The sequence below is a fragment of the Peribacillus sp. Bi96 genome, from assembly GCF_918698115.1.
GTDB lineage: Bacteria > Bacillota > Bacilli > Bacillales > DSM-1321 > Peribacillus.
The window spans coordinates 173,015-230,685 of sequence record NZ_CAKKLV010000001.1 but is presented as its reverse complement, the minus strand read 5'-3'; the positions used below and the strand labels follow the sequence as shown (position 1 = coordinate 230,685).

The following is a 57,671-nucleotide window of genomic DNA, read 5'->3' as shown; positions in this document are numbered from 1 at the left end:
CCTTTTTCCCACAGTCCTCAATCGTCTGTAAAATTCTGCTTGCAGCTACGGCAATGAGAGCTACATCTATTTTTCCCGGGATATCCAAAATACTTGGATAGCAAGTATGTCCGCAAATTTCTTGATATTTTGGATTGACCGGATAAATCTTTCCTTTATATTTGTGCTGAATGAGGTTATTAAGCGGTTTTCCACCAATAGAAGTTAGATCCTGGGAAGCTCCGACGATTGCAATCGATTTAGGGTGTAAAAATTGTTTTACCACTTCTGATCTGGACATTTTCCTTCCCCCTATTTTATGGTTTCACTCAATTTTTCCGGCTATTGATAACGCTTTCATCTTCTGCAGTTTACGAACGATTGTTGATTGATCCACTTTTAATATTTCAGCCGCTTTGTAAGTACTTCCATACTTATTCAACGTCCTTTTAATTACCTTTTCTTCAAAATTCATGACAGCTTCCTTTAGCGGGAGGACTTCTTCCTCTACCTCGGAATCTTGTTCTGTAAGTTCACCTTGAAAAAAAATCGAAGAATATAGAACATCCTTTATGTTAATGGAGTCTCCTTCGGACAATACAAAAAAGCGCTCAATGACATTCCGTAATTCTCGAACGTTTCCCGGAAAATTATAACGTAAGAGCATTTCAAATGAATCTGGTGTAATCTTTTTAGACATCCCATAGATTTGATTATATTCGCTTAGAAACAGTTCAATTAAAGGAATCAAATCCTCCGTTCTTTCTTTAAGGGGTGGCAATGTAATAGGAATTACATTTAATCGGAAAAATAAATCTTCACGAAATTCCCCTTTTTTCACTTGCTCTTCAAGATTACGATGGGTAGCAGCCAAGATTCGGACGTCCACTTTAATAGGTCTAGTTCCACCAAGGCGCGTCACTTCTTTTTCTTGAATCACCCTCAGCAGCTTCACTTGCAGGGGAAGCGGGAATTCCCCGATTTCATCCAGGAATATGATTCCCTTGTTCGCCAATTCAAACATACCGGGTTTCCCTTTCTTTCCCGCCCCTGTAAAGGCGCCCACTTCATAACCGAATAGCTCGGATTCAAGCAATGTTTCAGGGATGGAACCACAGTTGATGGTGATGAAGGGTCCATCACTCCTATTACTATTAAGTTGAATGATTCTTGCAACCTCTTCTTTCCCTGTTCCGGATTCTCCAAAAATCATGACGGTAGACTCGAATGAAGCAACCTTTTTTGCTACATCGACGATTTTTCTCATTTTTGGGGAATCCGCAATGAAATGGCAGCGTGACTTGATTTCCATTCGATATTGCGATAATTCCTCCTTATAGCGTTCTGTCAATTGCTTATTACTTTCCACTTCTTCCTGCAGCTGGATTAGTTCTGTAATATTCCGGACATTAATGACGATAAAGTCAACCTCTCCATTGTTATTGAGGGCAGGATTGACGGTAATGATTAAATTAATATTGGACTCCAGTTGTTCCACTAACGTTACGGATTGTTTCTCCTTAACGATTTCCTTTATTTCCTTAATTATAAAAGATGGAAAAATCTCAAAAATCTTCTTCCCGTTAAGGTCATGGTTACTTTCTTCCTGAACTAACGCGATGAACGCTTGGTTATATCTGATAATTCTTCCTGTTGGATCCGTAATCACAATCCCATCATAAGAAGCGGATATGATTGCCTCCAATTGTTGATTTAACTCCCGTACCGTCTCCAGCTCTCCTGAAATTTTTTCCATTTCAGAAATATCCTGAAAGACCCCTACAACTCCGGTCACTTCACCATTTTCTATAATCGGCGTCCGATTCGTTATATATTTCCGATTTCCAACTTGATACTTTGTGGCATATTGAGGCTCTCCGGTTCGAAGGACTTCAAGCATCCCACTCGGAATAAATACATCATTTAAAAAGCGACCTAGTGCACCATTTCGTTTTACTCCGCTTATTCTTTCGGTTGCTGGATTAAAGGAAGTGATTATACCGTTTTTATCAATGGCTACTATTCCATTATGGGCATGTTCAAAAACGGACTCCAGTTCTTTTAAACGCCTTTCCAACATTTGAATATACATATGGTTAAGCCGCTTTTGACTAATGATTCCCACGATAGAATCATATTTGTTTTGAACTAAATAAAAGGCTTTATTCCGCTCTAGAAGAAAATGAATATCTTCATTTTCTGAAACATACATATAATCCTGGTCCAAATGCAATGGCGAAACTTCAATTTCATTGTTCTGGATGGCGACAAATACCGAATCCCTGGTAATCATTCCAAGCAATCGATCATGAATACTGAATACTGGCAGACCATCTAGGGAGGATTGTTCAAAAAATGCCTGTACCTCTTTTAAAGGCTGGTTTTCCTTTACCCGCATAGAAGTTTTAATGATTATATCTTTACTAAGCATGTTCATTGAACAATCCCTCCAAGTAGTCTTTTCCTCAGTTTATTTCTAGAATAAAATGTATTCCTTTTCTAGATCATGCGTACGCTCCTCACGAAAATCAGCTCTTTTTAGTCCACTCTTTTAGAGATTTACCAAATAAAGACGCGACAAGTACTCCGTTACACCGAAATCAATTTCTGCTTTTAAAGAAGTTACATACGGCATCTTTAACTTGATGCTTTTTTTTGCTGTTGATGCCATTGTGATGATTGCCCACTCCTTTAGAAAGTTCTTAATCCACGGATAAAGTCCCTTTGTCCTCATACACCAGCTCGCAGAAATTAATAGAGTGGAATCTTTCTAGTTTTCATAGAATCATTCCATAATGGGTGTAATATGAATGCCTATCCGACCTGGATGGTAGCCCGATCAAGGATGCGCTCGGCAAAGGATTCGCTGAATTCCTTTTTTCTAATTTGGTCGATTTTCCGAGTGGAATAGAAAGCAATTGACGTGATGAAAGAACGAAGCGATCGATGTCCCTGCCGTGAACCATTGTGTCCCCGTAGGTCCGGGGAAGTTGATTGTTTAGTTCAGAAATGACACATGTATCATTCTGAATAAGCGATTGGACAACATCGACAGATAAACCAAGATTACAAAAGCCCTTATCAATACGAGGGATACTTGAATAAGTGCTACATCGTTTCCCCCTGTTTGATCAACATAGAATCTCTGAAAGATTAACTGGAATATAGTCACATGGCTCCATGGAAAAGGTATCTGGGAAGGGGGCGGCAAGAACGTACGGATATGAAAATGAGAAAGGCGACTGTCACGGGCATAAACACAAGGAATGCCAATAATTAAATGATAAAGAAGACATTATGTAATCGCCCTTTTTGACGGACCATCTCCTCCACGAGCGTTTGCGGTTCATTACAAAAAGGGGCAAGGAACACTTGTGGACTTAATAGCCAAGATCGCCTTTTCTGAGTTTGTTAGCCTTCTTTGATAAAAAATCTCCCAATCTTTCCTTAACTAAGTATTCCCCCCTCATACACATGAGGAGAAAATGAGTGTGTAATTAAGTTAATATTCATACTATTCTTATAGTTTAGAAGAAAAAGTAATATAAATCAAACACCACACTCTCATTTTATGGAAAGAACAAACATATTGGGCAGTACCATTCACCGCATGATGTTTCATTCTCTTACACTTGCATGCTTTCAATGATGGTGGCAATTAAGTATCCAATATGCGTCACCTATTAAACTGCGGCTTGCGTTTATCCATAAAGGCACTTACACCTTCTTGGAAATCATTTGATTCGAAGCATAGGCCTTGAACAAAACCTTCAAATTCAAATGTTTCACTAATATCAGCATGCATGCTCCTGTTTACTAGCCTCTTTGTTAACCCCATTGCCATACCAGGAGCATTGGCAAGCTTAAGAGCAATTGAAGATGCTTCATCCAAAAGTAAGCCATCTTCAACCACTCTATTAATTAGACCAATTTCATAAGCTTGTTCCGCAGTAACACGTTCACCCAAAAGCATCAATTCCATTGCACGATGGCGTCCGATCAACCTAGGCAGGAAATGAATGGATCCAAGATCAGGTATCAACCCAACATTCAGAAAGCTCTGAACAAAAAACGATGATCTGGCCGCAATAATCATATCGCAGGCTAAGGCGAGACTGGTTCCGGCTCCTGCTGCCGCCCCGTTCACTGCGGCAATCACGGGTTTCTCCAAATCCATTATGGAGTGGATCACCTCATGTCCCACTTGCAATCTCTTTCTTCCAGCGGCTGCGTTTATACCTTGTAATGTGCTCAGGTCACCACCTGCGGAAAATGCTTTCCCCTCACCCGTTAAAATAACTGCTTTTACACCTGCATCATGTTGGAGCGATTTAAAGAAATCTGATAATTCTTCCCGCATTTCGACAACTAGCGCATTTCTGATTTCCGGTCTATTTAATGTAACAAGACAAACCCCGTTTTCAACAGAAGTTTCAATATGGTTGTAGGCCACCTTAATCATCCTCTCCTAATCAATAGTTCTTCCCATCACTCACTATCATCCTAAAAACGGGGGAGTACGCTTTTCTACAAATGAGCGAACTCCTTTCCGTATCCACGCACAATGTAAATAATATCTGTGTTCCAGCTTCTTTATCCGGGATGCCAAACAATTCTTCTACACTGGCTTTGGTCGGATTGAATTGCTATCGGGGCATTTCTTCCAATGGTTTCGGCAAGCTCCAAAGCTTCACTATAAAAGTCATCCACTTCCATAAGGCGCTAAAATGATTTTTCGCATCGATAATGGAATAGCCTATCGTTATTTCCTTACTTTTCTGTTTTCCATATCATGAACGTACCTATACCCCCAGCAAGTAGCTCACCAGTTTCTGATTCTAATTTCGCCTCAAGGGAAGCAATTCTCCTTCCACTATGGACCACCTTGGCTGTTGCATAGATGATTGTTCCTACAAAAACCGGTGCAATGAATTGGGTTGTCAAAGATACGGTTGCGACCTTCGCTTCATAAAACTTATGACGCAGGGTGACGCCCATTATGGAATCGAGCAAGGCAGCCGTTACTCCCCCATGTACAGATCCGTTTACATTAAGAAAATTAGGGGTCATGGGCATTTTTATCCTGACATGATTTTGATCCAATTGATCCATTTCTATCCCCATTTGCTTCCAGAATGGGGAGGATTCATACTCATTTTTAAATAGGCTTATATATTCTTCATCAAGATTCTTGTTTGTCTGTGTTTTTTCTTCAGTCAATTTACATTTCTCCTTTCTATTCTGATAAACTTGCAAGAAACATGCCAAATAATAAATTGAAAGATCTCTCTCTTTTCCGCCGAATCTCGGTATAATCAATGTAAAATTGCATTATATTAATGCGTTTTTACACAAAAGATCACCTTTTCTAAAAAAAAAGGCTTTTTAAATAACAGGACTGTCTACTAACTAATGACCTGTCACACTTAAATGAAAGTAGACTTTTCATTTTCCCTCTTGCTTATCTGGTGTTACGCGAACAAGATTCGTCATTTGAAAAGAAACCAATACGGCAATGATCAGCAGTACACTGATAAACCCGATGATTCCTCCCCAGCCAAAATGATGTAGAAAGAATCCACCATACCAACTGACAAAGCCTGAACCGGTATAATAGAATAATAAATAGAAGGAAGAAGCTTGCGCTTTTTGTTTTTCTGTTGCCAAATAGCCTACCCATCCGCTGGCAGCCGTATGTCCAGCAAAAAAACCAAATGTAAAGACAGTAATCCCTGTTATTTTAACAAGTAGTTCATCATGTAATGTTAGCAGCGCTCCAAATAGCAGGATAGTAACCGACCAACTAATCACTTGTCTGCAAGAATAGCGATCAGCCAATTTCCCAAACCATACCGAACTCCATATACCTATTAAATTAACGACAAAAACAAAGCTAAAAACCGTTTGACTTAAGTTATACGGTGCTTTTGTGAGTGGATATCCGAGATAGTTCAATAATGTAACATACACACCCATGAATAAGAACCCGATCCCATACACACATAATAGATTTTTACTTCTTAAACCTTCTTTCATGTTCCATGCCCAATGATTAAACGAGATTGAAATCATTCGGAAGTTTTTGGATTCAGGCAGAAAACCAAAAAACCAAAGACTGCATAATAAACTGGCCATCCCCAGGACCATCAAGGCTATTTGCCAAGAAAAAAGATCGGTCAGAGTGCCAATTACGATGCGTCCCACAAAACCGCCCACAGCGTTTCCAGCAACATAAACCCCTATTACTCTCCCAATGCTCTTCGGGGAAAATTCCTCATTCAAATACGCCATGGCTATGGAGGGAAAACCGGATATAGTAACCCCCTCTAAAAATCTAATCGCTAGGAATACATGAAAATAATGAGTAAAAGATGAAGCAATAGCTAGAATGGAAGTTAATATTAACGAAAGGCTCATTATCGTCTTTCTGCCATATGCATTGGATAAAGTCGAGATAAAAAGCAAACTAATTGCTAACGAAACCGTAGGCAATGAAACGGCAAAACTGGCAGTTGACGGTGAAACATGGTATTTCTCTGAAAAAAGACTGATCAGTGGTTGAGGGCTATACAAGATGGAAAATGAAACAATACTCCCCAATAACAATCCAATTAGCGCCAGACGATACTCACGGCTACCACTTTCAATATATTGCACTTTTTCCGCTTCCCTTCTTACTTTCGGTAGGTTCTGTACCCGCCCTACATGCCTGTAATGAATCAATATCTACAGCCTCACTACCATTTTTTGAGTCTTTTTATAAACTAAGTTGACTTGATCCCATCTTTGTTTATTTGTTCACATCCAGTACCCTTAACAGCCACAATCATTTCCTTTTTGTCAACCATTACACTCCTATACTTTTGGTTTTCGTCAACTTTGCTATTGGGGACTGTACCCAATTAACATGCAAATATCATGCCATCAAAAATGAGCGAAATAGTTAGGTCTTTTTCGTATATAATGGGAGATCACCAGTGAAATCTCTTAATTGTAGGGATATTCGATTACCCTCAGGGTTCACATAGCTCGCTGGATTGTTTTAAACAAAAAGGTCAATCAGTAAAAACTGGCAGACCCTACAGACGCCTCCGTTCTTAATAATTGCTCAGCTATCGCCGTGGTATTTACCCCCTTCATAAAAATGCCATTTGTAAAAGTTGAAATCAGAGCAAGATTGTCATTAAACCCAGGAATCTATTCTAAAATCGTTTCGGCAAAACATTCACACATTAAATAGGAATTGATATACAAAGTAAAAAAACATCCAACTAGTTGGATGTTTTTTTTCAAATAAAGATATGAAATGGTTTGAACGTTATATAATTCCTTTGATTCGAAAAAATTGAATAAGTATTAGCTAGGCACAAACTTAAGTATTCCTTCCAGATAAACACCTTGTTCTTTTCTCGTACACGCTCTTAACTTAATTCTTCCTTCCATTTCTAATTCCTTGGCTAATTGAACTACTTTAGTTCCATCTTCGGCTATCTCTACTGAAAAGAAATTACCCCGAGTGGAAGTTTGAATGAACTTAAATAATCTATCTTTATTCATCTAAACAACTCCTTATTTATATACAAATTCGACATAAAAGATAATCTACCTGCGATAATAAGAAATAAAAAACTTCTTGCCGCATATTATCCGTAAAACAAAAAAGAAAAAAGCCAAAACCCTTTAAAGGTTTTGGCTTTTTTAAGTTAGTGTCCCAGGAGAGATTCGAACTCCCGACCGACGCCTTAGAAGGGCGTTGCTCTATCCAGCTGAGCTACTGAGACATATCGCTGTTTTTCTTCAGTTCAGTATAGCGGTCACTTTTCGTACTTAGACCGTAATCGTGCTCTTTATTATAACTTAGTATAATACTCATTGCAATACTAGTAATATTAAATATTGAAGAGTTTTAGAACACCCCTACCATTCATACAATATTTATCATGGTATTTGAATGAAGTTTGCAGTAAAAAATGGAGAATACACTTTATCGAACAATTCGAAGTTATCATTTATAACTTATTTCTACTTCAACATCTAATAAGCCTTTTCTTTTGGTCATACGAAAAAACCTCCTATATCGTTAGGTGGATAAATCGATATACGGTGTAATTTCTTACATGACCGTTATACTGACCGTTTCACTAAACGATATAGAAGGTTTTCGCATCGGGCTTTAAAGCCACTTTGTTAGTGTCCCAGGAGAGATTCGAACTCCCGACCGACGCCTTAGAAGGGCGTTGCTCTATCCAGCTGAGCTACTGAGACGTTTATGATATAAGTTGCGGTAAAACTTATGTATTACCTTAACTGTTCCCTTAGGACACTTCTTATTATAGTAGGATATCAAAAGAAAGTCAACGGTTTTTCATAAAAAGTTTTTTCTTTTTTATGAAACAGGAAGCGGGTAAAAACGCTTCCTGTTCATAATACATGAAGTCATTCCATTTGATAAGCATTTCTTAGTTCCTCAACGATTTTTCCTTCAAGGTCATAGAAGATGATTTCAAGTTGGTCATTTCCGATATCCAAAATGGCATAGGTTTTCTCTTTTCGTCCACGCGGCTGACGTATGCTTCCCGGGTTGATGAAGAGCTTGCCGTCAATCCATTCTGAACCTGCAGCGTGGGAATGACCAAAGCAAATAATATCCGCCCCTGTCTCTTCACTTTTATAGGATAGGTTCATCAGCGTCATATTTATGTTATAGAGGTGTCCATGCGTAAGGAAGAAACGCTTGCCTGCGATACTCTCCACAATATCATTCGGATATGCCGAATCATAGTCACAATTCCCACGAACGGCTAAGAACTCCGACATGTGAGGGTCATTTTTTTCCAACTCTGAATCACCGCAATGAATCATGGCAGCAACCTCTTGTTTATGACGGTCTGTAATCATGCTGATTTCATGAGTTAAGCCGTGACTGTCACTCATTATTAGCACTTTCATCGTCACATTCCTTCTTCCCTTTTTAGAAATAGATCAAGTTTTTCATCTAGAGCCCTCAATGCGTTGGCACGGTGGCTGATTTTGTTTTTTTCCTCTTTTGTCAATTCGGCGTTTGTTTTGCCCTGTTCCTCAACAAAAAAGATGGGATCATAACCAAATCCATTCGTTCCTGAAGGCTGTTCTGTAATCAAACCTTCCATCGTTCCCGATACGGTAATCGTTCCCTGGTTGGGTGACGCTAGTGCCAAGGCGCAATAAAATCTCGCCGTTCTAGCCTCTTTTGGCACGCCTTCCAGTTCCCGGAGGACTTTTTCCGTGTTTGCTTCATCACTCTTAGACTCTCCGGCATAGCGCGCAGAATATACGCCTGGACGGCCCTCCAATGCATCTACGATCAATCCGGAATCATCCGCAATGACAAAGTGTCCTAGCTGATGGGCGATGGCCTCTGCTTTCAAGATTGCATTCGCTTCAAAAGTTGTTCCTGTTTCCTCCACATCCGGTGCATCCGGTACATCGAGAAGCGTTTTGACTTCATATCCCTTAGCAGAGAACAAGCTTTCGAATTCCTTGGCTTTTCCTTTATTTTTCGTTGCAATAATTACTGTCTTCATTCTTCGTTTCACCCTTTTGTATTTTATCGGCTATGGACCCAAAAGCTTCTTTTTGCACCTCAAATAAGGTATGAAGCCCTTCTTACGCTATAGAAAGCATTTCCTGTATGTACATGTCGGCTTCTTCCCCAGTGCCCTGCAATTCGACGGATTCGCTGCTTCCTGACTTGGTGATAATCATATCCACCAGGGCTGCTGAATCTTTCAGGTAATTTAAGTCTAACACAAATCTGGCTTGTTCAATAATCCCGATACTTATGGCCACTGTATTTCCATCGCACGTCCTATAATTTCCCTATTGAGGATTCCCTTAATGTCCGCTTTGCCTGCAAGGAGCATCGAATACTGATTCCCCCCCAGAAAGGAACGACATCCACACTGCTGTACAAACGAATAAGAGACAGCGGTTGGCTGCCTCCTTATGACATCTATAGGATTAAAAATTCCTTTAAAAACTACCTGTGTTGACTTTTTCTGGACGGACCACAGGCTCTGATAATTTCTTGCCTTCTTCATTAAGAATATCTGCGCTGCCCTGTACTTGTACTTCAACGCTTTCAATTCCTTTCTGTTCCGTTAAAGAAAGGACCAAGGCATCCAGGACTTCTTGTGACACCTTTTTCTCTTTGAAACTGCCAAGGATATTTTCGTTAAAATTGAGACTGACCTTACCTTCCGCCACTTTAGGCTGGTCAAGTAATGCTACATCACTCATGAATCCTGTCTGTAAGTTCGAACCCGAAGGACTCTTCGTCAATTCCTGAATGACCGCTGTGACATTATCAGACACCGTTTCACTGATCCTCCGTGTTACCGGCACATAATAGGTGTACTCCTCGTCACCGCCTACATAATAAACAGTCAGGGCTTTGGAATTGGAGATGTCAACCACGTCACTCGTATCGATATTGATTCCTGAAGACCTTGAAATATTCTCATCAATCGGTGTGCCATTGACCGGCATTTCGGAAATATCTTCCCCATTTATTCTCATTTTGATTTTATCGACTGAGTCGAATTGTGTCAGGGTCCATGTAATGGCTTGAAGGATTTTAAGTTCATCTTCTTTTTGATAGTTTTTGAACTCTGGTGAAAAGTCCGCCACAGCCACCCCTTCTTTAATGTTCACGCTTATTTGGGTATCGGCAGGAATGACTGCCCTGAACCCGTTGGGAAGTTTATCGGTGACAGGCCCGTTATCGACAAGGTAATCAAGCGCCTGTTTAGCGACGGCTTCAGATTTCGGAAGTTCCAAAGTCTGTGGAACGACATACCCACTTTTATCAATTAAGTATAACTCCGTCTTTACTGTTTTTGACTCAACAGCGCCTTTTTCTCCATCTGTTGCCGGCTGTTCTTCACCATTCGTCTCTTTTAATGATGATTCATCCTCGACTAATGAAACATCTTTTGGTGGATCAATTTCCTTTTTCTCTTCACCGCCAAATAATCCGCAGCCCGAAAGCCAAATAGAAGATGCCAGAATGGTCACAACCATAGTTACTTTTGATTTATTGGACATAAAATCACTCCTAGGACAGTTTGTACTCCTATTTATACGAGCCCTAAGGGAAAATAGACCAATTATTTTTCTCTCTCATAATGGAGCTGGGCAATTCACCTGTACTGCTGGATGTTTTTCAGCTTTAATGGGATTTCGGGACTTTCCGCTTGAAACAATCGAATCTCATTCCCCAATCAACGTTCAAATTGTAAAAGCCATAAAAAAAACTGTAGACAAACTCGATTTCTATCGAGTTTGTCTACAGTTTGAAAGCTTCCAAATGGAAGCTTTAGAAGTGGTCAATTTTAATGGTTTCGATTGTATTAATATGAATACCGAGCCAGCTCGATGCGATTGAACCAAACATATCTCTTGAACCTGTTGTATAAAAGCGATGAACTGGACGGAGCTTGCTTTTATTGATTAATTTATAGTAATCCAAAATGACACTTGCCTCACGGGCCGTCTCTTCCCCAGAGGATATGACTTGTACTCCATCCCCCATATAGGATGAGATTACTGGTCCCAACAGTGGATAATGGGTACAGCCAAGAATCAAAGTATCGATTTTCGTTTTCTTTAACGGGTTCAAGGTTTGTGCCACGACCCTATTTACAATCCCCCCTTGAAATTCGCCGCTTTCTACGATCGGAACGAATTTCGGGCATGCTAAACTATCAACTTTCACATCGGAATTGATGGAGAACAGCGCGTCGTCATATGCTTTGCTTTTCACCGTCCCCTCCGTACCAATAACACCAATATGTAAGGAATTTGAAACTTTCAATGCCGCCCTTGCACCAGGGTGAATGACACCCAATACAGGGATCGGAAGTATGGCCCTGATTTCATCCAGTACCGCTGCAGTCGCCGTATTGCAAGCAATGATCAGCATCTTAATATCCTTCTTCATCAAGAACCTCGTCATTTGCCATGTGAAGGTTTGGACATCCTTTTTGGACCTTGGCCCATAAGGGCATCTTGCAGTATCACCTAAGTAAATTATATTTTCATTTGGCAGTTGACGCATGACCTCTTTAGCTACAGTCAAGCCGCCTACGCCTGAATCAATGATTCCTATTGGTTGTTTCAAAAAACTCGCCTCATTTTTCTTTCATTTCTTGATGTAGTTTTGCTAGAATTCGTTGAAGGGAAACGATGTCAGTATCATTAAAATTGGCTAGCACGCCACACAAGTACTGCTGCCTTTTATTAATCACTTCTTCGATAATCCTTTCACCTTCCTCCAGAAGGTGGATACGAACGACACGCCGGTCCTTTTCATCTTTGACACGCAAAACAAGCTGATGTTTCTCCATGCGGTCAATCAGTTCCGTCGTTGTGCTGAAGGCGAGAAACATCTTCGTGGACAATTCGCCAATCGTCATGTCGCCCGATTCAAAAAGCCATTGCAAAGCCACGAATTGAGGGATGGTAATTTTATAATCATGGAGTATTTCTCTTCCCCTTTGCTTAAGCCATGTCGATACATAGCGCAATTCCTTCTCGATTTCGGCTACATAAGCAACCTGATTCTCTTCATCCATTGACTCCGCTCCCCACTTCATGAAACTTATCATACTACCATTTTGGATGAAAGTGAAATGAATTTCAAGATTGATTGTTGGAAATCCATAATGAAATCCCCTTCACTAAAATAAGCAGCATCTAAAGAAGTCAAAACAACCAAATTGTTTTGGACTTCCTTATATGCTGCCAAATAGAACGGGTGAGAAATTATTTATTATGCTTACGTATTAAGAGTCAACACATTAAAGTTTAAGTTCTCCCATACGAAGGAGTTCTATGACTGCCTGCGAACGTCCTTTGACTCCAAGCTTCTGCATCGCATTCGAGATATGGTTTCGAACTGTTTTTTCGCTAATAAACAATTCACCTGCGATTTCTTTTGTTGTTTTGTCTTGTACTAGTAACTCAAATACTTCTTTTTCTCTTTTGGTGAGTAGTGGCTTATGAGTGAATTCGTTCTCCTTCAAGTAATGTTACCCTCCTTGCCTTCACCAGCATAAAACCCGGAGTGGGTGTCTATTTAGTCAAGATATAGTATGTCGGGCGGGGCAAGGGAGTGACTCTTTTACTTGTCTAATTGAAAATTATTTTAGGAATGTTCGACCTCGGTTTGCCACATCCAATGCTTCATCTCTTCCGTCCAAGGTACCGGCTTTCCGGTGGTCTTGGAGACTTGGACAATCGTCCCCCTGCCCGTTAAACAAATTGAACCATCTTGTTTCGTTCCCATGTAATGGATGTCGACAGAAGATTTTCCGATACTGTCAGCTTTCACATGGATCGTCAATTGATCATTGAAAAACACCTGTTGTAGATAATCACACTGTAAATCGGCAACAACCGGTATCTCTTCACTTCCAGCCGAAGTCCAATCCATCATAAAACCCAGGCTATTGAAATACTCGATCCTTGCTTCCTCAAAATAAGTAAAAGGAATCGTGTTATTCAAGTGCCCGAACATATCAGTTTCAGAAAAGCGGACCTTCATCTCATGTTTAAAAGAAAAATCATTGATCCACTCCGTTATATTATCGATATATGATATTCTGCCCAATTTGTGCACTCCCTTTCAGAAATGAATGGCTATTCACTCATTTTATAAGAAAAGAAGGAATATGAAAAGGATTTTCTATTGAAATCTGTTTATTTTGATTCATAAACAGTTCATATGTCATATTCTCGCCATTTTTTGGAGGCTAAAAGTCACTATGCGTAGTGGAGGTACATCCACTCCATTTTATCATTCTGGTTTCAATCCATTATTGCCTATCAATCCTTATATTTTTAGAATGAAGAACATCATATCGATTTCCATCCTTCAGGTCTGGAACTAATATAGGCGATAAAAAAAGAAGAACCCATATCCTAAGATACAGGTTCTTACATGTTCATTATTAAACTTCGTCGCTTCCGAAGAAGTTACGGAATTGTTGGATCGTAGTATCACGGTTCAACGCAGCAATCGAAGTCGTTAATGGAATGCCTTTAGGGCAAGATTGCACACAGTTTTGTGAGTTACCGCAGTTTGCAAGTCCTCCATCACCCATGATTGTATTTAAACGTTCAGCTTTATTCATTGCACCCGTTGGATGTGCGTTGAATAAACGAACTTGTGATAATGGTTGTGGCCCCATGAAGTCTGAATTGCTGTTTACGTTTGGACAAGCTTCCAAACAAACACCGCAAGTCATACATTTAGATAATTCGTAAGCCCATTGACGTTTCTTTTCTGGCATACGTGGTCCTGGTCCAAGATTGTACGTACCATCGATTGGAATCCAAGCTTTTACCTTTTTCAATGAGTCGAACATACGGCTACGGTCGACTTGAAGGTCACGAACAACAGGGAAAGTACGCATTGGAGCAAGACGAACCGGCTGTTCTAATTGGTCAATAAGAGCTGTACAAGATTGTCTAGGTTTACCATTGATAACCATTGAACAAGCACCACATACTTCTTCAAGACAGTTCATGTCCCAAGCGATTGCTGTAGTGTGTTTGCCTTGTACTGTTACTGGATTACGACGAATTTCCATTAGAGCGGAAATTACATTCATATTCGGACGGTACGCTAATTCAAATTCCTCATCATAAGGAGCTGAATCCGGTGTATCTTGACGAGTGATTATAAAACGGACTGTTTTAGTCTCAGATTTAGTTTCAACCATTTTTTTGCTCCCCCTCTTTAATGTTTCGTAGTGTAATCACGTTTACGTGGTGCGATAAGTGATACATCAATATCTTCATAATGGAATTCAGGTGCTTGATCCAAGCCTTTGAATGTCGCCATAGTCGTTTTCATGAATTTATCATCATTACGTTCTGGGAAATCAGGTTTGTAATGAGCTCCGCGGCTTTCGTCACGGTTTAAAGCACCAATTGTGATAACACGTGCCAATTGCATCATGTTTTGAAGCTGTCTAGTGAATGCAGCTCCTTGGTTGCTCCATTTAGCCGTGTCATTGATGTTAATTTTCTTGTAACGTTCCATCAACTCAAGAATCTTGTTGTCCGTTTCTTTCAACTTGTCATTGTAACGAACTACAGTAACATGCTGTGTCATCCACTCACCAAGTTCTTTGTGAAGGACGTACGCATTTTCGTTACCATCAAGAGACATGACATCATTCCATTTTTCCTGTTGTTGTTTTTCGTACCCTTCATACAATGAAGATGGAATGGATTCTGAAGTTTTATCAAGGCCTTCAATATATTTAACGGCATTCGGTCCAGCGACTGAACCACCATAGATTGCAGAAAGAAGTGAGTTCGCACCAAGTCGGTTACCGCCATGTTGAGAGTAATCACACTCACCTGCAGCAAATAAACCTTTAATGTTTGTCATTTGGTCATAATCCACCCAAAGTCCGCCCATAGAATAGTGAACGGCAGGGAAGATTTTCATTGGAACTTTACGAGGATCTTCACCCATGAATTTCTCGTAGATTTCAATGATTCCGCCAAGTTTGATATCAAGTAATTTAGGATCTTTATGAGAAAGATCCAGGTAAACCATGTTTTCTCCATTAATACCAAGCTTCATGTTCATACATACGTCGAAGATTTCACGAGTCGCGATATCACGAGGTACAAGGTTACCATAAGCAGGGTATTTTTCTTCAAGGAAATACCAAGGTTTTCCGTCTTTATATGTCCAGATACGTCCACCTTCACCACGAGCAGATTCACTCATTAGACGAAGCTTATCATCTCCAGGGATTGCAGTTGGATGAATTTGAATGAACTCACCATTTGCATAATTTACACCTTGTTGATAAACAATGGATGCTGCTGAACCTGTATTAATCATTGAGTTAGTTGATTTACCGAAAATGATTCCAGGACCACCGCTCGCCATGATGACAGCGTCGCCAGGGAATGATTTGATTTCCATTGAAGTCAAGTTCTGTGCTACGATACCGCGTGCTGTTTGATCGTCATCGATAACAGCTCCAAGGAATTCCCAGCCTTCATATTTCGTTACAAGGCCTTCTACTTCATAACGACGAACCTGCTCGTCCAATGCATAAAGTAATTGCTGACCAGTTGTTGCACCAGCAAATGCTGTACGGCTATGTTGAGTACCACCGAAACGACGGAAATCAAGAAGACCTTCCGGAGTACGGTTGAACATTACGCCCATACGGTCAAACATATGGATAATCGATGGTGCTGCTTCGCACATCGCTTTAACCGGTGGTTGGTTAGCTAAGAAATCTCCGCCATAAACTGTATCATCAAAGTGGATATATGGAGAATCCCCTTCACCTTTTGTATTTACTGCCCCATTGATTCCGCCTTGGGCACAAACTGAGTGAGAGCGTTTAACAGGTACTAAAGAAAATAAATCTACCTGTTGTCCCAGCTCTGCTGCTTTGATCGTAGCCATTAAACCAGCTAGACCTCCACCAACGATAATAATTTTACCTTTACCCAATTCTGTCACTCCCTTATTTCCATTAGCAAAGCTATGTTTTTCCTAATACTTATAATTAAACTCTATCTTCTTATACGAAAGCGAAAATTGCGCTAACCCCTACATAAGAAAGAAGAACGAAAACGATCAAAGTAACGTAAGTCATGATTTTTTGCGATTTAGGTGAAACTGTCAGACCCCAGCTCACTGCAAATGACCATAATCCATTAGAGAAGTGGAAAATTGTCGAAATGACCCCAACTAAATAAAATGCAATCATAAATGGATTAGAGAAAATCTCTGCCATCATGTCAAAGTCAACCTCTGTACCTAATGCTGCTTGAATTCTAGTTGACCAAACATGCCAAACAAGGAAAATCAACGTAATGATTCCGCTTAGACGTTGTAAAAAGAACATCCAATTCCGGAAAAATCCAAATCTACCCAAATTATTTTTAGCCGTAAACGCGATATAAATCCCGTAAACCGCATGATAAATCAAAGGTAAGAAAATGATGAAGATTTCCAAGAAATAACGAAACGGTATGCTTTCTAAGAAATGTGCTGCTGAATTAAATGATTCCGGTCCCTTTGTTGCCATATAGTTGGTAACTAAATGCTCCAACAAAAACAGCCCGATCGGAATAACTCCAAGTAGTGAATGAAGTCTACGATTCCCAAACTCACGATTTTTTGCCACTAAGTGCCCCCCCTTAATTTGTGAAAAATCATGCAAAGATAATCTGGTGGCTACCTTTTATCTCCGCGTGAAAATATAGTATAGAGTCAGAAAACTCCTCTATACTCCCTTTACAATTATGTGACATGTCCATTTTACTCCTGACTTCAATGTGCGTCAAGAAAACGGATACAAGAAATCTCTTTTTCAGAATAGATTTTATTGGATTAAATTGTCTATTTTTTATCTATCAAGTATATATTTTGGAGAAATTATTCTTTAATCTATTAATATCCCGGTATAATTTCTCATTTTTTTCCAATTGTTATTTAAATAAATAAAAAACAGTATAATTTGCAAAAGAAAAACGTTTATAATAGATTTACAGAAAGAGGCGATAATCTATGAAAAAAAATATTGCTGCTGCGATAGAAGAAGAAATTGAAACTGAACAAATTCAAACTGAAGATTTCCAAGTTCCAGCTTTCGGATATGAATTAATCAGAGAAGTTCTATTGAACGATATTCTCGGAAAAGACTCTAATCAAATCCTCTATTGGGCAGGTAAACAGCTAGCAAGAAAATTTCCATTGAATGGCGATCAGGAAATTATTGGATTTTTCCAGAGCGCTGGATGGGGCAATCTCGAAATCATGAAGTATACGAAAAACGAGATGGAATACTCATTGACCGGTGAAATAATCAGCCGCCGACTGGATTTACATCCTGACTGTCACTTCCAACTTGAAGCCGGCTTCCTTGCCGAGCAGTTTACACTGCAAAAAAAATTCCTCAGCGAATCAACGGAAGAAGTCAAACGCCGCGCAAAAAAGGTGACATTCACCATTCAATGGGATCCCAGAGATCCAATCTAATAAGCCCATAAAACAGACTTACCCTTTTAACCGGAAGTCTGTTTTTTTATTGGGCTCCATTCATTCTCAAGCTAGTACATTTGCATGCTGTCCAAGTTTAAATGCTTCATGAAGAGATTCGACAGCCTTCACCATTTCCTTTTCATTGACAACTGTCGAGACTTTTATTTCCGATGTGCTAACCATTTTCACTTGGATGCCTGTATGGGCCATCACTTCGAACATCTCGGCGGCCACTCCTGGATTGGATACCATACCGGATCCGACGATGGACACTTTGGCCAAACCGCCTTCCGTTTCAATACGATTGAATGCCAATTTTTCTTTATTATTTTCCAGCACGATCAAGGCTGCTTCCGTATCTTCACTTTTAATGGAGAATGATAGATTGGTGGTATCCTCGGCGGTCATGCTTTGAATGATAATGTCCACATTAATTCTGTTTTTCGCAAGTGTCGTGAAAATTGTTGATAATACACCAAGTGATTGGGGCAAACCATATACTGTGACTCTTGTAATACTGTCTTCAAAAGCAATGCCGCGTACGATTAAGTTTTCTTCCATAGTTGCTTCCTCCTCAATGATCGTTCCTGATTCTTTCTCCATGCTCGAACGGACTTCAAGCGGAATTTGATAGTTTTTTGCATATTCGACAGCCCTTGGATGAAGGACGCCTGCCCCCAGATTGGCAAGTTCCAGCATTTCATCGTAAGAAATGGATTGGAGTTTTCGAGCGCCTTTTATGTAGCGTGGGTCCGTTGTGAAAACACCCGTTACATCCGTATAAATATCGCATCTATCCGCATTCAGCGCTGCAGCGATGGCAACCGCCGTCGTATCGGAACCGCCTCGCCCTAAGGTAGTGATCTCCCCATTTGCATCGTTCCCCTGGAAACCGGCTACGACCACTATTTTCTTTTCCAAAAGCTGAGCTTGGATCCTTGAAGCATCGATGTTTAAAATCCGGGCATTCCCATGAACGGATTCCGTTTGCATGCCGGCTTGCCAGCCAGTATACGAAATGGCTTCATGTCCTTCTTCAATCAATGCCATCGTTAACAAGGAAATCGTTACCTGTTCTCCTGTAGTCAATAGCATATCCATTTCCCTCTTGCTCGGGGATCCGGAAATATCACGGGCCATGGAAACCAATTGATCCGTGGTTTTCCCCATAGCCGAAACAACGACGACTACCTCATTTCCATTCTCCGCTTCCTCGATTACCCGTTTGGCAACATTTTTGATTTTTTCTACGCTACCGACGGATGTTCCGCCGAATTTTTGAACGATTAATGCCATCCTCATGCACCCTCTCTACCTTTTTAGGCAATAAAAAAAGCAATGAGAAATATCTCATTGCTGTGATCACATATCTAATACTGTAAACACAGTGAGATAGCTCTCCAGGGTATAAACCCTGACAATCCGCCATTTATTAAATGTCAGACCAGAAAAACAAGGTATGAGTCTTGTCTTCCTTCGGCGTCCTCCCCTTTCAAAACCTATCATGGAAGCTCATACTTCTCCAGGTTTTTACTCTTGAATTCCGCACCTCTATCAGCACTTTTAAGTTGTCTAATTAAAAATTCCTTCTAATCATAGCATAGAGATTTATCGCAAGCAAGATTATTCTTGCAATTTTCTAACGATTCCCTCGGCTACCCCTTTTGGCATGCCTGCGTCCATAATTTCCTCGGTCGTTGCCTCTTTGATTTTCTTCAATGACCCAAAATGCTTTAATAATTGCTTTCTCCGCTTTTCCCCGACTCCTGGAATATCATCAAGCTGTGAGTGAACCGCATTTTTCCCGCGTAGCTGGCGATGAAACGTAATCGCAAACCGATGCACTTCATCCTGAATTCTTTGCAATAAGTAAAATTCCTGACTCCGTGAATCAAGCGGAACAAGTTCAAGCGGGTTGCCCATCATCAATTGCGATGTTCTGTGTTTTTCATCTTTAATCAAACCCGAAAGTGGAATATCAAGGCCCAATTCATTTTCCAAAATATCTCGAACTGCTTCCACATGTCCCTTTCCGCCATCAATGATGATTAGATCCGGAAGTGGCAGCCCTTCTTTCAATACTCGTGAATATCTTCTTCGAACCACTTCACGCATCGATTCATAATCATCAGGTCCCTGGACCGTTTTGATCTTATATTTGCGGTACTCCCTTTTTTCCGGTTTCCCATCAATGAACACGACTAAAGCGGAAACAGGGTCACTTCCCTGGATATTGGAGTTATCGAAGGCTTCAATTCGATGCGGGGTATAGATGCCCAATTGGAACCCGAGGTTTTCCACGGCTTTGATCGTTCGTTCTTCATCTCGTTCAATCAAAGAAAATTTTTCCTGTAGGGCGATGGAGGCGTTTTTATTCGCCAGTTTAAGCATATCTTTTTTCGCTCCCCGTTTCGGGTGAATCGTTTTCACACCAAGCAGCCCTTCGGCCATTTCGGCATCCACTGATTCAGGCAGCAAAATTTCCTTTGGTTTAAAGTGGTTGGTAATCTCGTAAAACTGACCCAGGAATGTAAGAAGTTCCTGTTCCGGTTCATCATAGACAGGAAAAAGTGAAACATCCCTTTCTATCAATTTACCCTGTCGCACAAAAAATACTTGAACGCACATCCAGCCTTTATCATAGGCAAAGCCAAATACATCACGGTCGATGAAATCCGTCGTCATCATTTTCTGCTTCTCCATCGTGATATCGATGTGGGCAATTTTGTCACGGAACTCCTTGGCCCTCTCGAAATCGAGCTCTTCGGATGCCTCCAGCATTTTTTCTGTCAGTTCTTTTTTTATCTCGGTATGGCCGCCGTTCAAAAACCGATTGATATCCTCCACCATTTTTTTATATTCCTGTTCCTCTACATCATATACACATGGAGCCAGACACTGTCCTAGGTGATAATAGAGACAAACTCGATCCGGTAAGGTATTGCATTTTCTAAGAGGATAGATGCGGTCAAGTAATTTTTTCGTCTCGTTAGCCGCAAAAGCGTTCGGATAAGGACCGAAATATTTCCCTTTATCCTTTTTGACTTTTCGCGTAATGATTAGACGGGGATGCCGTTCCGCCGTCAACTTAATAAAAGGATACGTCTTATCATCCTTAAGCATGACATTATATTTTGGATCATGTTTTTTGATTAGGTTCAACTCTAAAATAAGAGCCTCGATATTGGAAGAGGTGACAATGTATTCGAAATCCTCTATCTCATTAACGAGCCGAAATGTCTTTCCATCATGGGATCCCCTGAAATAAGAACGGACACGGTTTTTCAACACTTTCGCTTTGCCTACATAAATGATCGTTCCCTGACGATCTTTCATTAAATAACAACCAGGTTGATCGGGAAGAAGGGCAAGTTTATTCTTTATTTGTTGGTTCATATATACAGCCTCCTGTTATCCCATTTTCAATATTATATATCAAGATAGCGAAAAAAGCTTCAAGTCCGCAGACTTGAAGCTTTTTTTAGCTATCTTACTATTAAGCGTGTTTTGCAATAAGTTCAGCAAGAGCTTCTTTTGGTTGGAAACCAACCACTTTATCCACCACTTCACCGTCTTTAAGGACGATTAATGTCGGGATGCTCATCACACCGAATTTTCCTGCTGTTTCTTGGTTTTCATCTACATCAACTTTTACGATTTTCGCTGTATCGCCAATTTCAGTATCAAGCTCTTGAAGTACAGGAGCGATCATTTTACAAGGTCCGCACCATGGTGCCCAAAAATCTACAAGAACGACACCTTCGTTCGTATCAGTCGTGAAAGTTTGGTCAGTTGCATTTACAATAGCCATATATATTTCCTCCTCAAATTTACTCAAATAACTAAAGACAGTATACCATTGAAGGTAGAAACGATGCTAACATTTTGCTTCAGTGGTAGGATGTCCTAAAAAAGAGCGAATATGCAGGCTTAACGCTTTCCCTATTAGCCCAAATAAAGGGGCAAGACGTGTATCGGCTTAGCCGAATGTCTTGCCCCTTGTCTTTCATTTATTTGATTTACGCGTTAACTTTTAGTTTTTTGAATTCTTCCGTCAGTAATGGAACGACTTCGAAAAGGTCTCCGACAATTCCGTAGTCAGCTACATTGAAAATGTTAGCTTCAGGGTCTTTGTTGATGGCAACGATAACTTTGGAGTTGGACATGCCAGCTAAATGCTGTATCGCTCCAGATATTCCGCAGGCAATATAAAGGTCAGGTGTAACGACTTTACCCGTTTGCCCGATTTGCAGAGAATAATCGCAATAATCCGCATCACATGCACCACGGGAAGCACCTACCGCTCCGCCAAGAACTTGTGCCAGTTCCTTTAATGGTTCAAAGCCATCTTCACTTTTCACACCACGTCCGCCTGCAATGATCACTTTTGCTTCTGAAAGGTCGACCCCTTCACTTGCTTTTCTAACAACATCTTTAATGATGGTGCGTAAATCCTTAATATCCACACTTAATGTAGAAACATCACCAGAGCGGGACTCGTCTTTCGCTAATGGTTCAATATTGTTCGGACGGATTGTCGCGAAAATCACTCCATCTGTAACAATTTTCTTTTCAAATGCTTTACCAGAATAAATCGGGCGGGTAAAAACGATATTTCCGCCTTCTTCTTCAATGGAGGTAACATCTGAAATCAATCCTGATTCAAGCTTTCCAGCCAATTTAGGGGCAAGGTCTTTTCCGAGAGCCGTATGCCCGAAGAAAATTCCTTCTGGCTTTTCCTGCTCGATGACGGCAAGCAAGCTTTGTGCATAACCATCTGATGTATATTGTTTCAATTGATCATTTTCAACTGCAACAACCCGGTCTGCACCATGCTGAATCAATTCATTCCCAAAATTTTGAACACTGTCACCAACTAAAACACCTACGATTTCTCCGCCATCAGCAGCAAGTTTAGCCGCACCGATAGCTTCAAATGATACATTTCTTAGTGAACCGTCGCGAACTTCGCCCAATACAAGAAACTTTCTAGCCATTTATAAAAACCTCCTGGTATCTTTTTGTTGTGTGTTGTTAGTTCAGAAAAGAACAGTTTTGATTAAATCACCTTTGCTTCGCTGCGTAATAATTGAACAAGTTCGCTAACTTGATCACCGATCTCGCCGTTCAATACCTTTCCAGCCTCTTTTTTAGCGGGAAGATAGATTTCTATCGTTTTTGTTTTTGCTTCAACATCTTCTTCTTCCAAATCCAGGTCATCCAATTCCAATTCTTCAAGCGGTTTTTTCTTCGCTTTCATGATTCCTGGTAATGAAGGATAACGTGGCTCATTTAACCCTTGTTGAGCGGTCACCAACAATGGAAGAGATGCTTCGATCGTTTCAGAGTCCCCTTCAACATCGCGGATAACGCTTACATTTCCAGCTGCGATTTCCAATTTAGTGATGGTTGTAATATAAGGAATTTCCAAAATTTCTGCAACGCGTGGTCCCACTTGACCAGAGCCGCCATCGATTGCAACGTTTCCTGCAATGATTAAGTCTGCATTCTTGCCTTTTAAGTATTCACCTATGATTTTGGCAGTCGTGAATTGGTCACCATTTTCTATGTCGTCTTCTATATTAATCAATACGGCTTTGTCGGCACCCATAGCAAGCGCTGTACGTAATTGCTTTTCAGCCTCTTCGGTTCCGACTGAAATTACCGTTACTTCGCCGCCATGTGCATCACGCACTTGGATTGCTTCTTCGACCGCATACTCATCGTATGGATTGATGATGAACTCTGCTCCATCCTCATTAATTTTCCCGTTGGATAGAGTAATCTTTTCTTCTGTATCAAATGTTCTTTTCAGCAGCACATAAATGTTCACGATAATACCTCCCGAATAATTTGAGTTTTGAAGATTATGAATATTATTGATATATATAATTGTATTCTTCAGATTTCATCAAAATCCTGCATAATATTTAAAAATAGTTATTTATATATGAAGGGAAATCATATCATTTCCCTTTGAATACAGCTTCTCTTTTTTCAATGAAAGCACCAATTCCCTCTTGTGCATCAGCCGTATCGAAAGCTTGGCCAAAGAGAACGGCTTCCCGTTCCACACCTTTATAGTAGGAATCATGCTTAGAAAAATTCAATAGCTCTATAGCCGCCTTTAACGCAAGAGGACTCTTCTTGGCAATTTTATTGGCTAGCTCCACCGCTTTTGGAATTAGTTCTTCATCCGTGTAGGCATGATTTGCCAGCCCGCATTGTACGGCTTGGATACCAGTAATCGGTTCACTTGTAAACAGAATCTCAGCTGCTTTTGCCGTACCCACATAACGAGGAAGTCGTTGGGTGCCTGCAAATCCAGGTATTAAGCCGAGCTGAAGCTCAGGCAAACCTAGTTTTGCCCTTTCGGTTACCAAACGGATGTGACAGGACATAGCCAGTTCCAATCCTCCGCCAAGCGCAGCTCCATGAATGGCTGCAATGACCGGTTTTGGAAAAGATTCAATTTTTTCAAATACAGATTGACCATTCTTGGTCAGTTTCTCGAAAGCTTTACCGTTTTTCACTTCTGTAAACTCTTTAATGTCTGCTCCTGCAGAGAAAAATCTTCCTTCACCATGAAGAAGGACAACCCGTACGGCTTCGTTTTGCTCAATTTGATCGAAGGCCAGTGACAACTCTCCGATGATTGCCGAGGAAAGCGCATTTGCGGGTGCATGATCAATCGTTATAAAGGCCACATGATTTTCGACAGAAAGCTTTAGGTATTCCATATCTATCCCTCCTGGCATGCTAGTCAAACTTTTTTGAAAATTTAATATGTATCACTTCCCAATGAATCCGGAAAGCAAAATTAACCGATTTTTGGAGGATGGCTAGCCATCCTCTATAAAAATCGTTAACTTCTCAAGCCACAGCCGCCAAGTAGAAGGCGGTGAACGTCAGGTGCAAGGTCTGAGAGCGAATACTTTTGCTCATTCATGACCCAAGTCGTCACTGTTTCGTCAATCGTTCCAAAAATCATTTGCCTTGCAAGCAAATTGTTTAAATCAGGCATGAACTCGCCGTTCTCTTTTCCTTCTATAATGATCTGATCGATTAAATTTAAATATCCTCTTAACACATCATTAATTCTTAGGCGTAATTCTTTATTCGACTGTCTTAATTCCAACTGAGTGACAATTGCTAAATTCACGTCTTCTGAAAGGTTTTGAAAATGTTTTTGTATGAGTACAAGCATTTTTTCCGAAGCTGTGGTCTTTCCTTTTAGCTCTTCTTCGATCTGTTCCACAAAATAGCCCATCTTTTCATGGAATAATGATATTAATATATCTTCTTTATTTTTAAAATAAAGATATATGGTGCCGTCCGCTACGCCTGCTTGCTTGGCGATTTTGGATACTTGGGCTTGATAGTAACCGTGTTGGGCAATGACGATAACGGCTGCATCAATAATTTGATTATACTTTGGTCTGTTGCGTTTCACTGGATGTCCCCTTTCAGAATATGAATGAATCATCATTCATATTTCTATCATAAAATGACGAACCTTAACTGTCAAGCAAAAACTTCTAAGACCCGACATCCCACTATGTTCATTGTACAGCCCCAATCCATTGGTTGTCCAGTCGCTTTGCAAAACACGGAGCTATGTTCCGCTGCTCCGTATGAAGGGCATGTTTCGTTACGCTTCTTTTCTTTCCTCGGATATTTTTTTCTTTTCTTCCTCGATAAGGACTCTTCTCAAAACCTTACCTATCATCGTTTTAGGAAGTTCATCCCTAAACTCATAGCTGCGCGGTACCTTATAGGAAGCAAGGTTCTTTCTTGCAAAATCATCCAACTCTTCCTCGGTGGCCCTAGCATCTTTTTTCAGTACGACATAGGCTTTGACGGTCTCACCACGATATGGGTCAGGGATTCCTGCCACAACAACCTCTTGAATCGCCTCATGCTCGTATAGTACCTCTTCCACCTCACGAGGATAAATATTGAAACCGCCTGCAATGATGGTGTCCTTTTTCCTCTCGACTACATAAAAGAATCCTTGCTCATCCATGTAACCAAGATCGCCTGTCAGCAGCCAGCCATTTTTAAAAGTGCTTTCCGTTTCATCCGGACGATTCCAGTAACCTTTCATTACCTGTGGTCCTTTTATCGCTATCTCACCAATTTCATTCGGTGGCAGCTCATCAAAGGTTTCCAGGGAGAGAATCACTGAGTCGGTATCTGGCCATGGCAATCCAATGCTTCCTTTTACACGAGGCTGATCCCAAATGAAATTTGCATGGGTCACCGGAGACGTTTCCGACAGTCCATAGCCTTCAACCAGTTTCCCGCCCGTAATATTCTCGAACTGCTCTTGTACCTCTAACGGCAATGATGCAGATCCGCTTATACAGGCATTGATGGAAGAAAGGTCATATTTAGCGATATCCGGATGGTTCAATAGACCAATATACATCGTAGGCGCACCTGGAAACATCGTCGGTTTCTGTTTTTGGATGGTTTTCAGCGTCGCTTTAACATCAAACTTCGGCATGATGATCATGGTGTTCCCTTCCATGACGGAAAGCACCAAAACTGTCGTCATACCGTACACATGGAAAAATGGCAGAATTGCTAGGACCCTTTCCTCACCGCGCTTATTTTTATAAAGCCAAGCATTGCACATTTTCGTATTTGCCAGCAAGTTCTTATGGGTAAGCATGACCCCTTTCGGAAAGCCTGTTGTCCCCCCTGTATATTGCAAAAGGGCAAGGTCCTTATCCACATCAATCGGCTCAGCGACCTCTTCAGGAATCTTTCGTTTCATGATTTCAGTAAATAAATGATGATTGCCCGCGTGCTCCACATTGATGACGATGCCGTATTGCTTTTTTTGAATAAAAGGATAGATAAGATTTTTCGGAAAAGGCAAGTATTCCTTGATAGCGGTTACAATGATATGTTCTATACCCGTTCTGGAAGCGACTGCAGTGACACGGGGAAATAAAATATCCATCACTAAAATCATTTTCGCTCCGGAGTCTTTCATTTGATACTCGAGTTCACGTTCCGTATAGGTTGGATTCGTCTGAACCACGACTCCGCCGGCCATCAATATACCAAAAAAACTTATGACACCCTGAGGGCAGTTAGGAAGCATGACGGCAACGCGTTCACCTTTTTGAAGGCCGATGCCTTTTAAATAGGCTGCGAACTTTAAGGCTGATTCATAAACTTCTTGGTAAGTTAATTCTTTTCCCTGGAAATGAATCGATACTTTATCAGGGAATTCTTCGGCTGATTCCTTCAAAAATGAATACAGGGGTTTATCTTCGTACGACAAAGCAGCTGGTATTTGTTCCGGATACATAGCTTGCCATGGCTTATTGCTCATTTGCCCCCTCCTTCTGAATATTCTCACTACTCTTCTCATTATAATACAACCGGGATTTTCTTACAATTGATGAAATTTAGAAAAAATAAGCATAAGGGCTGATAATACGAATTGGAGCAGTCAAAATGGCCTGTACCACCATGAGGGATTATTGGAAGGGACACATAAAAAGGAGTGGTTTACTCCTTCCTTTTAGTTCTATACCAATATGTATATTTTTCTTCAAATCCCAATTTTCCGTACAAGCATAGAGCAGGTGCATTCGTTTCTATCACCTGGAGATAAGCATTTTTCGCCCCATTTTCTTTACCCCAATGCAAAAGGTTACGAATGAGTTTTGCACCATAGCCTCGGTTTCGAAAGTTTTCATGGGTGAAAATATTGTACAGACCTATGTATTCGTCTTCCAATACACCTAGTCCGCCTGCCGCCACGGTTCCACCATCATCCGTCAACAACATGAAGCATGTTTTTGGAATGATATTTTCGAACATTTTTTTCAAGTGGGTTTGATCATTATCATTAACATGACTTAGCAGGCAGAAATCATGAAACCAGTCATCATGTAAATGGTCATACTTCATGACATTGCTTTCATTCGGTGCCTCTGTTTCTACCAATTCCAATATCTGGACACTCGTTGTGCCTTCAAGGACATACCCCGACTCTTCCAGAACACTTTCCAAGTTGATAGGTTTAGCTTGATGAGTCATTTTGTATACTGCCCTATCATTTCTTTCAAAATAGACTTGCTCACAATTCATTATTTTCTTTTTCAAATCTTCATTCGATGAATAGATAGGGTTGATTGAATTCGCCCGTTTTGTATATCCATCCGCAAATCGTAAAACCCATCCATCATAGATTTGCGTTTGCAGGGCCGGTAAAGCATTCATCGATAATTTTTCAATCTTTTGTATCAGTTTGGACTTATCCATGTCACTCCTCCTCTTTCCGAACATCTTTTTGACACTATCATTTTATACGCCCGTATTTAATAGAGTTGAAATAAAAGAAGCGACACAAAGGCCGCTTCTTTCAGGTGAAGAATATCATATAAATGATTCCAAGCAGAAAAAAGATTCCGCAACAAACAATTAAGACTTTTGCAAGCTTCTCCACAGTTTTCTCCCTCTCATGAAGGGCATTAAGAAATTCCGGCACCGATGACAAAAGATAAAGCGATTGAAATGATCATCGATAGGAACCCAACTGCCCGATTATCTTTTTGTATCTCTTCATCTATTTTAAATCCAGGAGTCATAAATTCAAAAATGAAATAACCGATCAATAGAAGGACAAAACCGTAAACACCCCAGCCAATCATGGTAAGAAGTGAATTCTGATGGAGGATGGACTGTTGGAATACATAGGCAATCCCAAATATTTTACCACCTGTTGCCAACGCGACAGAAAGGTTTCCCTGTTTGATTTCCTCCCAGTTCTTGTACTTTGTAACAAGTTCAAAAATAGCTAAAAAAACAATCATGCACAAAATAACGACACTGTAACGAGCAGCTATATATACATATTCATTTTCCCACATATTCTCCATGGTCCAACTCCCGAATGGTAATCAGCCATCCGGCTTGGCAGAATAGCCGGAATGACCACTTTCCTTTATTTAAATTCCACCACCGTTACACCTGTACCGCCTTCTCCAGCTTCGCCGAACCGAATTCTTTTGACAGAGCGGTGATTTTTCAAGTATTCCTGGACGCCGGACCGAAGAGCACCCGTTCCTTTACCATGTATGATGGAGACACTCGAATATCCGGCCAATAAAGCATCATCAACATACTTTTCGACTCTTGAAATGGCATTTTCAAAGCGTTCCCCACGCAGGTCAAGTTCCACGCTAACATGATAATCCCGACCTTTTATCGTGGTAAGCGGCTTTATTTCCTTCACTTTCGTGGCCTTGATGAATTCTAGGTCAGACTCCTTCACCTTCATTTTCATGATGCCGATCTGAACCTGCCACTCATTACTTGAGACCTTCTCGATCAAGTGACCCTTTTGACCAAAGCTTACGACCTTTACTTCATCTCCAGGTTTCAGGCTTTTATCCAGTGGCCTAGCCACTTTAACTGATGTTTTTTTCACTTTAGGTGTCGCTTCTTCAAGCCGTTTTTTTGCATCGATCAGTTCATGCTCTTTAACATCGGCATGCTTTTCAAGTCGCAGTTTACGTAAGTCGGCAATGATCGATTCCGCTTCTTTTTGTGCATTTTCAACGATTGCTGCAGCCTCTTTTGCTGCCTTATCGACCATCGCATCCCGTTCCTCATTGTATTCACCAATTTGCTTTTGAAGGTCTTTATGAAGGATTTCCGCCTGTTCAAGGTGATTCTTGGCCTCTTGCTCCTCCTCTTCGGCCTTCTTACGGCTATCTTCAAGGGATGCTATCATATTCTCAACTTTATTGGTATCCTCGCCAATATGGCTGCGGGCATTGCTTATCACGCTCTCTTCCAAGCCAAGGCGCTTGGATATTTCAAACGCATTACTACGTCCCGGTACACCGATCAAAAGCTTATAAGTAGGACTCAATGTTTCCACATTAAATTCAACGCTTGCATTAATGACGCCTTCCCGATCATATCCATATGCTTTTAATTCCGGATAATGTGTCGTTGCAATCACACGTGCCCCGCGCTTATATACTTCATCCAAAATGGAAATGGCTAAAGCGGCACCTTCCTGTGGGTCAGTACCCGCTCCAAGCTCATCGAACAAAACGAGGCTATCATAATCGACATGCTTTAGGATATCGACAATATTGACCATATGAGAAGAGAATGTACTTAAGCTCTGCTCAATCGACTGTTCATCGCCAATGTCGGCAAAAACGGAGGAAAAAACGGCCGTTTCAGAACCATCCAGCGCAGGGATTTGCAGACCGGCCTGGGCCATTAACGTACAGAGGCCAAGCGTTTTCAAAGTAACCGTTTTCCCCCCGGTATTCGGACCCGTGATAACGATTATCGTAAAGTCATCACCTAGGAAAATATCATTGGCTACGACAACGTCACTCGGAATGAGCGGATGTTTCGCTTTGAATAATTTCACGCGTCCCTCATTATTCAAAATCGGTTTGGATCCTTTTATCGCTTTTGCATACTTTGCCTTCGCGACAAGGAAATCGATTTGTGCGAGCACTTTGACATTATGAAGCAATTCAGGGGTGTACGCTCCGACTTTTTCCGATAATTCGACCAATATCCGTTCTATTTCCTGCGTTTCCTTCGCTCTGGTTTCCTGAAGGACATTATTCAGTTGCACGATTGCTTGAGGCTCAATGAACAGCGTCTGTCCAGATGATGATTGATCATGAATGATCCCGCCATACACACTGCGGTATTCCTGTTTTACCGGGATGACAAATCGGTCATTCCTGATGGTGATGATGGAATCCGATAACATTTTTGATGCGTTGGAGGAACGAATCATGCTTTCTAGTTTTTCCCGGACACGGCTTTCATTCGTCCGAATCTGATTTCTTAGTGTACGGAGCTTATCGCTCGCAGAATCCATCACTTCGCCATGTTCACTTACTGCATACGTAATTTCCTGTTGCAATTCAATCAATGGATGCAGGGAATCGATATATTCGGCTAGAAGCGGAACTTCTATTTCCTGCTCGGCGATTTCTTCGAAGAAACGACTAAGGATCCTCCCTGCACGAATCGTACTCGCGAGTTCCATCAATTCCATCGGTGAAAGCATTCCGCCAATCTGGGCCCTTTTTGCATGTGGACGGATATCAAAAATCCCGCCCAATGGCAAGTTACCTTTCAAACGTACGATTTTGGCAGACTCATCCGTTTCTTCCTGCCATCTCGTCACCTCTTCAAAGTCCGTTGAAGGCATCAGTTGCTGTGCCTTCTCTTTTCCTATGGATGAGGATGCGTGAGAGATTAATTGTTCTTTAATTTTATGAAATTCCAATGTCTTTAAAGCTTTATTATGCATGGAGTTAAAGCTCCTCCTTATTTATGGGCAAATAGTTAGTCATTTCTCTTTAAAAACTTTAATAATCCATCCGTATCCTTTGCATTAAGGACCGTTGCTTCTTTAATCCAGCCCTTTTTGGCCGAAGACACACCGACAGGCATATGATCAAGCATATCAATGCTGTGGGCATCGGTATTGATTACAATCTGAACGCCTGCTTCCTGTGCCTTGCGCAGATGGGGAGGTGCCAAATCCAATCGGTTCGGATTAGCATTCAATTCCAAGGCAGTATTCGTGTCGCGTGCCAGTTCAATCAGCATTTCTATATCAACATCATATCCGGTACGTTTGCCGATAATCCTTCCCGTTGGATGGGCGATGATATCAACATGCGGATTATTCAGAGCTGTTTTTAAACGCTCCATGATCGTTTCACGCGGCTGTGAAAAACTTGAATGGATCGATGCGATTACCAAATCCATCTCAGCAAGCAGCTCATCGTCATAATCAAGTGTCCCATCAGGAAGTATATCCATTTCAATCCCTGAAAGAACGGTAAAATCATCGTATTTTTCATTCAGTTCATGGATGATGCGTTTTTGTTCACGTAAACGTTCCACAGTCAATCCGTTCGCCACTTTCAAATATTGCGAATGATCGGTGATGGCCATATATTGATAACCTTTGGCACGGCACGCTTCAATCATTTCTTCAATGGAATAAGCCCCATCACTCCATGTGGTATGCATATGCAAATCACCTTGAATGGCCTCTAACGATATGAGAGGTTCCTTAGCATCATATTGCTCCACTTCCGTTCCATCTTCTCGTAATTCTGGGGGAATGAATGGAAGACCGAAGTGGTTATAAAATTGTTCTTCCGTTTCGAACGTCAATATCTCACCTGTTTCAGCCACTTCCACCCCATATTCGCTGATTTTCTCTCCGCGTTCTTTAGCCAGCTGGCGCATACGAACATTGTGATCTTTCGAGCCGGTAAAATGATGGAGTGTCGTGATGAATTCCTTATCTTTCACGATTCGAAAATCGACGGAAATATCATATTCATAATCAAGCACAACCGATACTTTTGTATCACCGGCCGCAATCACTTGCTTTATGCCCGCTAATGCAAGAAGCTGATTCTTAACTTCTTCGGGATGATCTGTCGAGATGATGAAATCGAGGTCCTTGATCGTTTCCCTCATGCGACGGATGCTGCCCGCTCTGGAAGAACGGACGATATGTTCCATGTTGGCAAGGGCGGTTTCAATATCATCCGCTATCGGTCTCATGAAGGCAAGTGGAAGCCGATCAGGCCTTGAACCTGCCTCGGCAATTGCAGCCAGGATTTTCTCTTCCGTTTTTTTACCGAAACCGGCAAGCGCCGCAACCCTGCCTTCTTCACAGACGGTTTTAAGATCATTCACATCATTGACCTGCAACTCTTTATGAAGTTTGGCGATTTTCTTCCCGCCCAAACCTTGAAGTTGCAAGAGCGGAATCAATCCTTTTGGCACCTGCTCCTGCAGCTCTTCAAGTGCGGTCGATTTCCCCTCATTGATATACTCTTCGATGACGGACGACGTTCCTTTCCCGATTCCATTTAATGCGGTAAAGTCTTCGATGGCCGCCAGACTCCGATCATCCGTTTCCAAGGCTCCCGCTGCTTTGCGGAAAGCTGAAACCTTGAATGGGTTCTCTCCTTTTAATTCCATATATATTGCGATTTTTTCTAATAATCTAATGATATCTTTTTTATTTATTGTCATATATTTCACCGCCGAAAAAATTAGTTGGGTGTCCCTTGTATACTTTCTTAAAGATACCTTTCTTGGAGGTAAAGTACAAGCAGTCCGATTCTTACCTTTCGAATCAATTTGGTGGAAGTCACACGCTGCTACATAAAAAGGGGCCTCCCCCATTCAAAGTATAGGAATCTTGGACTTTGAGAAGGGAGGCAGGCCCTCGTATACTATCATTAAGATTGATTTACATTATCAAACCAAAGTTCTTTCACTTTCTCGGAAAGAAACGGCGTATGTTTCACGATGGATTCTGCCAGAAAAGAACCTGTTAATGGTTTCTGGATGGAATCCATTGGCAGCATGGCAGCTATGTATAATATAATAAACATGATAAGATAGATTTCGATAAAACCCAATATCCCGCCACCCCAACGATTCAGCTGTTTTAAAATTGGAATATGTGTAATGAAATTGAGCATGGATCCTATCATTTGCCAAAGGATCTTGGCAGCAAAGAAAATGATTGCAAAGGCAATCGCGTTGTAATACGCCTTTTCAAGCCCGACTGTTTCGAAAAACATAGTAAGGGTCGAGGATTCACTCATCGTTGGAAACGGAATCCACAATTTCAAATTGGGAGCAAGGTCTCCATAAAACACATATGCGACGATGAAGGCTACTATGAACCCTGTCATATGAACCGTTTGTAAAATGAAGCCACGCTTTAAACCGACTAATAAACCGATTAATAGAATGGCCAGAATTGCTAAATCAAGCATGTACTCAGTCCTTCTCTCTCTTTAATTCCAGTTGAAGCTGGTCTAGTTGATCTTTTAATTTAATATATTCGTGGATGGTATTCACGGCGGTCAGTACCGCTAGCTTACTTGTATCCAAGTATGGATTTTTCATCCTGATCTCTCTCATTTTTTCGTCAACCATCGAAGCGACCAGGCGCATATGACTTGCGCTTTCTGTACCGACGATTGTATATGGTTGTCCGTATATATCAACTGTTGTTTTATTTCGTTTATCGTCTGACAAAATGATGCCCCCAATCTAAACAATCCTAATTCTATCATATCATGAACTTTTTCGTCATGAAAGAGAGTACAACGTCATTTCTTGTATAAAAAATGCAATAATTTGTCAAATGAAAACGACCATAGGATGAAGATTATCTTAAAAATAGTATGAAGTTAGGAGTTATCCATTATGTCACATGTTGTTTTAGTTATCAGTCCTGCACAAATACAGGCAATGAAAGCTCATTATTCCTCTTCCTTAGCCGCCAAACTGCCGCCAGGGAGCATCTTTTCCGCCAAACCGCCGCTATGTACGGTAACCGCCTATAAATCAGGAAAAGTACTCTTTCAAGGTAAGAATGCTGAAATAGAAGCAGTAAAATGGCAACAAGGTGCGACTGCTGCCGCTCCAAAGAAAAAAACAGCATCATCCGCATCAGTCAACGTACATCGATATTCACCACCTGCAAATATCGGAACCATGTCAGTAATCGGTTCTGATGAAGTCGGAACAGGGGACTATTTCGGCCCAATCACCGTCGTCGCTGTCTATGCACAAAAGGAGCAACTCGCATTATTGAAAGAACTTGGTGTCCAGGATTCTAAAAATCTGAAAGATCCACAAATCATCGAAATTGCCAAACAGATTAAGGATGTGGTGCCTTTCAGCCTGCTCACGTGCGACAACCCGAAATATAATACGCTTCAGGCAAAGGGTATGTCACAAGGAAAAATGAAGGCACTCCTCCATAATCAAGCGATCAAACATCTTATGCAAAAAATCCAGCCAGAACAAGCGGAAGCCGTCCTTATTGATCAATTCGCTCAACCTGATGTATTTTTCAATTACTTGAAAGGCCAAGAACTATTTCAGTCACACGCCACCTATTTGTGTACAAAAGCGGAAGGGGTACACCTTGGCGTAGCAGCTGCTTCCATCCTTGCACGATATGCATTCGTCAAACGCTTTGATTTGCTGAGTGAAAAAGCCGGGTTCAAAATCCCTAAAGGAGCCGGCTCTGCAGTCGATGAAGCGGCAGCAAGATTGATTCATGAAAAAGGAATCGATTCATTGCACGAATTCACAAAAACCCACTTTGCCAATACAGAAAAATCGAAGCGATTATATCAAAAGAAATATCATAAATAAACGAAAATCGGCTGTTCTTCCGTGGACAGCCGTCTTTTCTGTAAGAACGATTAATTAGAGCATGCTTTACTCGTGAGTTGCATCATTTACTCATGAGTTTAGGCGCTTTTCTCGTGAAATTGCATCATTTACTCGTGAGTTTACGTGCTTTACTCGTGAAATTGCATCATTTACTCGTGAGTTTACGCGCTTTTCTTGTGAGTTTACGCGCTTTACTCGTGAAATTGCATCATTTACTCGTGAGTTTGCATCATTTACTCGTGAGTTTAGGCGCTTTACTCGTGAGTTTACGCGCTTTTCTCGTGAGTTCATAAAAAGACAGCTTCCCTTGATTTCTGGGAGCTGTCTTTTAGTTTTTATCCTCTTAGTTCTGCGCCAGCTTTTTCTTTCACGGCTTCAAGAACTTTTTCATGTGCTTTTGTAATGTCCTCGTCCGTTAGCGTACGTGCCGGATCGAAGTATTTCAGTGAGTAGGCAATGGATTTCTTGCCTTCCTCCATTCTTTCGCCTTCGTATAAATCGAAGATGCTTACTTCTTTGAGTAGCTTGCCTCCGGCTTCTTCAATAATATCTTGAATGTCACCAGCTTTTGTCGCTTGATCCACAACAAGCGCGATATCGCGTGTTGTCGATGGGTAGCGCGGAATGGTTTCATATGCAATCGGCGCCACTTCGGCTTCTGACAGCGCTTTTAAGGAAAGTTCGAAAATATATGTTTCTTTTATATCCAAGTCTTTTTGGACAGTTGGGTGCACTTGGCCGATAAAGCCGATCACATCACCATTCAACAGTACTTCGGCAGTACGTCCTGGATGCATGTCATTGATTTCCGCTTGGCGGTAACTGATTTGATCAGCTAATCCCAGTGTATCGAATAATGCTTCGATCACTCCTTTAGCAACAAAGAAATCCACTGGTTTCTTTTCCCCTTGCCATAGGTGCGCTTCCCAAAGCCCTGTGATAGCTCCTGCAATATGTTCTTTCTCGTCAGGAAGCTCTTGTCCGTCCTGCTTAAAGAATACTGAACCGATTTCATACAAAGCAAGTGAATCAAGTTGGCGAGCATTATTGTATTTCACGACTTCTAATAATTGTGGCACGATGCTCAAGCGCAGTTGGCTCCGTTCTTCACTCATTGGCATTGCCAAGCGAATGGATTCGCGAGTTTCCAACGCAAATTGCGACGCTTTTTCCTCGCTCGTCAGTGAATAGGTCACTGCTTGATAAAGGCCTGCGCCTTCAAGTGTACGACGAGCTTTCCGGCGTTTGACTTGATAGTCTGTCAGTTGGCCTGGAGTAGCCGAACCAATCGGCAGTGTAGCGGGAATGTTATCATATCCATATAAACGTGCCGCTTCTTCAACTAAATCTGCTTCAATCGTGATATCACCACGGCGTGTAGGGACAGTGATCGTGAACGTTTCATTGTCAAGTTCCACTCCGAATTGCAGGCGTTTGAAAATGGACTCCACTTCAGCTACGGTCATGCTCGTTCCAAGAAGGGTGTTGATTTTTTCAAGTGTAATGCTAATGACCGCTGGTTCCATTATCAATTCGTCAACTTCTGCTGCTCCTTGTAAAACGGTTCCGCCAGCATATTGTGCAATCAATTGTGCCGCACGTTCGCCAGCTTCACGAACACGGGCCGGATCGACGCCTTTTTCAAATCGGGCACTTGCTTCACTGCGTAAGCCGTGGTCTTTTGATGCTTTACGAACTACTGTGCCTGCAAAATATGCACTTTCAATAATGATATTCGTTGTATCATTTTTCACTTCGGAATCGGCTCCGCCCATCACACCTGCTATCGCAACCGGCTCGGTGCCATTTGTGATCACTAAATGTTCTGGTGACAAAGTGCGTTCCGCTTCATCCAAAGTTACGATTTTTTCAGCATCCTTCGCTCTGCGGATGACGATTTCCTTTGAACCAAAGCGATCATAATCAAAGGCATGCAGCGGTTGACCGTATTCAAGCAGGATGTAGTTCGTGATATCGACCACATTATTATGAGGTCGGATACCTGCAGACATTAGCCGAGTCTGCATCCAAAGCGGCGATGGCCCGATTTTTACATCTTTAATGAATTTGGCGATGTATAGCGGGTTATCCTCTTTCGCTTCCACTTTGACACTGATGTAATCAGTTGCTTTTTCAGTTGCTTCTTCTTTCTCGATAACCGGCCATTTCACTTCCCGGCCAAGAATGGCTCCCACTTCGTAAGCAACACCTAGCATACTCAATGCATCAGAACGATTTGGAGTCAGCCCAAGTTCCAGTACTTCATCGCTTAAACCAAGCTCTTCCAATGCATCTTTACCTACCTCGACATCATTTGGGAAGACGAAGATACCTGTTGCATAATCCTTGGACACGAGTTTGGATTCGAAGCCCAATTCTTGAAGCGAGCAAATCATCCCGTGCGATTCTTCACCGCGAAGTTTCGCTTTCTTAATTTTGAAATTGCCTGGAAGGACTGCCCCGACAGTTGCGACTGCAACTTTTTGGCCTTTATCGACATTCGGTGCTCCACAGATGATCTGAACAGGATTTTCTGCCCCAATATCAACTTGGCATCTATTCAATTTATCCGCGTTAGGATGCTGTTCACGTTCAATGACATGCCCGATGACCACTCCTTTTAGCCCTTCGCTTTTCTTTTCCACCCCTTCAACCTCAATGCCGCTTTTTGTGATTTTGTCAGCAAGCTCCGTCGCATTGATGCCTGAAAGGTCAACATAATCTTGTAACCATTTATATGACACAAACATGGTAGGTCCTCCTTTATAAAATAAAAATTTATGCTTCGTGATGGTTGAATTGTTTTAAGAATCGAACATCATTCGTATAGAAGTGACGGATATCATCCACACCGTATTTCAACATGGCAATCCGTTCCACGCCAATTCCAAATGCGAATCCAGAGTATTTCTTGGAATCGAATCCAGCCATTTCAAGGACGTTCGGATGAACGATCCCGCCGCCAAGCACTTCGATCCAGCCTGTTTGTTTACAAACGCTGCAACCTTTGCCGCCGCAGATTTTGCAAGAAATATCCACTTCAACTGAAGGCTCTGTAAATGGGAAGAAACTTGGACGAAGACGGATTTCACGGTCTTGCCCGAATACTTTTTTCGCAAAAACGTCAAGTGTACCTTTCAGGTCGCTCATGCTGATGTTCTCATCGATGACCAAGCCCTCAATTTGCTGGAATTGATGGGAGTGTGTGGCATCATCATTATCACGGCGATATACTTTTCCTGGGCAGATGATTTTAACAGGGCCTTGACCTTTATGTTTTTCCATCGTTCTTGCTTGAACCGGTGAAGTGTGCGTACGCATCAAGATTTCATCCGTAATGTAGAAAGAGTCCTGCATATCACGCGCCGGATGGCTTTTTGGCAAGTTAAGTGCCTCAAAGTTATAGTAGTCGCTTTCGACTTCCGGACCTTCAGCAACGGTATAACCCATACCGATGAACAAGTCTTCGACTTCTTCCACGACACGTGTTAATGGATGAAGATTCCCCTTGTTAACTGGACGTCCTGGAAGTGTGACGTCAATCGTTTCTGTTGCAAGCTTTGCATTGACAGCCGCAGTTTCAAGAGCTTTTTGTTTCTCTTCAATCTTTGTTGCGATCGCTTCCCGGACATCATTGGCAAGTGCCCCGATTTTCGGACGCTCTTCAGCTGACAATTTACCCATGCCACGCAATACCTCAGTGATTGGTCCTTTTTTCCCTAAATAAGCAACTCGGACTTCATTCAGTTCCTTTAATTCGGAAGCGGCGGCCACTTTTTGCAACGCTTCTTCCTGCAGTTCTAATAAACGTTCCTGCATCATGTCTTCCTCCTTTATTTTCCTTTTAAAAAAATGAACACAAAAAAACCTCTATCCCAGAAAGGGACGAGGTTTATGTATCGCGGTACCACCCTTATTAGTGCACAACAAAAAAACTACGCACTCACTTCATAAAAATAACGGCTCTTCACCGGAACATTTTTCGGACATATGTCTTCCCAATGCCAACTCGAAAGGTGAATTCCCTTAAGCAGCGCCATAAAAATGCTTTCAGTCGAGGCATTTTATCCCTGAATATGGATAACTTAAGTTACTATTCTTTGTCATCGTTGTTTTCATTATAAAATTCTGTTTTATTATAATATAATTCGTCGGCCGTTTCAAATTGATTTTCGTAAATGGTACATTAATATCCCGGCGGCGATCCCCACATTCAATGACTCGCTTTTTCCGTAAATGGGAATATAAAGGTTTTTCGTCGTTTTCTCCAGTAATTCCTTCGATACGCCTTTGCCTTCATTACCGACCAGCAGGGCAAATCGGGAGGTCTTTTCCACTTCTTCAAATGGTGAAGCTCCTTCAAGAGCCGTGCCATAAACCGGTGTGCCGCGCTCTTTTAGCTCATCGATGATATCTGCAAGGTTCCCTTTGATGACAGGCATATGGAATAGGCTTCCTTGCGTCGAACGAACCACTTTAGGGTTATACAAGTCTGCACAGCCTTCGCCAAGAATGACCGCATCGATCCCTGCCGCATCCGCTGTCCTGATCATCGTTCCAATATTACCCGGATCCTGTACAGCATCAATCAACAATAGTTTATCCGGATTAATGGATGTCATGCTCATTGACTTCTGTTCACAGACCGCCGCAATTCCTTGTGGGGCCTCGGTATCGCAAATAGCTTTCATAATATCATTTTTGACATAAATGACTTCTGCGCCCTCCAGTTTAAACTGAGCAGGCATTTCTGTTTCTTCATTGATGATCACTTCCATGACGATATCTACTTTTAAAGCTTCTTCAACAAGGTGAAAACCCTCGACTAAATATTTCCCTGTTTTATCTCGCTCTTTTTTCGTCAATAGCTTTTTCCATTGCTTCACTTGCGGGTTTTTTACGGATTCTATATATTTCAAGGGTAAACGCTCCTTTAATTTCACACTGATTTTCCTATTATAACGCAATTCACATACATATTGCATGCCAGTTTGTGAAATGCTATTAATGTCAGTCATTATGTGTTAGAGGAGGAATAATTGTGAACTTAAACCTACGTAATGCGATCATCCAAAATGTAAGCGGAAATTCGCAAGATCAACTGGAAGACACGATTGTCGATGCCATACAGAATGGTGAGGAAAAAATGCTTCCTGGCTTGGGAGTATTATTCGAGATCATCTGGCAACATTCATCAGAGCAGGAAAAACAGGAAATGATCACTACTCTCGAATCAGGATTAAAAAAATAACAGCCCTCTCAGGCTGTTATTTTTTTTGATTCGCTTACTTCTTTATCGGTACTACTATATCATGGCCAGCCTTCAGTTCTTCAATGGACACTTCTTCATCGAGCAGCAAGATGAATTTTTTTGCGCTCACTTCTTTAAGCATCGCTTTTGTCTCAGCAAATGAGTAGCCGTATTTCGTGAAAAAGCTGCGTAAATCTCCAGATCCTTCATCTGTGAAGTAGTGGAAGATTCTTAAAAAAAGAGTGTCCTCCTTATCCTGATTGGCGATGATCAGGATATCCGTATGTTCATTTCCAAGCTGCACATCATTTTTTATATCAGCTGCTACTGTCATTTGGGTGCCAGTCACGCCTTTAGCTTGTAATTGTTGAATTGCAGCAAGTAATTCCGGATTAGAGTCAAAAACACCATATACGTTTTTTTCCATGTTTTCCCTCCTCCTTGTTACTCTTCTTAAAATAAAATTCCTTTGTAATTATACCTTGCGGCTTTAACAATAAACAAGCAAATAGTCTAATGGGGATTCCTCCTGCGGGAAAAGCGCGTCTAAGGGAGACCCCACAGGCGCCCGCGGAAAACGAGTGCCTGGGATGGAACAACGTCCAAATTTTACAAGCCATAAAGAAACTGTAGACAAACTCGATTTTCATCTAGTTTGTCTACAGTCTGAACAGCCTTGTGCAGGCTGTTCTTTTGCGTATTACAGATTGTCGGTGTTAATTCGATTTTTGATGTATTCATCCCTTAAGTCTTCCTCTTGCTGCCCGCTAGCATTCGCTAGTGTCCCTTCATAATTCCCTGGCTTTTGCTCCTTATATTTTTCGGTGGAGTTCCCCCTGATTTCCCTTTCTTGGGCTCGCTTCGTATCCAGCTCTTCGTTTTCAAAGATGTTGGCAGAATTTCCGTGAAGTTCTTCGCTTCTTCCGGGCTGCGCTTCCACTTCCCTTGTTTGAAAGGCATTCGTTGTTGTCTCCGGAAAAAGGTTTGGATCCGGATTGTTCACCACACCTGTTTTCAGCGGATTATCTGTAAATACTTCGTCCGTTTCCTGCAAGCCGTTGGAAGTCACGCCTTCTCGTGTTGATGCGGTATCAGTTTCATCTAAAAGAATCAGGAATTTCCCTGCCTCCACTTCGTTTATATAAGCGGTCGCTTCACTATCGGCAAGCCCTAAATCACCTAGTCGGTTCCTTATATCACCAGAACCTTCATTCAGGAAGAAGTGTTTCATCTTATCTATGAAGGAATCTTCATTTGAGGTCGTAACGACATCTACATCCGGATCCCGCTTTTCATTCACAAAATCCAAATCTCCTTTTTTATCAGCTATTACGGTTATTTCCCCTTCATGAACTCCCTTTTCCTTGAGGGATTGTATGGCCTGAGTAACTTCCGTATTCGTACGAAAAACTCCATATAATGTTTTTCCCATGCATCTTCCTCCTCGTATTATTCCGATATTTCTTCTTATGTGTATTTATACCCTGATGGGTGCTAATTAAACAAAAATGGCCCTTTCAAAGGTTTGCCTTCCCTAGATTCGAACCTTTAATCAGTCTTTAAAATCAAAAAGAAACCTGCAGTTTTTAAAACTGTAGGCCATTTCCTTCACTCTTAGAAGCGGTCGCTTCTACTTCCAGTTTCCTTTTTCTCATTCACGATCGATTCATCTGTACTATCAAGCTGGATATCTTCCGTTTTAAGCGTATCCTGACCTTGTTCCGTTTCTTGTACAGCATGTTTCTTGATGACTATTTCATCTGTGACAACCGGTTTTTTTGAAACTTCCAACTGTTCTTCCACAACGGGAATACGGAAGGTTTCCCCATCTTTCATGCTTCCGGTTTCCCGTTTCGATTCACGACCCGAAACTGATCGATGCTCAATTGTCACTTCTTCGTGTTCAACAGGGACATTAATCGTTTTATGTTGTTCATTGACTTCTTTATTAATGAGGACTTTACCTGTCTGAACTCTTTCTTTGTCAATGTTCAGCTGTTCTTCCCGCAGTTGAAGTGTTCTTTCATCCTCTGGCAATTTACGGCCTTGTCCGTTCACTCCATATATATCTTCTTTATTTAATGCATCGTTTTTTTCAGTACCGTTATAAAGTGGGGTGATGGAGTTTGTATCGGGCCTTGTACCGGCCGTGTCCGTTGTTCCAGTCATGAATTTATCCTTTGTCATTCCAAGGTGGCCTTCACTTTCATCGACAAGAACCAGAACTTTTCCGTTTTCTACATCAAAGACATGTTCCGCCGCATCACTATTCGAAAGACCTGCATTTGCTAATCTTGTGGAAAGGTCTGCCGTATCATCCGGCATGAAGAAGCGTGCCACCTTGTCCATAAATGATTCGTCGTTAGGGACATTCGTCATTGTATGAACATCAGTTTCGCGTTGATGGTTCGCAAAATCCAATGTTTCTTCCTTGTCTGCGACCACCGTAATATCGTCCCCTTCAAAACCCTTGGCCTTTAGTGCATCGATTGCTTGGATCACTTCTGCATTTGATTCATATACTCCATATATTGTTTTATTCATTGTACATTCCTCCTTAGGTTTTGTGATTCGTTTAGTGGATGTTTATATAAACTCTACCCGCCATGTACCTAAGTAAACGAGGAATCATTATTTCATTTTTGTTATATCATTTACAATTCTTTCTCAGCACAGGACGTGCTTTCAAATGAATTCTAGGCTCTACAAGGGTTTCCCCATTTTTAAAAATGTAATGTTTAATCAAATACTGCTATTCATTATTTTCATATACTGCTTGAAATCTTTTTTCTTCTATTATAAAGCCACGGCCTCCATTAGCAGGTCCACAATATGCACCGCTTTCGTACACTCCCCCAAGTTTTCCCTCTCGATTCCCAATTGCATTTGCAGCAAACAACCAGGGTTTGCCGTGACAACTATATCCGCCTGAGTCGATTTAGTGTGCTCCATTTTCGAGTCGAGAATATTCATGGACATCTCTGATTCAACGATATTGTAAATACCTGCCGAGCCGCAGCACCGATCCGCATCCTTCATTTCTCTGAAATCGATTCCTTCTATCGATTGAAGGAGAACTCGCGGAGCCAAGGAGGTATTCATTACATTCCGTAAGTGACAGGAATCTTGAAAGGTTATGGATTGAGCTGGCAGCTTCAGGCGAACTTTTTCATGAAAACGCAAATCAACAAGAATTTCACTGATATCTTTCATCTTATTCTTAAATGCGATTGCACGATCGTGCCATACCGGTTCATCCTGAAGCAAATGGTCATAATCAGTGAGAAAAGCCCCACAACCGCCGGCATTCGTAATAATATAATCAACTTCGTCCGCTTCAAAAGCTTCAATATTACGCTTGGCCAGTTGCTTTGCTCCTTCTTTTTCACCACTGTGCCCATGCAATGCTCCGCAACAAGCCTGGGATTTTGGAATCACGATTTCACATCCAGCTAGCTGAAGAAGCTTTAGTGTGGCCTTGTTCGTTTCCAAAAACATCGTATCCATTAAGCAGCCTGAAAAGAATGCCACCTTTTTGAGTAGCGTGCCAATTGCAGGCAGCTCGGTTGGTCTATTTTTCATTTCTGATTTTTTCGGGACTTTCGGCAGCACTTTTTCCATGGTTGCCAAATTATCCGGAAGCATGTTTAAGACTCCCGTTTTTCGGGCCATGTATTGCAGGCCTGATCTTTGATAAAAGCCAAGCAAACTAGTCATCGTCTGCATTCGCTCCTGATGCGGGAATAATCCACTAAAAACGGCCTTTCGGATCGTTTTTACAGGGAAACTGTGCCTTTTATTCTGATGGATGATATCCCTTGCTTCTTCGAGAAGATGTCCATATTTCACACCAGAAGGGCAAACAGGCTCGCAAGCCCTGCAGCCCAGGCATAGACTTAATGAACGTTCTACATCTTCGTCTGGCTCGATCACACCATCCGTCACCGCTTTCATAAGTGCAATCCGGCCCCTTGGTGAATGGGATTCCTTTAATCCCGATTCAATATATGTCGGGCAATGGGGTAAGCAAAAGCCGCAGCGCATGCAATTCAATAATTCATCTTCATTCATTTTCTCCGCGAATTGAGTGGCAATTGTTTCCCTTTCCTGAACGGTCGTCATGAAGAAACCACCACCCTTTTCCTGCTCTCCTTGGCAAATACTTTGCCGGGATTCATGATGTTATTAGGATCGAATGCTTGTTTTATCGCTCTCATGGCGGCAATTCCTTCTTTCTTCAACTTCCATTCAAGATATGGGGCCTTCATCTCTCCCACACCATGTTCTCCGGTAATCGTCCCGCCAAGGTCGATCGCCACGGCAAAAATGTCGGCAAAAGCGAGCTCCACTCTCTCCATTTCATCATGATCACGAGCGTCAGTAATGCAAGTTGGGTGGAGGTTCCCATCCCCGGCATGACCGAATGTACATATGTTCACGTTATGCTTACTGGCGATTTCATTAATCGCTCTGACCATTTTGGCTATTTCCGAACGGGGAACGGTCGCATCTTCCAAAATGGTCGTAGGCTTCAGGCGTGCTAGTGCGGAAAGGGCTGTACGTCTAGCCGTTTTCAAGGCAGCTGCGTCAGATTCCGTTTCGGCAATTTCCACGGAAACAGCCTTCTCCTCTATACAGATATCAGCCATTCTTTTCATATCACGGTCAACCACTTCAGGGGGACCATCCTGTTCAATAAGCAGCACCGCTTCCACATTGGTAGGTAAACCGATCTTCGCGAAGTCCTCAACCACGATCAACGTCGGCCGGTCCAGAAATTCAAGAGTGACCGGAATGATTTTGTTTGAAATGATCTTGGCCACTGATTGAGCTGCAGCATCCAGATCTTGATATAGGGCAAGCATCGTCTTTGTCGTTTCCGGAATGGGAATCAGTTTTAAGGTCGCTTCCGTAACGATACCAAGTGTTCCCTCGGAGCCGACGAAAAGCCTCGTTAAATCATACCCGGCTACATCTTTGGCAAGCTTGCCTCCTGTACGAATGATGTCCCCATTTGGAAGTACCACTTCAAGCCCGATGACATAATCACGGGTGACTCCGTACTTTAACCCTCGCAGACCACCAGAGTTTTCATTAATGTTGCCGCCAATTGTGGAGATTTTCATCGAACTTGGATCGGGCGGATAAAACAATCCCTTCTCTTCTACTGCTGATATCAAGTCCAATGTGATGAGCCCAGGTTGTACCGTCGCCGTTAAGTTTTCCTCATCTATTTCAAGCAATGAATTCATTCTGTTGAATAAAAGGACAAGCCCACCCTTTGTCGGGCATGTGCCTCCGCTCAAATTCGTCCCCGACCCGCGTGGAACGATTGGAACCTTGTATTCGTTGCAAACCTTGACAATGGCTGCCACCTCGGTTGCGGAGCCCGGTTTAATGACCGCATCCGGCATCGCTTGATACCCTGGTGTAGCATCATAAGAATAGACAAGACATTCCACTTTCGACTCATCGTAATTTTCCTGACCAACGATGTTAATAAGTAGTTGCTTAACCTGCTTTGTTAACATATACATCCCCCTCATATAAAAACTGCATTCGATATTTTTCATATGATTCAAGTATAAGGAATAAACCATTCAACCTTCTATGTATGAACATATAGATTTTACTGCTTTCCATAGAATTAATTTGTAGGTTTATCCAATACTCTTAGTGCTAGATACATAGTAACTAAATCAGCTAGCTTTTTAGGGTTCAGTCGTGTCATCTCTTCAATGCGCTTGAGCCTGTAATGGAGAGTATTGATGTGTATATGGAGGGCGGCAGCGGTTTCCTTCAAAGATAGATCACATGCAAAATACATGGAAAGGGTTTTAAGCAACTCCTCATTAGGAAGCAAATCCGAAATCGTCCGTGATAAATATTCATGTCTTGTTTCAGGAGTGACTTCATCTAGCAGGACTTCAAGCTTCAAGTCCTCATCAAAGATGATTCCCGATGAGGGGAACGCAATTTTCAAGGAACGTTCTGCTTTAAAAAACGCTTGCCGGAATGAGGATCCTGGTGTACGAGAGCTAACCCCTATACTCACTTTATAACCGGAACTTTCTTCTAGCTTTCTTTGAAGTAGGCTCATCTTCGATAATTGTTGGGTTTTTGAACCGATAAAATCGGCTATTGAAAGAATGACGAACTGGTTCCTCCCCCATCGCACTGCGATATCCAATGGATGCTGCTGCTTTATGTAGATTTGAAGCGTTCTCCACACATGGGGTTCAATGATTTTTTCAGTATTAAATTCACCAAGAATGATGATCCGGTCTACATGAACATCGATCCCAAGCAGCTTCGCCTTCTGAAGGAATGGCTCATTGAAACTTTGCAGCTGATGCCATTCAAATACAAAGAATTCCATCAGACGTGATTGAGACTCCGCTTGTTCAAAGTGATAGCTTTCTTGAATGAACATCTCCGTCATCTTTTTCAATAGTTCTGCATAGGGGGAAACATGTTTAGGGTCTCCGGTGATTCCAATTACACAAACAGCCTCCTGATTGAAGAAAATAGGTAGGTTTATTCCCGCCTTCACCCCTATCCAACTTCGTTCATCCTGTTTATTGATGATCAATTTCTCACGATTTTTGAAAGCGTGTATGGCACCTTCATGATAGGACCCAATACGGCTGTTATCGGTGCTTGCGATAATCGTGCCAGCATGATCAATAATAATGATTTCTTCGTCAATCAGCTTTCGAACCTCTTGAACTAGCTTTTCTGCGACAGCTGCCAATTGCATAAGATGTCCTCCTTTTCGAATGTCCTTGGAAAATATGGAGGCTTTCAAAAGGGAGCCCCATTCTACTTATGGTATCATCCAGGAAAGGACGCCATTTTGCAAGAAAGTAATCACACAAACTAGCAGCAATAAGAATAAACTATGTTTGATCGTGAACCTCAATAATTCTGATTCCCTGCCAGCCAATCCAACGGCAGCACAAGCAATCGCTATCGATTGAGGTGAAATCATCTTCCCAGTGACCCCTCCGGATGAGTTCGCCGCAAGCGCCAGGACCGGTTCCATCCCCACTTTAAGAGCCGTTACTTTTTGAAGACTGCCGAATAGGAGATTAGCTGATGTATCCGACCCGGTTATAAACACACCCAGCCAGCCGAGAACAGGTGCGAAGAACGGAAACAAATCCCCAGATTTTGCAAGAGTCATCCCGAGTGTAGTCGACATGCCGGAAGCATTCGTCACGTAGGCAAAAGCCACCACGGAAGAAATCATCAGGATCGGTTTTGCCAACTCTTTCATCGCTTCGGCAAATGTGTTAAAAAAGGCTTTTGCAGACATATGTGCAATGAACTTTGTGACGATTGCAGCCAATAAAATGGCCGTTCCCGCTGCTCCAAGCAGTTCTATTTTATAGAAAGCGGCAATCGGCAATCCATTGCTTCCTATTATCTCGTTATGCAGACCTGGCACTTCGATTTGGAAGGTTAATAGTTTCCCGATTTCATTGATTCCGCCAAGCAGCACATTGCTGCCTTCATAATGACCGGAGAGCGCCGGCTTTATTGGGTTCATCCCCCATATTGTTATGAAAAGCGTTAACAAAAGGAAGGGGGACCAAGCATGAAATATCTGCATTTTCGTGTACGTAGTTTCGGCTTCGGCCCTATCATCCAATGGTTCGACTGCTGCTGCTGTTTCCTCGGAAGCAAAACGAAAGATCGTTTTAGGTTTCCAAAATTTAAGAAAAATCGCTAATGCAAATAGTGACACTAACGCAGAGAGGATATCCGGTAACTCTGGCCCAAGGAAATTTGAACTTAAGTACTGGGTAATGGCAAAGGAAAATCCGGAAACCAAAATGGCTGGCAGAACTTCGAGTGACCTTTTCCACCCTGTCATTATCAAAATGAGATAAAGAGGAATGAAGGCCGAAAGGAATGGCAATTGACGGCCAACCATTTTTGATATCTCCATCGCGGCGATGCCAGTAGGGCCTTCCATGGCGATGATCGGTATGCCAACCGCCCCGAATGCTACCGGCGCGGTGTTCGCGATCAAACAAATCCCGGCTGCATAAAGCGGGTTAAAACCTAGACCAACCAAAAGCGCGGCTGAAATGGCAACCGGTGCACCAAATCCCGCGGCACCCTCCAAAAAGGCCCCGAAAGAAAAGGCGACCAATAATGCCTGAAGGCGGCGGTCTTCGGTAAGTGAAAGCACCGAAGAACGAATAATATTGAATTGTCCGCTTTTGACAGTCATTTTGTACAAAAAAACCGAAGTGATGATTATCCAGCCGATTGGGAGCAGCCCGTAAATTGCTCCTTGTGAAGCAGACATCACTGCCGTCCCTGCAGGCATTCCATATAGTAATATAGCCACTGCAAGAGCTACAAGCAAAGTCGTTAGACCTGCAATATAGCCTTTCATCCGTTTGATGGTAAGGGCCCAGAAAAAGTAAAGAATTGGGATGAGTGCGACAAGAGAAGATAAAACTAAATTATCGGTGATCGGCGTAAAGTTTTGTGTCCATGTCATTCATTTTCGACTCCATTTTCTATAAATTTTTTAAAATTTCAGAAATCTGACTCGGGGTGAAAACCCTTACATATCCAAATATTCTAAGACATCAGATGACTTGATGAGTATTCATTAAAATTAAATGATTAAAAATATAAAATCAAGATTTTTTTTTTATTTTTTGTGATTTTCCCCCTTCAAGAAGTGTGAATGATCATTTGTGTTATATAATATTAACCAGAGAAACTCAAAGAAAATAGAGGTGCTAGTACTTGGTATATAAAAAAATAAAACCGAAAAAAATTTATGAAGAAGTCAGCGATGAACTTTATGAAATGATTCGGTCCGGTAGCCTGAAACCAGGTGAACAATTGGATTCCATTCAACAGCTTGCGGAAAATTTCCAAGTCGGGCGTCCGGCCATCCGTGAAGCATTAAGTGCGTTAAGTTCAATGGGCCTCATTGAAATCAAACAAGGGGAAGGAACATTCGTTAAAACATTCGACCCGACTATCATGAACCATCCCTTGTCTGCTGCCCTTTTGATGGATCAAGACAATATCAAGCATTTGCTGGAAGTTCGGAAGATTCTTGAGTCCGGTACGGCAGAAGTGGCTGCAAAGAAAAGGACGGAAGAAAACCTTAGCGAACTCAAGGAAAAGCTTTCTGATATGGAAAAGGTATCGGACGATGAAGAACTGAGTGACAAAGCGGACATAGCCTTCCATGTTGCAGTGGCAAACGCTTCCCAAAATGAGCTGCTGATTACATTGATGAGCCACGTCTCTGAATTAATGACGGAAAAAATGGGTGATATCAGGCGGATTGCGCTATATTCTGAAGAAATGACACTTAAACAGCTTTACCAGCAGCATACCCTGATATATGATGCGATAGTGGAACAAGATGAAGCTAGAGCCCGCAATGCCATGCTGTTTCACCTTCAAAGTGTAGAGGAATCACTGGATAGGGTCATCCAAAAAAATCAGCAATAGAATAATTGATCTTTCTTTAATTTTCAAAAAACTCTATACAAACAAAGATAAAATTGATATATTATTTTGAAAATGATTTCTTCATTTAAAATTCTTGGAAATTGGTATATTAGCCATTTCCTTTTTCCATTTTTCAGTCATCAGATGACCTGTTAACTTAAATAAAAAAAGGAGGAGTTCAGATTGAAAGTGACTCTCTTTGCAACATGTTTAGTTGATTTATTTCAATCCAATGTCGGGAAGGCAACAGTGGAGCTACTTGAAAGATTAGGCTGCGAGATTGATTTCCCGGAATCCCAGATATGCTGTGGACAGCCGGCATATAATAGCGGGTATACGAAAGATTCGAAGGAAGCTATGAAAAAGATGATTAATACGTTTGCGCATGCTGAATATATCGTAACTCCTTCCGGTTCCTGTGCAGCGATGTTCAAAGAATACCCGGTTCTATTCAAAGGCGATGCCGAATGGGAAAAGAAGGCAGCCTCATTGGCGGAAAAAACCTATGAATTGACCCAATTCATCGTAGATGTCTTAAAAGTAACCGACGTTGGAGCAACCCTTAAGGGGAAGGCAACTTATCATACTTCGTGCCATATGACACGGCTGCTTAAAGTGAAAGAAGCCCCTGCCATCTTGTTAAGTCATGTTAAAGGCCTGGAAATGACACCTCTTCCAGATGCTCAAAACTGCTGTGGGTTCGGTGGAACGTTTTCAGTTAAGATGGGTGATATATCCGGACAAATGGTGGAGGAGAAAGTTTGCAATATTGAAGATACCGGAGCCGATTTTTTAATTGGCGGGGATGCGGGGTGCTTGATGAATATCGGCGGACGTATCCAAAGGAAGGGGCAGCCGGTTAAAGTGCTTCATATTGCGGAAGTCCTGAATAGTATTTAAGAAAGGCGAGGAGGGAAAAAATTATGGCTATGAAAACAAGCTCTGCCAAGTTTAAAGACCGGGTGGATGAAGGAATACAAAATGATTTTATGCGCTTGGCCGTATCGAGTGCCCAAGAACGATTACACGGACGGCGTCTGACCGCCGTTGATGAATTGGGAAGCTGGGAAGATTGGCGTTCCCTTGGGCAGGAAATCCGCCAGCATGTCCTTAGCAACCTTGATTTTTATTTGCACCAGCTTGCAGAAAACGTTTCGAAAAGGGGCGGTCATGTCTTTTTCGCTGAAACGGCTGAAGAAGCAAGCGGATACATCAAGGATGTCATTATCAAAAAGAAGGCTAAAAAGGTCGTGAAATCCAAATCGATGGTCACGGAAGAAATCAATTTGAATGCAACCCTAGAGGCTGTTGGCCTTGATGTTGTTGAAACCGACCTTGGTGAATACATATTACAAGTGGATGATCATGATCCCCCTTCCCATATCGTCGCACCTGCTCTCCATAAAAATAAAGAACAAATACGGGATGTCTTTAAAGAGAAGCTTGCATATACGCAAACGGAAAAGCCGGAAGAGCTTACCGCCCATGTCCGGGGCGTTCTCCGTAAAGATTTCTTAAGCGCCGATGTAGGCATTACCGGCTGTAATTTTGCGATTGCGGACACGGGCTCGATCGGGTTGGTTACGAACGAAGGAAACGCCGATTTGGTCACAGCCCTTCCAAAAACACAAATTACCGTGATGGGAATGGAACGGCTTGTCCCTACTTTCGATGAATTCGAGGTCCTAGTCAGTTTATTGACCAGAAGCGCTGTCGGTCAAAGATTAACCAGCTACATCACTGCACTTACCGGTCCACGTGATGAAGGCGATGTCGACGGACCTGAGGAATTCCACCTTGTGATCGTAGATAATGGACGTTCCTCCATTTTAGGAACCGAGTTTCAATCCGTCCTTCAATGCATTCGCTGTGCTGCCTGTATTAATGTATGCCCGGTCTATCGCCAGGTTGGCGGCCATTCATACGGTTCTATTTATCCGGGTCCCATCGGTGCCGTGCTTTCTCCCTTGCTCGGAGGATATGATGATTTTAAGGAGCTTCCATATGCCTCGACTCTTTGTGCAGCCTGTACAGATGCCTGTCCGGTAAAAATCCCTCTGCACGATTTATTAAGAAAGCATCGTGAGGTAATCGTCGAAAAGGAAAAAATGGCTCCATTATCAGAAAAGATCGCCATGAAAGCCTTCGGAATCGGTGCAGCCTCTCCCATGCTTTATAAGTTCGGTTCCAAAATAGCCCCATCAGCGATGTCTCCTTTTAAAACGGGGGATATCATCTCAAAAGGACCGGGACCACTCAAAACGTGGACGGAAAGCCGCGAGTTCCCTGCTCCAGGCAAAGAAAGCTTTCGGGACTGGTTCAAAAATCGTGAAAAAGGAGGGAAACCATCATGAATGGAACCATCCATAATGAAGGGACGTTTTTAAATAAGATTGCCCAAAACCTGGGAAGAGCTCCGATAACGGAAGGAATCTCCGTTCCCGTATGGAAGCACGCCCCCCAAAAAGAGGTTTTGAAACATGCGACACAAAATGATCTTGTCGAGGAATTGCAGGAGCAAAGCAAACGGGTACATACACAGTTTCACCTCACCGACTCCAAGCAAGTGGTGCAGTGTTTAAAACAGGTGATTGAGGAGCTTGGAAATGGACCCTTGATCATCCCGAAGGACGATCGATTTTCTGACTATGGCTTGGCGGATACCTTAAAGGAAAAAGGTGTCCATATATGGGATCATCAGGCAGGGCAAAAAAATATCGAGAAAGCTGAAAGTGCTAACATCGGAATCACATTCAGTGAAATGACACTGGCAGAATCAGCGACGGTCGTCTTGTTCAGCAGCAAGGATCATGGCCGTTCCATCAGCTTCCTTCCCTCCTGCCATGTTTCCATCATCCCCAAAAGCACCATCGTTCCGCGAATGACCCAGGCTGCAGCGGCCATTCGTTCAAAAGTCACTCGAGGTGAATTGGTTCCTTCCTGCATTAATTTCATAACAGGACCAAGCAATTCTGCCGATATCGAAATGGATCTTGTCGTTGGCGTCCACGGCCCTATACAAGCGGTTTATATAGTCGTCGAAGATAAGTAAATAGGTGAAAAAGAAAATGGAGAGGTCCCTTTGGGGCCTCTCCATTTATATCTTTCACGGCATTACTCGTAAATGATACGATCAACGGCTTCACGGTCTAGACGTTTGATCACTTCGACAATGAGCTTTACAGCATTCTCATAATCATCCCGGTGAAGCATTGCGGCATGTGAATGAATGTAACGGGTAGCAATTGTGATTGCGAGTGCAGGTACTCCATTTGCCGTTAAATGGATGGAGCCGGCATCCGTCCCACCACCTGGAATCGATTCATATTGATAAGGAATGTTCATTTCATCAGCCGTGTCGGTAACGAAATCCCGTAAGCCCTTATGCGCTACCATCGATGCATCGTATATTACGATTTGCGGACCCTCACCCATTTTACTCATCGCTTCTTTATCGGTTACCCCTGGTGTATCACCAGCTATGCCGACATCGACGGCGAAACCGATATCCGGCTGAATTTTGAATGTCGATGTTTTAGACCCTCGCAGCCCCACCTCTTCTTGCACCGCGCCGATTCCATAAACGACATTAGGATGGTCGCAATCTTTCAACTGTTTAAGGACATCAATGGCGATTGCACAGCCAATTCGATTATCCCAGGCTTTGGCAAGCAGCATCTTTTCATTATTCATGACCGTAAATTCGAAATATGGCACAACCATATCTCCTGGCTTGACGCCCCATTCTTTCACTTCTTCTTTGCTTGTCGCACCAATATCAATAAACATATCCTTAATATCAATCGGCTTTTTCCTGGCATCGGCTGACAGGATATGTGGCGGCTTGGAACCGATAATGCCTGTTACATCCCCTTTACTCGTAACGATCGTCACGCGTTGGGCAAGCATTACCTGTGACCACCAGCCTCCTACAGGCTGAAAACGCAGAAATCCTTTATCATCAATTTGCGTGATCATGAAACCGACTTCGTCCATATGCCCAGTAACGACGATTTTCGGACCATTCACATCACCCGTTTTCATGGCAATCAAACTACCCAAGCCATCTGTCGATATTTCATCCGCAAAAGGTGTTATGTATTCAGTCATCACTTTTCTTACTTCACTTTCATTTCCTGCAATGCCTTTAGCATCCGTTAAGTCACGAAGCATTCTTAACGTTTCATCTAATTGAGCCATGCGATTACCTCCCTTTTAATTACATCACAAGAATAATTATACAAAATAAAGGTTATATAAACAATCAGTAGCCTTGCTTTTGCCGTTCGTAGTTCACTTCATTTTTACTTACGTATGCTTTTTCCACATCCTCTGCAGAAAATCCGAGCAATTCACCTAAATGTAAATACTCAGTAAAAACCTTTTGAAATGATGACTCTGTCAATTGTGTGCGAAACTCACTGATGTACCCGTAAATCGCAGTAAATTGAGCCGTCAAATCCACCTGATCAATTTTGAGGGCAGAAGGTACCTCTGGAACAAATCCCTGTTCAATCCCTAGTGACAAAATGAAATGTATCCCATCCACGTATTCAGCCAAAATCGTTTCTTTCTCCGAAGGGCCTTTAAGGCTCCAGAATTTAAAACATCTCGTTTCATTAGCAAGCTCCCCAAGCTCCACTAAAAGAGCAAGTATCTTCCTTTCGATCAAGTTTTCAGCAGCCAAATCATGCTTAGTTTGTATATGCTCATCTAAAGCCGCCTGCATGTCCATCAATTTAACTATGTTCATTTTTCATCACTACTTTCTATCGTCTTCCTTAAATTATATCAAATAAATGAAACTTATTAAAAACCCATACGTAAATGAAGGGAATCACTCTGTTTAAGGGAGGTAGCTCCATGGTATTGATCATCCGGTTCATTATTTTGGCTCTCATCATCTTCTTAATATATACGGTCATCAAATACCTATTAAATCCGAAAAGAAAATTAGAGCTGGCACATGAACAGAAAAAGTTCTTTCTGCTGGACGATACAGCGAACATACGCAAGAATTTTTTATTGACGTACAATGGGGTGATGTTTGAAGGGGAAAAGTATTTAGGGACGACGGAACGCTCCTTCGAGGTCATCTCCATCTTCATGTGGCCTAAAAAAGTGGCCGGCTTGAAAGGCTTGAAGCGAAATGACTTTTTAAAAATCGAGGCAGCCATCAAAAAACAATATCCGGATGCCGTTATTGATTGGAAAAGCCCGATTAAGGAATTTTTGGAAGAATGATAAACATTGGACATTATGAAGGGCCTTGAGAGAAATGAACTCAAGGCCCTAATTTAATCATGTGATCGGAAAAATTCCTTCCACGGAACGACCGTCTGCTTCTCTCTCAATAAATATAGCAATACGGTTAATGATAATAAAATAATGACAATCAGAGTTGGACTGAAATCTGCAATATAGTGGCCAAAAACCGTGTATACGAATGCTACAGGGATATTAGTCATGAAGGATAAATAAAAATAATTTTTCAATCCCTTATTGGATTCCAATAAGCAAAGCGATAACAGGTAAAAGTGGATGAACGGTATTAGCCTCAGGACTGCAATTTGCCGGCTGTTTAATTTTCGGTTTCCAAACAGCTTATTCTTAAGCCGCAGTAACTTATCCTTTGTTTTTGGAAATTTGCCTATTACGAAATAAAAGACCATACTGGACAAGGTCAAACCGATTATCGAATAGATGGTTCCAAAAGCTGCCCCGAATAAAACGCCGCCAGACATGCAAACCACAATGACAGGAATGAATAAAAATTGCCGTAATAAATGAAACGTGATAAAAATCAAAGGTGCAAACACGCTGCCGGATTGAACGTAGCTCATCACAAGTGTCAGTTTATCATTCATGCTCTCCCTCCAGCTACTCTTTGCTGCTTTTACAAGCATATACATTATACCGGCTTCATATGACTATTGAATGAATATCTTGATGAATAAGCCTAATTGAATCACCATCAATATAGGCAGCCCCCACTTAAAAGCGGCATGCTTCGTCTTATGGCGGAAATGCCTCATCCCGAAAAAGGACCCTGTCCCTCCGCCTATGACTGCCCAAAACCAAAGTGTCTTTTCACTGATCCGGTACTCCCGATTTCGCGCTTTCCTTTTGTCGACCCCCATTATGGCAAACCCGATGATGTTTGTGAAGATCATATAAGCAACAACGATCCATACACCTTGCATCCTCATTCCCTCCTTTAAATATGTAAAAAGCCACCCTCTTGAAAAGAGAGTGGCTGATATCAGTCAGACTTATTTGTCTAATTGTTGTTTAGCAGCAGTTGCTAATTGAGCAAAAGCTTGTTCGTCAGCAACAGCAAGATCTGCAAGCATTTTGCGGTTCACTTCGATACCAGCAAGCTTTAGACCATGCATTAAACGGCTATAAGAAAGACCGTTGATGCGTGCTGCAGCGTTGATACGAGTGATCCAAAGTTTGCGGAAATCACGTTTTTTCTGACGACGGTCACGGAAAGCATAGTTTCCTGACTTCATTACTTGTTGGTTAGCTACTTTGAAAAGAATATGTTTCGCGCCATAGTAACCTTTAGCTAATTTTATTACCTTTTTACGACGTTTGCGAGTAACAGTACCGCCTTTTACACGTGGCATGTTATTTCCCTCCTATTTAACTCGATAAATCGAACTTATTTAATGTTGTCTAACATATGACGAATACGTTTGAAGTCACCTTTGCTTACAAGGCTAGCTTTGCGAAGCTTACGCTTTTGCTTAGTAGATTTGTTAGCAAATAAATGGCTTGTGTAAGCGTTCGAACGCTTAAGTTTGCCGGATCCAGTCTTTTTGAAACGTTTAGCAGATCCGCGGTGAGTTTTCATTTTAGGCATAAGGTATTCCTCCTCATTACAAATTACTTTACAATTACTTTTCGTTTTTCGGTGCTAAGATAATGAACATGCTGCGCCCGTCCATTTTTGGGTGTTGCTCGATTGTAGCCACTTCTTTACATGCTTCAGAAAAACGAACGAGTACACGTTGACCAATTTCCTTATGTGTAATGGCACGTCCTTTGAATCGGATAGAAGCTTTTACTTTATCGCCTTTTTCAAGGAATTTAATACCGTTGCGAAGCTTCGTATTGAAATCATGTTCTTCAATCGTCGGGCTCAAACGAACCTCTTTCAGACTGATGACTTTTTGATTTTTACGTGCTTCCTTGTCTTTCTTTTGCTGCTCGAAGCGGTGTTTTCCGTAGTCCATGATCCGGGCTACCGGAGGCTTTGCATTTGCAGCAACTAAAACTAGATCAAGATTTACACGAGCGGCAATTTCCAATGCTTCGAATTTCGTTTTAATTCCAAGTTGTTCTCCGTTTTGGTCAATAAGACGAACTTCACGGGCTCGGATGCCCTCGTTTACCATCGCGTCTTTACTAATAGTTAGCCACCTCCAAAGATATTGGCGAATACGAATATTTGAATCAATTCGGTCACGCTCACAACTCGCTTACAGGATATAATCATAATAAAAAAGTGTGGATGCATGCTGCACCCACACTGATAGACTCATTCAGAAAGATCCAAATAATCAAATCATGACCTGTTAACTGCATTGCTTGCGTCAACCAGGTGAGAAGCGGGTGCTT

At 41.8% G+C, this 57,671-nt stretch carries 57 protein-coding genes, 2 tRNA genes, 1 riboswitch and 2 other annotated features (2 of these 62 running past the window's edge); of the genes, 9 read left to right on the top strand and 50 right to left on the bottom strand.

Annotated features, from left to right (window positions below; translation table 11 throughout):
• From LQ203_RS01140 to LQ203_RS01050, 19 genes are all read right to left on the bottom strand, one after another.
• Positions 1 to 280 carry the 5' portion of an acetate--CoA ligase family protein gene (locus LQ203_RS01140; RefSeq protein WP_230154859.1) on the bottom strand. The gene continues 1,895 nt to the left of window position 1, outside the view, so 280 of the gene's 2,175 nt are visible here — the first part of the coding sequence; its start codon is at positions 278 to 280; its stop codon lies off the left edge, out of view.
• A 24-nt stretch (positions 281 to 304) separates the two neighbouring features.
• Entirely contained in the window at positions 305 to 2,416 is a 2,112-nt protein-coding gene (locus LQ203_RS01135; RefSeq protein WP_230154857.1) for a sigma 54-interacting transcriptional regulator, read from the bottom strand.
• Between the two features lie 1,239 nt (positions 2,417 to 3,655).
• Positions 3,656 to 4,432 carry an enoyl-CoA hydratase gene (locus LQ203_RS01130; RefSeq protein ID WP_230154854.1) on the bottom strand — a complete coding sequence of 259 codons (777 nt, stop codon included), beginning with the start codon at positions 4,430 to 4,432 and terminating at the stop codon, positions 3,656 to 3,658.
• Positions 4,433 to 4,749: 317 nt separating this feature from the next.
• Positions 4,750 to 5,199, bottom strand: a complete 450-nt coding sequence (locus LQ203_RS01125; protein WP_230154851.1) for a PaaI family thioesterase — start codon at positions 5,197 to 5,199, stop codon at positions 4,750 to 4,752.
• A 225-nt stretch (positions 5,200 to 5,424) separates the two neighbouring features.
• Positions 5,425 to 6,702, bottom strand: coding sequence for an MFS transporter (locus LQ203_RS01120; protein WP_230154849.1), 1,278 nt, complete (start codon positions 6,700 to 6,702; stop codon positions 5,425 to 5,427).
• A gap of 633 nt (positions 6,703 to 7,335) precedes the next feature.
• The gene (locus tag LQ203_RS01115) at positions 7,336 to 7,536 is read right to left on the bottom strand and encodes a hypothetical protein (RefSeq protein WP_230154847.1); all 201 of its coding nucleotides are present in this window, start codon (positions 7,534 to 7,536) and stop codon (positions 7,336 to 7,338) included.
• A gap of 150 nt (positions 7,537 to 7,686) precedes the next feature.
• Positions 7,687 to 7,760: transfer RNA gene (locus LQ203_RS01110), tRNA-Arg, on the bottom strand.
• Positions 7,761 to 8,170: 410 nt separating this feature from the next.
• Positions 8,171 to 8,244: transfer RNA gene (locus LQ203_RS01105), tRNA-Arg, on the bottom strand.
• Between the two features lie 171 nt (positions 8,245 to 8,415).
• The gene (locus LQ203_RS01100) at positions 8,416 to 8,928 is read right to left on the bottom strand and encodes a metallophosphoesterase (RefSeq protein WP_230154845.1); all 513 of its coding nucleotides are present in this window, start codon (positions 8,926 to 8,928) and stop codon (positions 8,416 to 8,418) included.
• A 2-nt stretch (positions 8,929 to 8,930) separates the two neighbouring features.
• Positions 8,931 to 9,542, bottom strand: coding sequence for an XTP/dITP diphosphatase (locus LQ203_RS01095; RefSeq protein ID WP_230154843.1), 612 nt, complete (start codon positions 9,540 to 9,542; stop codon positions 8,931 to 8,933).
• A gap of 82 nt (positions 9,543 to 9,624) precedes the next feature.
• On the bottom strand, positions 9,625 to 9,807 hold the full coding sequence (locus tag LQ203_RS01090; RefSeq protein WP_230154841.1) for a hypothetical protein: 183 nt from the start codon (positions 9,805 to 9,807) through the stop codon (positions 9,625 to 9,627).
• 183 nt (positions 9,808 to 9,990) lie between these two features.
• Positions 9,991 to 11,064, bottom strand: coding sequence for a GerMN domain-containing protein (locus tag LQ203_RS01085; protein WP_230154839.1), 1,074 nt, complete (start codon positions 11,062 to 11,064; stop codon positions 9,991 to 9,993).
• A 271-nt stretch (positions 11,065 to 11,335) separates the two neighbouring features.
• Complete coding sequence (gene racE / locus LQ203_RS01080; RefSeq protein ID WP_230154836.1) at positions 11,336 to 12,139, bottom strand: glutamate racemase; 804 nt, start codon at positions 12,137 to 12,139, stop codon at positions 11,336 to 11,338.
• Positions 12,140 to 12,149: 10 nt separating this feature from the next.
• The gene (locus tag LQ203_RS01075; RefSeq protein WP_230154834.1) at positions 12,150 to 12,593 is read right to left on the bottom strand and encodes a MarR family transcriptional regulator; all 444 of its coding nucleotides are present in this window, start codon (positions 12,591 to 12,593) and stop codon (positions 12,150 to 12,152) included.
• 225 nt (positions 12,594 to 12,818) lie between these two features.
• Positions 12,819 to 13,043, bottom strand: a complete 225-nt coding sequence (locus LQ203_RS01070) for a response regulator transcription factor (protein WP_028392149.1) — start codon at positions 13,041 to 13,043, stop codon at positions 12,819 to 12,821.
• Positions 13,044 to 13,165: 122 nt separating this feature from the next.
• Entirely contained in the window at positions 13,166 to 13,630 is a 465-nt protein-coding gene (locus tag LQ203_RS01065) for a thioesterase family protein (protein WP_230154832.1), read from the bottom strand.
• A gap of 340 nt (positions 13,631 to 13,970) precedes the next feature.
• Positions 13,971 to 14,744, bottom strand: a complete 774-nt coding sequence (gene sdhB, locus LQ203_RS01060; protein WP_048689018.1) for a succinate dehydrogenase iron-sulfur subunit — start codon at positions 14,742 to 14,744, stop codon at positions 13,971 to 13,973.
• A 17-nt stretch (positions 14,745 to 14,761) separates the two neighbouring features.
• On the bottom strand, positions 14,762 to 16,513 hold the full coding sequence (gene sdhA, locus LQ203_RS01055; protein ID WP_230154831.1) for a succinate dehydrogenase flavoprotein subunit: 1,752 nt from the start codon (positions 16,511 to 16,513) through the stop codon (positions 14,762 to 14,764).
• 70 nt (positions 16,514 to 16,583) lie between these two features.
• The gene (locus tag LQ203_RS01050) at positions 16,584 to 17,192 is read right to left on the bottom strand and encodes a succinate dehydrogenase cytochrome b558 subunit (protein WP_053347217.1); all 609 of its coding nucleotides are present in this window, start codon (positions 17,190 to 17,192) and stop codon (positions 16,584 to 16,586) included.
• Between the two features lie 383 nt (positions 17,193 to 17,575).
• Here LQ203_RS01050 and LQ203_RS01045 point away from each other — a divergent pair, with 383 nt between their 5' ends.
• Positions 17,576 to 18,046 (top strand): YslB family protein, encoded by a 471-nt coding sequence (locus LQ203_RS01045; RefSeq protein ID WP_230154829.1) that lies wholly within the window; start codon positions 17,576 to 17,578, stop codon positions 18,044 to 18,046.
• 66 nt (positions 18,047 to 18,112) lie between these two features.
• Here LQ203_RS01045 and LQ203_RS01040 read toward each other — a convergent pair whose 3' ends face one another.
• The 14 genes from LQ203_RS01040 to zapA form a co-directional block, all read right to left on the bottom strand.
• Complete coding sequence (locus tag LQ203_RS01040; protein WP_230154827.1) at positions 18,113 to 19,345, bottom strand: aspartate kinase; 1,233 nt, start codon at positions 19,343 to 19,345, stop codon at positions 18,113 to 18,115.
• A gap of 89 nt (positions 19,346 to 19,434) precedes the next feature.
• Positions 19,435 to 19,611: riboswitch (Lysine riboswitch) on the bottom strand.
• Between the two features lie 61 nt (positions 19,612 to 19,672).
• Positions 19,673 to 21,445, bottom strand: a complete 1,773-nt coding sequence (gene uvrC, locus LQ203_RS01035; protein WP_230154825.1) for an excinuclease ABC subunit UvrC — start codon at positions 21,443 to 21,445, stop codon at positions 19,673 to 19,675.
• Positions 21,446 to 21,545: 100 nt separating this feature from the next.
• On the bottom strand, positions 21,546 to 21,860 hold the full coding sequence (trxA, locus tag LQ203_RS01030; RefSeq protein WP_061464310.1) for a thioredoxin: 315 nt from the start codon (positions 21,858 to 21,860) through the stop codon (positions 21,546 to 21,548).
• A gap of 208 nt (positions 21,861 to 22,068) precedes the next feature.
• Positions 22,069 to 23,046, bottom strand: a complete 978-nt coding sequence (locus LQ203_RS01025; protein ID WP_230154823.1) for an electron transfer flavoprotein subunit alpha/FixB family protein — start codon at positions 23,044 to 23,046, stop codon at positions 22,069 to 22,071.
• Between the two features lie 62 nt (positions 23,047 to 23,108).
• Positions 23,109 to 23,882: an electron transfer flavoprotein subunit beta/FixA family protein gene (locus LQ203_RS01020; protein WP_230154822.1), complete on the bottom strand. Its 774-nt coding sequence runs from the start codon at positions 23,880 to 23,882 to the stop codon at positions 23,109 to 23,111.
• A gap of 133 nt (positions 23,883 to 24,015) precedes the next feature.
• On the bottom strand, positions 24,016 to 24,789 hold the full coding sequence (locus tag LQ203_RS01015) for an enoyl-CoA hydratase (protein ID WP_230154820.1): 774 nt from the start codon (positions 24,787 to 24,789) through the stop codon (positions 24,016 to 24,018).
• Positions 24,790 to 24,914: 125 nt separating this feature from the next.
• Positions 24,915 to 25,502 (bottom strand): TetR/AcrR family transcriptional regulator, encoded by a 588-nt coding sequence (locus LQ203_RS01010; protein WP_230154818.1) that lies wholly within the window; start codon positions 25,500 to 25,502, stop codon positions 24,915 to 24,917.
• A 198-nt stretch (positions 25,503 to 25,700) separates the two neighbouring features.
• Complete coding sequence (locus LQ203_RS01005) at positions 25,701 to 27,398, bottom strand: AMP-binding protein (RefSeq protein WP_230154817.1); 1,698 nt, start codon at positions 27,396 to 27,398, stop codon at positions 25,701 to 25,703.
• 179 nt (positions 27,399 to 27,577) lie between these two features.
• Positions 27,578 to 28,336 (bottom strand): GNAT family N-acetyltransferase, encoded by a 759-nt coding sequence (locus tag LQ203_RS01000; RefSeq protein WP_230154813.1) that lies wholly within the window; start codon positions 28,334 to 28,336, stop codon positions 27,578 to 27,580.
• A 209-nt stretch (positions 28,337 to 28,545) separates the two neighbouring features.
• The gene (locus LQ203_RS00995) at positions 28,546 to 28,953 is read right to left on the bottom strand and encodes a DUF350 domain-containing protein (RefSeq protein ID WP_034309012.1); all 408 of its coding nucleotides are present in this window, start codon (positions 28,951 to 28,953) and stop codon (positions 28,546 to 28,548) included.
• 65 nt (positions 28,954 to 29,018) lie between these two features.
• Positions 29,019 to 31,373, bottom strand: coding sequence for an endonuclease MutS2 (locus LQ203_RS00990; RefSeq protein WP_230154811.1), 2,355 nt, complete (start codon positions 31,371 to 31,373; stop codon positions 29,019 to 29,021).
• A gap of 35 nt (positions 31,374 to 31,408) precedes the next feature.
• Complete coding sequence (polX, locus tag LQ203_RS00985; RefSeq protein ID WP_230154809.1) at positions 31,409 to 33,127, bottom strand: DNA polymerase/3'-5' exonuclease PolX; 1,719 nt, start codon at positions 33,125 to 33,127, stop codon at positions 31,409 to 31,411.
• A 209-nt stretch (positions 33,128 to 33,336) separates the two neighbouring features.
• Positions 33,337 to 33,882: a CvpA family protein gene (locus LQ203_RS00980; RefSeq protein ID WP_230154807.1), complete on the bottom strand. Its 546-nt coding sequence runs from the start codon at positions 33,880 to 33,882 to the stop codon at positions 33,337 to 33,339.
• 4 nt (positions 33,883 to 33,886) lie between these two features.
• Positions 33,887 to 34,147: a cell division protein ZapA gene (zapA, locus tag LQ203_RS00975; RefSeq protein ID WP_230154805.1), complete on the bottom strand. Its 261-nt coding sequence runs from the start codon at positions 34,145 to 34,147 to the stop codon at positions 33,887 to 33,889.
• A 171-nt stretch (positions 34,148 to 34,318) separates the two neighbouring features.
• Between zapA and rnhC the strand changes: the two genes are divergently transcribed.
• Together rnhC and LQ203_RS00965 are read left to right on the top strand one after the other, a co-directional pair.
• Positions 34,319 to 35,278, top strand: coding sequence for a ribonuclease HIII (gene rnhC, locus LQ203_RS00970; protein WP_230154804.1), 960 nt, complete (start codon positions 34,319 to 34,321; stop codon positions 35,276 to 35,278).
• A 113-nt stretch (positions 35,279 to 35,391) separates the two neighbouring features.
• A complete protein-coding gene (locus LQ203_RS00965) occupies positions 35,392 to 35,592 on the top strand; it encodes a hypothetical protein (protein ID WP_230154803.1) in 201 nt (66 codons plus the stop codon).
• Between the two features lie 42 nt (positions 35,593 to 35,634).
• Here LQ203_RS00965 and pheT read toward each other — a convergent pair whose 3' ends face one another.
• From pheT to LQ203_RS00950, 3 genes are all read right to left on the bottom strand, one after another.
• Entirely contained in the window at positions 35,635 to 38,049 is a 2,415-nt protein-coding gene (gene pheT / locus LQ203_RS00960) for a phenylalanine--tRNA ligase subunit beta (RefSeq protein WP_230154802.1), read from the bottom strand.
• Between the two features lie 28 nt (positions 38,050 to 38,077).
• A complete protein-coding gene (pheS, locus tag LQ203_RS00955) occupies positions 38,078 to 39,118 on the bottom strand; it encodes a phenylalanine--tRNA ligase subunit alpha (RefSeq protein WP_230154801.1) in 1,041 nt (346 codons plus the stop codon).
• A 59-nt stretch (positions 39,119 to 39,177) separates the two neighbouring features.
• Positions 39,178 to 39,415 (bottom strand) — a binding site (T-box leader).
• 44 nt (positions 39,416 to 39,459) lie between these two features.
• A complete protein-coding gene (locus LQ203_RS00950) occupies positions 39,460 to 40,218 on the bottom strand; it encodes an RNA methyltransferase (RefSeq protein WP_230154794.1) in 759 nt (252 codons plus the stop codon).
• A gap of 122 nt (positions 40,219 to 40,340) precedes the next feature.
• On the opposite strand from LQ203_RS00950, the gene sspI reads away from it, so the two are divergent.
• Complete coding sequence (sspI, locus tag LQ203_RS00945; RefSeq protein ID WP_230154792.1) at positions 40,341 to 40,550, top strand: small acid-soluble spore protein SspI; 210 nt, start codon at positions 40,341 to 40,343, stop codon at positions 40,548 to 40,550.
• Positions 40,551 to 40,584: 34 nt separating this feature from the next.
• Here the strand turns inward: sspI and LQ203_RS00940 are convergent, their stop codons facing one another.
• The 7 genes from LQ203_RS00940 to LQ203_RS00910 all read right to left on the bottom strand — a co-directional run bounded on the left by LQ203_RS00940 (position 40,585) and on the right by LQ203_RS00910 (position 49,068).
• Complete coding sequence (locus LQ203_RS00940) at positions 40,585 to 40,977, bottom strand: general stress protein (RefSeq protein WP_230154790.1); 393 nt, start codon at positions 40,975 to 40,977, stop codon at positions 40,585 to 40,587.
• 273 nt (positions 40,978 to 41,250) lie between these two features.
• Positions 41,251 to 41,982 carry a general stress protein gene (locus tag LQ203_RS00935; RefSeq protein WP_230154789.1) on the bottom strand — a complete coding sequence of 244 codons (732 nt, stop codon included), beginning with the start codon at positions 41,980 to 41,982 and terminating at the stop codon, positions 41,251 to 41,253.
• 182 nt (positions 41,983 to 42,164) lie between these two features.
• Entirely contained in the window at positions 42,165 to 43,094 is a 930-nt protein-coding gene (locus tag LQ203_RS00930) for a YsnF/AvaK domain-containing protein (RefSeq protein ID WP_230154787.1), read from the bottom strand.
• Positions 43,095 to 43,346: 252 nt separating this feature from the next.
• Positions 43,347 to 44,672, bottom strand: coding sequence for a (Fe-S)-binding protein (locus LQ203_RS00925; protein ID WP_230154785.1), 1,326 nt, complete (start codon positions 44,670 to 44,672; stop codon positions 43,347 to 43,349).
• A complete protein-coding gene (glcD, locus tag LQ203_RS00920) occupies positions 44,669 to 46,081 on the bottom strand; it encodes a glycolate oxidase subunit GlcD (protein WP_230154783.1) in 1,413 nt (470 codons plus the stop codon). Before glcD ends, LQ203_RS00925 begins: the two co-directional genes overlap by 4 nt.
• Before the next feature lie 116 nt (positions 46,082 to 46,197).
• Positions 46,198 to 47,310: a sugar diacid recognition domain-containing protein gene (locus tag LQ203_RS00915; protein WP_230154781.1), complete on the bottom strand. Its 1,113-nt coding sequence runs from the start codon at positions 47,308 to 47,310 to the stop codon at positions 46,198 to 46,200.
• Positions 47,311 to 47,376: 66 nt separating this feature from the next.
• On the bottom strand, positions 47,377 to 49,068 hold the full coding sequence (locus LQ203_RS00910) for a lactate permease LctP family transporter (protein WP_230154779.1): 1,692 nt from the start codon (positions 49,066 to 49,068) through the stop codon (positions 47,377 to 47,379).
• Between the two features lie 254 nt (positions 49,069 to 49,322).
• Between LQ203_RS00910 and LQ203_RS00905 the strand changes: the two genes are divergently transcribed.
• From LQ203_RS00905 to LQ203_RS00890, 4 genes are all read left to right on the top strand, one after another.
• Positions 49,323 to 50,045: a FadR/GntR family transcriptional regulator gene (locus tag LQ203_RS00905; protein WP_290370501.1), complete on the top strand. Its 723-nt coding sequence runs from the start codon at positions 49,323 to 49,325 to the stop codon at positions 50,043 to 50,045.
• Between the two features lie 183 nt (positions 50,046 to 50,228).
• Positions 50,229 to 50,945, top strand: coding sequence for a (Fe-S)-binding protein (locus LQ203_RS00900; RefSeq protein ID WP_230154777.1), 717 nt, complete (start codon positions 50,229 to 50,231; stop codon positions 50,943 to 50,945).
• Between the two features lie 23 nt (positions 50,946 to 50,968).
• Positions 50,969 to 52,399: a LutB/LldF family L-lactate oxidation iron-sulfur protein gene (locus tag LQ203_RS00895; protein ID WP_230154776.1), complete on the top strand. Its 1,431-nt coding sequence runs from the start codon at positions 50,969 to 50,971 to the stop codon at positions 52,397 to 52,399.
• The gene (locus LQ203_RS00890; RefSeq protein ID WP_230155350.1) at positions 52,393 to 53,097 is read left to right on the top strand and encodes a lactate utilization protein C; all 705 of its coding nucleotides are present in this window, start codon (positions 52,393 to 52,395) and stop codon (positions 53,095 to 53,097) included. The genes LQ203_RS00895 and LQ203_RS00890 overlap by 7 nt, the downstream gene beginning before the upstream one ends.
• A gap of 62 nt (positions 53,098 to 53,159) precedes the next feature.
• On the opposite strand, the gene LQ203_RS00885 is transcribed toward LQ203_RS00890, so the two are convergent.
• Both LQ203_RS00885 and LQ203_RS00880 read right to left on the bottom strand, forming a co-directional pair.
• Positions 53,160 to 54,245 (bottom strand): M42 family metallopeptidase, encoded by a 1,086-nt coding sequence (locus tag LQ203_RS00885; protein WP_230154769.1) that lies wholly within the window; start codon positions 54,243 to 54,245, stop codon positions 53,160 to 53,162.
• Between the two features lie 64 nt (positions 54,246 to 54,309).
• Positions 54,310 to 54,798: a dUTP diphosphatase gene (locus tag LQ203_RS00880; protein WP_230154767.1), complete on the bottom strand. Its 489-nt coding sequence runs from the start codon at positions 54,796 to 54,798 to the stop codon at positions 54,310 to 54,312.
• Positions 54,799 to 54,908: 110 nt separating this feature from the next.
• Between LQ203_RS00880 and LQ203_RS00875 the strand changes: the two genes are divergently transcribed.
• Positions 54,909 to 55,289, top strand: coding sequence for a sigma-w pathway protein ysdB (locus LQ203_RS00875; RefSeq protein WP_230154765.1), 381 nt, complete (start codon positions 54,909 to 54,911; stop codon positions 55,287 to 55,289).
• Positions 55,290 to 55,342: 53 nt separating this feature from the next.
• Here LQ203_RS00875 and LQ203_RS00870 read toward each other — a convergent pair whose 3' ends face one another.
• The 5 genes from LQ203_RS00870 to infC form a co-directional block, all read right to left on the bottom strand.
• Positions 55,343 to 55,912: a VTT domain-containing protein gene (locus LQ203_RS00870; RefSeq protein WP_230154764.1), complete on the bottom strand. Its 570-nt coding sequence runs from the start codon at positions 55,910 to 55,912 to the stop codon at positions 55,343 to 55,345.
• Between the two features lie 63 nt (positions 55,913 to 55,975).
• A complete protein-coding gene (locus LQ203_RS00865) occupies positions 55,976 to 56,248 on the bottom strand; it encodes a DUF1294 domain-containing protein (RefSeq protein ID WP_230154763.1) in 273 nt (90 codons plus the stop codon).
• A gap of 69 nt (positions 56,249 to 56,317) precedes the next feature.
• Complete coding sequence (rplT, locus tag LQ203_RS00860) at positions 56,318 to 56,677, bottom strand: 50S ribosomal protein L20 (RefSeq protein WP_034309067.1); 360 nt, start codon at positions 56,675 to 56,677, stop codon at positions 56,318 to 56,320.
• A gap of 35 nt (positions 56,678 to 56,712) precedes the next feature.
• Complete coding sequence (rpmI, locus tag LQ203_RS00855; RefSeq protein WP_034309070.1) at positions 56,713 to 56,913, bottom strand: 50S ribosomal protein L35; 201 nt, start codon at positions 56,911 to 56,913, stop codon at positions 56,713 to 56,715.
• Positions 56,914 to 56,947: 34 nt separating this feature from the next.
• Complete coding sequence (gene infC, locus LQ203_RS00850; RefSeq protein ID WP_034309072.1) at positions 56,948 to 57,448, bottom strand: translation initiation factor IF-3; 501 nt, start codon at positions 57,446 to 57,448, stop codon at positions 56,948 to 56,950.
• A gap of 98 nt (positions 57,449 to 57,546) precedes the next feature.
• Positions 57,547 to 57,671: a sequence feature (ribosomal protein L20 leader region), on the bottom strand; it runs 12 nt beyond the window's last position.

Excerpts from the sequence above, each read along its gene's own strand:
- LQ203_RS01135 (WP_230154857.1), bottom strand. The coding sequence starts at position 2,416 with ATGAACATGCTTAGTAAAGATATAATCATTAAAACTTCTATGCGGGTA.
- LQ203_RS01115 (WP_230154847.1), bottom strand. The coding sequence starts at position 7,536 with ATGAATAAAGATAGATTATTTAAGTTCATTCAAACTTCCACTCGGGGT.
- LQ203_RS01100 (WP_230154845.1), bottom strand. The coding sequence starts at position 8,928 with ATGAAAGTGCTAATAATGAGTGACAGTCACGGCTTAACTCATGAAATC.
- LQ203_RS01095 (WP_230154843.1), bottom strand. The coding sequence starts at position 9,542 with ATGAAGACAGTAATTATTGCAACGAAAAATAAAGGAAAAGCCAAGGAA.
- LQ203_RS01085 (WP_230154839.1), bottom strand. The coding sequence starts at position 11,064 with ATGTCCAATAAATCAAAAGTAACTATGGTTGTGACCATTCTGGCATCT.
- LQ203_RS01075 (WP_230154834.1), bottom strand. The coding sequence starts at position 12,593 with ATGGATGAAGAGAATCAGGTTGCTTATGTAGCCGAAATCGAGAAGGAA.
- sdhB (WP_048689018.1), bottom strand. The coding sequence starts at position 14,744 with ATGGTTGAAACTAAATCTGAGACTAAAACAGTCCGTTTTATAATCACT.
- LQ203_RS01045 (WP_230154829.1), top strand. The coding sequence starts at position 17,576 with ATGAAAAAAAATATTGCTGCTGCGATAGAAGAAGAAATTGAAACTGAA.
- LQ203_RS01040 (WP_230154827.1), bottom strand. The coding sequence starts at position 19,345 with ATGGCATTAATCGTTCAAAAATTCGGCGGAACATCCGTCGGTAGCGTA.
- uvrC (WP_230154825.1), bottom strand. The coding sequence starts at position 21,445 with ATGAACCAACAAATAAAGAATAAACTTGCCCTTCTTCCCGATCAACCT.
- trxA (WP_061464310.1), bottom strand. The coding sequence starts at position 21,860 with ATGGCTATTGTAAATGCAACTGACCAAACTTTCACGACTGATACGAAC.
- LQ203_RS01025 (WP_230154823.1), bottom strand. The coding sequence starts at position 23,046 with ATGGCTAGAAAGTTTCTTGTATTGGGCGAAGTTCGCGACGGTTCACTA.
- LQ203_RS01015 (WP_230154820.1), bottom strand. The coding sequence starts at position 24,789 with ATGGAATACCTAAAGCTTTCTGTCGAAAATCATGTGGCCTTTATAACG.
- LQ203_RS01005 (WP_230154817.1), bottom strand. The coding sequence starts at position 27,398 with ATGAGCAATAAGCCATGGCAAGCTATGTATCCGGAACAAATACCAGCT.
- LQ203_RS01000 (WP_230154813.1), bottom strand. The coding sequence starts at position 28,336 with ATGGATAAGTCCAAACTGATACAAAAGATTGAAAAATTATCGATGAAT.
- LQ203_RS00995 (WP_034309012.1), bottom strand. The coding sequence starts at position 28,953 with ATGGAGAATATGTGGGAAAATGAATATGTATATATAGCTGCTCGTTAC.
- LQ203_RS00990 (WP_230154811.1), bottom strand. The coding sequence starts at position 31,373 with ATGCATAATAAAGCTTTAAAGACATTGGAATTTCATAAAATTAAAGAA.
- polX (WP_230154809.1), bottom strand. The coding sequence starts at position 33,127 with ATGACAATAAATAAAAAAGATATCATTAGATTATTAGAAAAAATCGCA.
- LQ203_RS00980 (WP_230154807.1), bottom strand. The coding sequence starts at position 33,882 with ATGCTTGATTTAGCAATTCTGGCCATTCTATTAATCGGTTTATTAGTC.
- rnhC (WP_230154804.1), top strand. The coding sequence starts at position 34,319 with ATGTCACATGTTGTTTTAGTTATCAGTCCTGCACAAATACAGGCAATG.
- pheT (WP_230154802.1), bottom strand. The coding sequence starts at position 38,049 with ATGTTTGTGTCATATAAATGGTTACAAGATTATGTTGACCTTTCAGGC.
- pheS (WP_230154801.1), bottom strand. The coding sequence starts at position 39,118 with ATGCAGGAACGTTTATTAGAACTGCAGGAAGAAGCGTTGCAAAAAGTG.
- LQ203_RS00940 (WP_230154790.1), bottom strand. The coding sequence starts at position 40,977 with ATGGAAAAAAACGTATATGGTGTTTTTGACTCTAATCCGGAATTACTT.
- LQ203_RS00935 (WP_230154789.1), bottom strand. The coding sequence starts at position 41,982 with ATGGGAAAAACATTATATGGAGTTTTTCGTACGAATACGGAAGTTACT.
- LQ203_RS00930 (WP_230154787.1), bottom strand. The coding sequence starts at position 43,094 with ATGAATAAAACAATATATGGAGTATATGAATCAAATGCAGAAGTGATC.
- LQ203_RS00925 (WP_230154785.1), bottom strand. The coding sequence starts at position 44,672 with ATGACGACCGTTCAGGAAAGGGAAACAATTGCCACTCAATTCGCGGAG.
- glcD (WP_230154783.1), bottom strand. The coding sequence starts at position 46,081 with ATGTTAACAAAGCAGGTTAAGCAACTACTTATTAACATCGTTGGTCAG.
- LQ203_RS00915 (WP_230154781.1), bottom strand. The coding sequence starts at position 47,310 with ATGCAATTGGCAGCTGTCGCAGAAAAGCTAGTTCAAGAGGTTCGAAAG.
- LQ203_RS00910 (WP_230154779.1), bottom strand. The coding sequence starts at position 49,068 with ATGACATGGACACAAAACTTTACGCCGATCACCGATAATTTAGTTTTA.
- LQ203_RS00895 (WP_230154776.1), top strand. The coding sequence starts at position 50,969 with ATGGCTATGAAAACAAGCTCTGCCAAGTTTAAAGACCGGGTGGATGAA.
- LQ203_RS00885 (WP_230154769.1), bottom strand. The coding sequence starts at position 54,245 with ATGGCTCAATTAGATGAAACGTTAAGAATGCTTCGTGACTTAACGGAT.
- LQ203_RS00880 (WP_230154767.1), bottom strand. The coding sequence starts at position 54,798 with ATGAACATAGTTAAATTGATGGACATGCAGGCGGCTTTAGATGAGCAT.
- LQ203_RS00875 (WP_230154765.1), top strand. The coding sequence starts at position 54,909 with ATGGTATTGATCATCCGGTTCATTATTTTGGCTCTCATCATCTTCTTA.
- LQ203_RS00870 (WP_230154764.1), bottom strand. The coding sequence starts at position 55,912 with ATGAATGATAAACTGACACTTGTGATGAGCTACGTTCAATCCGGCAGC.
- LQ203_RS00865 (WP_230154763.1), bottom strand. The coding sequence starts at position 56,248 with ATGCAAGGTGTATGGATCGTTGTTGCTTATATGATCTTCACAAACATC.
- rplT (WP_034309067.1), bottom strand. The coding sequence starts at position 56,677 with ATGCCACGTGTAAAAGGCGGTACTGTTACTCGCAAACGTCGTAAAAAG.
- rpmI (WP_034309070.1), bottom strand. The coding sequence starts at position 56,913 with ATGCCTAAAATGAAAACTCACCGCGGATCTGCTAAACGTTTCAAAAAG.
- infC (WP_034309072.1), bottom strand. The coding sequence starts at position 57,448 with ATGGTAAACGAGGGCATCCGAGCCCGTGAAGTTCGTCTTATTGACCAA.